This window comes from Microbacterium sp. LjRoot205, assembly GCF_056175745.1.
The window spans coordinates 342,551-397,379 of record NZ_JBGFFH010000002.1; the positions used below are offsets into that span (position 1 = coordinate 342,551).

62 protein-coding genes and 1 tRNA gene (2 of these 63 cut by a window edge) are annotated in these 54,829 nt (G+C 68.0%); 38 read left to right on the top strand and 25 right to left on the bottom strand.

The window, feature by feature from the left end; all coding sequences use genetic code 11:
* The 4 genes in view from AC04ME_RS07445 to AC04ME_RS07460 are tightly spaced (at most 30 nt apart) and all read left to right on the top strand, a layout consistent with a single transcriptional unit that may run on beyond the window.
* A protein-coding gene (locus tag AC04ME_RS07445; protein ID WP_042537558.1) for an ABC-F family ATP-binding cassette domain-containing protein crosses the window boundary here: on the top strand, positions 1-258 show its end. Its footprint begins 1,341 nt before the window's first position; only the last 258 of its 1,599 coding nucleotides appear in the window; the start codon falls outside the window, past its left edge; its stop codon occupies positions 256-258.
* 30 nt (positions 259-288) lie between these two features.
* Positions 289-906: a pyridoxine/pyridoxamine 5'-phosphate oxidase gene (locus AC04ME_RS07450; RefSeq protein ID WP_475434345.1), complete on the top strand. Its 618-nt coding sequence runs from the start codon at positions 289-291 to the stop codon at positions 904-906.
* Positions 903-1,337 (top strand): cupin domain-containing protein, encoded by a 435-nt coding sequence (locus AC04ME_RS07455; protein ID WP_309689098.1) that lies wholly within the window; start codon positions 903-905, stop codon positions 1,335-1,337. Before AC04ME_RS07450 ends, AC04ME_RS07455 begins: the two co-directional genes overlap by 4 nt.
* A gap of 3 nt (positions 1,338-1,340) precedes the next feature.
* Positions 1,341-2,108, top strand: coding sequence for a LamG domain-containing protein (locus AC04ME_RS07460; RefSeq protein ID WP_475434347.1), 768 nt, complete (start codon positions 1,341-1,343; stop codon positions 2,106-2,108).
* A 6-nt stretch (positions 2,109-2,114) separates the two neighbouring features.
* On the opposite strand, the gene AC04ME_RS07465 is transcribed toward AC04ME_RS07460, so the two are convergent.
* Genes AC04ME_RS07465 through AC04ME_RS07480 form a run of 4 tightly spaced genes read right to left on the bottom strand, consistent with a single transcriptional unit; the run spans position 2,115 to position 4,172 of the window.
* The gene (locus AC04ME_RS07465; RefSeq protein ID WP_475434349.1) at positions 2,115-2,915 is read right to left on the bottom strand and encodes an SURF1 family cytochrome oxidase biogenesis protein; all 801 of its coding nucleotides are present in this window, start codon (positions 2,913-2,915) and stop codon (positions 2,115-2,117) included.
* Positions 2,916-2,923: 8 nt separating this feature from the next.
* A complete protein-coding gene (locus AC04ME_RS07470) occupies positions 2,924-3,118 on the bottom strand; it encodes a hypothetical protein (RefSeq protein ID WP_475434351.1) in 195 nt (64 codons plus the stop codon).
* A complete protein-coding gene (locus tag AC04ME_RS07475) occupies positions 3,115-3,471 on the bottom strand; it encodes a DUF3099 domain-containing protein (RefSeq protein WP_079112931.1) in 357 nt (118 codons plus the stop codon). Before AC04ME_RS07475 ends, AC04ME_RS07470 begins: the two co-directional genes overlap by 4 nt.
* Before the next feature lie 50 nt (positions 3,472-3,521).
* Positions 3,522-4,172, bottom strand: coding sequence for a DUF4190 domain-containing protein (locus AC04ME_RS07480; RefSeq protein ID WP_475434353.1), 651 nt, complete (start codon positions 4,170-4,172; stop codon positions 3,522-3,524).
* Between the two features lie 103 nt (positions 4,173-4,275).
* Between AC04ME_RS07480 and AC04ME_RS07485 the strand changes: the two genes are divergently transcribed.
* Positions 4,276-4,983, top strand: a complete 708-nt coding sequence (locus AC04ME_RS07485; protein WP_042537549.1) for a beta-ketoacyl-ACP reductase — start codon at positions 4,276-4,278, stop codon at positions 4,981-4,983.
* A 21-nt stretch (positions 4,984-5,004) separates the two neighbouring features.
* Here the strand turns inward: AC04ME_RS07485 and AC04ME_RS07490 are convergent, their stop codons facing one another.
* The 3 genes from AC04ME_RS07490 to glgC form a co-directional block, all read right to left on the bottom strand.
* Positions 5,005-5,703, bottom strand: coding sequence for an alpha/beta fold hydrolase (locus AC04ME_RS07490; RefSeq protein ID WP_042537547.1), 699 nt, complete (start codon positions 5,701-5,703; stop codon positions 5,005-5,007).
* Positions 5,704-5,736: 33 nt separating this feature from the next.
* Positions 5,737-6,372 (bottom strand): phosphoserine phosphatase SerB, encoded by a 636-nt coding sequence (gene serB, locus AC04ME_RS07495; RefSeq protein WP_042537545.1) that lies wholly within the window; start codon positions 6,370-6,372, stop codon positions 5,737-5,739.
* 61 nt (positions 6,373-6,433) lie between these two features.
* On the bottom strand, positions 6,434-7,675 hold the full coding sequence (gene glgC / locus AC04ME_RS07500; RefSeq protein ID WP_042537543.1) for a glucose-1-phosphate adenylyltransferase: 1,242 nt from the start codon (positions 7,673-7,675) through the stop codon (positions 6,434-6,436).
* Positions 7,676-7,744: 69 nt separating this feature from the next.
* On the opposite strand from glgC, the gene glgA reads away from it, so the two are divergent.
* The 3 genes from glgA (at position 7,745) to AC04ME_RS07515 (ending at position 10,081) form a co-directional block, all read left to right on the top strand.
* Positions 7,745-8,929: a glycogen synthase gene (gene glgA / locus AC04ME_RS07505; protein WP_042537541.1), complete on the top strand. Its 1,185-nt coding sequence runs from the start codon at positions 7,745-7,747 to the stop codon at positions 8,927-8,929.
* A 17-nt stretch (positions 8,930-8,946) separates the two neighbouring features.
* Positions 8,947-9,732 carry an ABC transporter ATP-binding protein gene (locus AC04ME_RS07510; protein ID WP_042537538.1) on the top strand — a complete coding sequence of 262 codons (786 nt, stop codon included), beginning with the start codon at positions 8,947-8,949 and terminating at the stop codon, positions 9,730-9,732.
* Positions 9,733-9,823: 91 nt separating this feature from the next.
* The gene (locus AC04ME_RS07515; RefSeq protein ID WP_042537536.1) at positions 9,824-10,081 is read left to right on the top strand and encodes a type B 50S ribosomal protein L31; all 258 of its coding nucleotides are present in this window, start codon (positions 9,824-9,826) and stop codon (positions 10,079-10,081) included.
* A 75-nt stretch (positions 10,082-10,156) separates the two neighbouring features.
* Here the strand turns inward: AC04ME_RS07515 and AC04ME_RS07520 are convergent, their stop codons facing one another.
* From AC04ME_RS07520 to AC04ME_RS07530, 3 genes are all read right to left on the bottom strand, one after another.
* Positions 10,157-10,438, bottom strand: coding sequence for a hypothetical protein (locus AC04ME_RS07520; RefSeq protein ID WP_042537534.1), 282 nt, complete (start codon positions 10,436-10,438; stop codon positions 10,157-10,159).
* 65 nt (positions 10,439-10,503) lie between these two features.
* On the bottom strand, positions 10,504-11,751 hold the full coding sequence (locus AC04ME_RS07525) for an alpha/beta fold hydrolase (RefSeq protein WP_042537532.1): 1,248 nt from the start codon (positions 11,749-11,751) through the stop codon (positions 10,504-10,506).
* 1 nt (position 11,752) lies between these two features.
* On the bottom strand, positions 11,753-13,756 hold the full coding sequence (locus tag AC04ME_RS07530) for a GmrSD restriction endonuclease domain-containing protein (protein WP_475434358.1): 2,004 nt from the start codon (positions 13,754-13,756) through the stop codon (positions 11,753-11,755).
* A gap of 176 nt (positions 13,757-13,932) precedes the next feature.
* Here AC04ME_RS07530 and AC04ME_RS07535 point away from each other — a divergent pair, with 176 nt between their 5' ends.
* Both AC04ME_RS07535 and AC04ME_RS07540 read left to right on the top strand, forming a co-directional pair.
* On the top strand, positions 13,933-14,706 hold the full coding sequence (locus tag AC04ME_RS07535) for a hypothetical protein (protein ID WP_042537528.1): 774 nt from the start codon (positions 13,933-13,935) through the stop codon (positions 14,704-14,706).
* Positions 14,707-14,896: 190 nt separating this feature from the next.
* Complete coding sequence (locus AC04ME_RS07540; RefSeq protein WP_042537526.1) at positions 14,897-15,400, top strand: DUF3145 domain-containing protein; 504 nt, start codon at positions 14,897-14,899, stop codon at positions 15,398-15,400.
* 136 nt (positions 15,401-15,536) lie between these two features.
* On the opposite strand, the gene yczR is transcribed toward AC04ME_RS07540, so the two are convergent.
* Positions 15,537-16,940 (bottom strand): MocR-like transcription factor YczR, encoded by a 1,404-nt coding sequence (gene yczR / locus AC04ME_RS07545; RefSeq protein ID WP_042537524.1) that lies wholly within the window; start codon positions 16,938-16,940, stop codon positions 15,537-15,539.
* A gap of 95 nt (positions 16,941-17,035) precedes the next feature.
* On the opposite strand from yczR, the gene yczE reads away from it, so the two are divergent.
* Complete coding sequence (gene yczE / locus AC04ME_RS07550) at positions 17,036-17,701, top strand: membrane protein YczE (protein WP_042537522.1); 666 nt, start codon at positions 17,036-17,038, stop codon at positions 17,699-17,701.
* 62 nt (positions 17,702-17,763) lie between these two features.
* Here the strand turns inward: yczE and AC04ME_RS07555 are convergent, their stop codons facing one another.
* From AC04ME_RS07555 to aceE, 6 genes are all read right to left on the bottom strand, one after another.
* A complete protein-coding gene (locus AC04ME_RS07555) occupies positions 17,764-19,002 on the bottom strand; it encodes a beta-ketoacyl-[acyl-carrier-protein] synthase family protein (protein ID WP_475434361.1) in 1,239 nt (412 codons plus the stop codon).
* Between the two features lie 90 nt (positions 19,003-19,092).
* The gene (locus tag AC04ME_RS07560; RefSeq protein ID WP_017202249.1) at positions 19,093-19,341 is read right to left on the bottom strand and encodes an acyl carrier protein; all 249 of its coding nucleotides are present in this window, start codon (positions 19,339-19,341) and stop codon (positions 19,093-19,095) included.
* A 69-nt stretch (positions 19,342-19,410) separates the two neighbouring features.
* Positions 19,411-20,412 (bottom strand): beta-ketoacyl-ACP synthase III, encoded by a 1,002-nt coding sequence (locus AC04ME_RS07565; protein WP_042537516.1) that lies wholly within the window; start codon positions 20,410-20,412, stop codon positions 19,411-19,413.
* Complete coding sequence (locus tag AC04ME_RS07570) at positions 20,409-21,329, bottom strand: ACP S-malonyltransferase (RefSeq protein WP_475434364.1); 921 nt, start codon at positions 21,327-21,329, stop codon at positions 20,409-20,411. Before AC04ME_RS07570 ends, AC04ME_RS07565 begins: the two co-directional genes overlap by 4 nt.
* 104 nt (positions 21,330-21,433) lie before the next feature.
* Positions 21,434-22,639 carry a PucR family transcriptional regulator gene (locus tag AC04ME_RS07575; RefSeq protein ID WP_056377454.1) on the bottom strand — a complete coding sequence of 402 codons (1,206 nt, stop codon included), beginning with the start codon at positions 22,637-22,639 and terminating at the stop codon, positions 21,434-21,436.
* 31 nt (positions 22,640-22,670) lie between these two features.
* Positions 22,671-25,397: a pyruvate dehydrogenase (acetyl-transferring), homodimeric type gene (gene aceE / locus AC04ME_RS07580; RefSeq protein ID WP_309689029.1), complete on the bottom strand. Its 2,727-nt coding sequence runs from the start codon at positions 25,395-25,397 to the stop codon at positions 22,671-22,673.
* Positions 25,398-25,550: 153 nt separating this feature from the next.
* On the opposite strand from aceE, the gene AC04ME_RS07585 reads away from it, so the two are divergent.
* Both AC04ME_RS07585 and AC04ME_RS07590 read left to right on the top strand, forming a co-directional pair.
* A tRNA-Val gene (locus AC04ME_RS07585) sits at positions 25,551-25,623 on the top strand.
* A 191-nt stretch (positions 25,624-25,814) separates the two neighbouring features.
* Positions 25,815-26,249 (top strand): hypothetical protein, encoded by a 435-nt coding sequence (locus AC04ME_RS07590; RefSeq protein ID WP_042537510.1) that lies wholly within the window; start codon positions 25,815-25,817, stop codon positions 26,247-26,249.
* Between the two features lie 57 nt (positions 26,250-26,306).
* Here the strand turns inward: AC04ME_RS07590 and AC04ME_RS07595 are convergent, their stop codons facing one another.
* Positions 26,307-27,143, bottom strand: a complete 837-nt coding sequence (locus AC04ME_RS07595; protein ID WP_042537505.1) for an alpha/beta fold hydrolase — start codon at positions 27,141-27,143, stop codon at positions 26,307-26,309.
* Between the two features lie 194 nt (positions 27,144-27,337).
* Between AC04ME_RS07595 and AC04ME_RS07600 the strand changes: the two genes are divergently transcribed.
* Together AC04ME_RS07600 and AC04ME_RS07605 are read left to right on the top strand one after the other, a co-directional pair.
* Positions 27,338-28,591 (top strand): MFS transporter, encoded by a 1,254-nt coding sequence (locus AC04ME_RS07600; RefSeq protein WP_475434367.1) that lies wholly within the window; start codon positions 27,338-27,340, stop codon positions 28,589-28,591.
* 62 nt (positions 28,592-28,653) lie between these two features.
* Complete coding sequence (locus AC04ME_RS07605) at positions 28,654-30,942, top strand: helix-turn-helix domain-containing protein (protein ID WP_311878734.1); 2,289 nt, start codon at positions 28,654-28,656, stop codon at positions 30,940-30,942.
* A 21-nt stretch (positions 30,943-30,963) separates the two neighbouring features.
* Here the strand turns inward: AC04ME_RS07605 and AC04ME_RS07610 are convergent, their stop codons facing one another.
* Positions 30,964-32,016: a PucR family transcriptional regulator gene (locus tag AC04ME_RS07610; RefSeq protein WP_475434369.1), complete on the bottom strand. Its 1,053-nt coding sequence runs from the start codon at positions 32,014-32,016 to the stop codon at positions 30,964-30,966.
* 228 nt (positions 32,017-32,244) lie between these two features.
* Between AC04ME_RS07610 and AC04ME_RS07615 the strand changes: the two genes are divergently transcribed.
* Positions 32,245-32,970, top strand: a complete 726-nt coding sequence (locus AC04ME_RS07615) for an alpha/beta hydrolase (RefSeq protein WP_475434371.1) — start codon at positions 32,245-32,247, stop codon at positions 32,968-32,970.
* A complete protein-coding gene (locus tag AC04ME_RS07620; protein WP_475434372.1) occupies positions 32,963-34,609 on the top strand; it encodes an MFS transporter in 1,647 nt (548 codons plus the stop codon). The genes AC04ME_RS07615 and AC04ME_RS07620 overlap by 8 nt, the downstream gene beginning before the upstream one ends.
* A 233-nt stretch (positions 34,610-34,842) precedes the next feature.
* Here the strand turns inward: AC04ME_RS07620 and AC04ME_RS07625 are convergent, their stop codons facing one another.
* Entirely contained in the window at positions 34,843-35,991 is a 1,149-nt protein-coding gene (locus tag AC04ME_RS07625) for an NAD(P)/FAD-dependent oxidoreductase (protein ID WP_475434374.1), read from the bottom strand.
* Positions 35,988-36,347 (bottom strand): UBP-type zinc finger domain-containing protein, encoded by a 360-nt coding sequence (locus AC04ME_RS07630; protein WP_042537498.1) that lies wholly within the window; start codon positions 36,345-36,347, stop codon positions 35,988-35,990. Before AC04ME_RS07630 ends, AC04ME_RS07625 begins: the two co-directional genes overlap by 4 nt.
* A 142-nt stretch (positions 36,348-36,489) precedes the next feature.
* Between AC04ME_RS07630 and AC04ME_RS07635 the strand changes: the two genes are divergently transcribed.
* Entirely contained in the window at positions 36,490-37,458 is a 969-nt protein-coding gene (locus AC04ME_RS07635; protein WP_228385513.1) for a Dyp-type peroxidase, read from the top strand.
* An 18-nt stretch (positions 37,459-37,476) separates the two neighbouring features.
* Here the strand turns inward: AC04ME_RS07635 and AC04ME_RS07640 are convergent, their stop codons facing one another.
* Complete coding sequence (locus AC04ME_RS07640; RefSeq protein WP_309689003.1) at positions 37,477-37,815, bottom strand: DUF7882 family protein; 339 nt, start codon at positions 37,813-37,815, stop codon at positions 37,477-37,479.
* A 106-nt stretch (positions 37,816-37,921) separates the two neighbouring features.
* Here AC04ME_RS07640 and AC04ME_RS07645 point away from each other — a divergent pair, with 106 nt between their 5' ends.
* From AC04ME_RS07645 to AC04ME_RS07655, 3 genes are read left to right on the top strand one after another with little or no spacing between them, the layout of a single operon-like run.
* Complete coding sequence (locus AC04ME_RS07645) at positions 37,922-38,314, top strand: thiol-disulfide oxidoreductase DCC family protein (protein WP_475434377.1); 393 nt, start codon at positions 37,922-37,924, stop codon at positions 38,312-38,314.
* Between the two features lie 24 nt (positions 38,315-38,338).
* A complete protein-coding gene (locus AC04ME_RS07650) occupies positions 38,339-39,976 on the top strand; it encodes a sodium-dependent transporter (RefSeq protein WP_475434379.1) in 1,638 nt (545 codons plus the stop codon).
* The gene (locus tag AC04ME_RS07655; protein ID WP_475434381.1) at positions 39,973-40,107 is read left to right on the top strand and encodes a methionine/alanine import family NSS transporter small subunit; all 135 of its coding nucleotides are present in this window, start codon (positions 39,973-39,975) and stop codon (positions 40,105-40,107) included. Before AC04ME_RS07650 ends, AC04ME_RS07655 begins: the two co-directional genes overlap by 4 nt.
* A gap of 55 nt (positions 40,108-40,162) precedes the next feature.
* Here AC04ME_RS07655 and AC04ME_RS07660 read toward each other — a convergent pair whose 3' ends face one another.
* The 3 genes from AC04ME_RS07660 to AC04ME_RS07670 are packed head-to-tail and all read right to left on the bottom strand — an operon-like array spanning position 40,163 to position 41,759.
* Positions 40,163-40,447 (bottom strand): DUF6510 family protein, encoded by a 285-nt coding sequence (locus AC04ME_RS07660; RefSeq protein ID WP_042537489.1) that lies wholly within the window; start codon positions 40,445-40,447, stop codon positions 40,163-40,165.
* Positions 40,447-41,172 (bottom strand): ferredoxin reductase, encoded by a 726-nt coding sequence (locus AC04ME_RS07665; protein WP_475434384.1) that lies wholly within the window; start codon positions 41,170-41,172, stop codon positions 40,447-40,449. Before AC04ME_RS07665 ends, AC04ME_RS07660 begins: the two co-directional genes overlap by 1 nt.
* Positions 41,169-41,759 carry a sulfite oxidase-like oxidoreductase gene (locus AC04ME_RS07670; protein ID WP_042537483.1) on the bottom strand — a complete coding sequence of 197 codons (591 nt, stop codon included), beginning with the start codon at positions 41,757-41,759 and terminating at the stop codon, positions 41,169-41,171. Before AC04ME_RS07670 ends, AC04ME_RS07665 begins: the two co-directional genes overlap by 4 nt.
* A gap of 178 nt (positions 41,760-41,937) precedes the next feature.
* Here AC04ME_RS07670 and AC04ME_RS07675 point away from each other — a divergent pair, with 178 nt between their 5' ends.
* The 17 genes from AC04ME_RS07675 to AC04ME_RS07755 all read left to right on the top strand — a co-directional run.
* On the top strand, positions 41,938-42,795 hold the full coding sequence (locus tag AC04ME_RS07675) for a sigma-70 family RNA polymerase sigma factor (protein ID WP_257788254.1): 858 nt from the start codon (positions 41,938-41,940) through the stop codon (positions 42,793-42,795).
* A gap of 117 nt (positions 42,796-42,912) precedes the next feature.
* The gene (locus AC04ME_RS07680; protein WP_475434387.1) at positions 42,913-43,737 is read left to right on the top strand and encodes a flagellin N-terminal helical domain-containing protein; all 825 of its coding nucleotides are present in this window, start codon (positions 42,913-42,915) and stop codon (positions 43,735-43,737) included.
* 102 nt (positions 43,738-43,839) lie between these two features.
* Positions 43,840-45,204 carry a flagellar filament capping protein FliD gene (gene fliD / locus AC04ME_RS07685; protein WP_079112909.1) on the top strand — a complete coding sequence of 455 codons (1,365 nt, stop codon included), beginning with the start codon at positions 43,840-43,842 and terminating at the stop codon, positions 45,202-45,204.
* 40 nt (positions 45,205-45,244) lie between these two features.
* The gene (gene fliS, locus AC04ME_RS07690; protein WP_042537479.1) at positions 45,245-45,658 is read left to right on the top strand and encodes a flagellar export chaperone FliS; all 414 of its coding nucleotides are present in this window, start codon (positions 45,245-45,247) and stop codon (positions 45,656-45,658) included.
* Between the two features lie 6 nt (positions 45,659-45,664).
* A complete protein-coding gene (locus AC04ME_RS07695) occupies positions 45,665-45,943 on the top strand; it encodes a hypothetical protein (RefSeq protein WP_042537478.1) in 279 nt (92 codons plus the stop codon).
* Between the two features lie 108 nt (positions 45,944-46,051).
* On the top strand, positions 46,052-46,399 hold the full coding sequence (locus AC04ME_RS07700; RefSeq protein WP_042537477.1) for a flagellar basal body rod protein FlgB: 348 nt from the start codon (positions 46,052-46,054) through the stop codon (positions 46,397-46,399).
* Positions 46,396-46,788 (top strand): flagellar basal body rod protein FlgC, encoded by a 393-nt coding sequence (flgC, locus tag AC04ME_RS07705; RefSeq protein WP_042537476.1) that lies wholly within the window; start codon positions 46,396-46,398, stop codon positions 46,786-46,788. The genes AC04ME_RS07700 and flgC overlap by 4 nt, the downstream gene beginning before the upstream one ends.
* A complete protein-coding gene (gene fliE, locus AC04ME_RS07710) occupies positions 46,788-47,105 on the top strand; it encodes a flagellar hook-basal body complex protein FliE (protein ID WP_042537474.1) in 318 nt (105 codons plus the stop codon). The genes flgC and fliE overlap by 1 nt, the downstream gene beginning before the upstream one ends.
* A gap of 2 nt (positions 47,106-47,107) precedes the next feature.
* The gene (gene fliF / locus AC04ME_RS07715) at positions 47,108-48,748 is read left to right on the top strand and encodes a flagellar basal-body MS-ring/collar protein FliF (RefSeq protein ID WP_042537472.1); all 1,641 of its coding nucleotides are present in this window, start codon (positions 47,108-47,110) and stop codon (positions 48,746-48,748) included.
* A complete protein-coding gene (gene fliG / locus AC04ME_RS07720) occupies positions 48,745-49,827 on the top strand; it encodes a flagellar motor switch protein FliG (protein WP_475434391.1) in 1,083 nt (360 codons plus the stop codon). The genes fliF and fliG overlap by 4 nt, the downstream gene beginning before the upstream one ends.
* Before the next feature lie 134 nt (positions 49,828-49,961).
* Positions 49,962-50,600, top strand: a complete 639-nt coding sequence (locus tag AC04ME_RS07725) for a FliH/SctL family protein (protein WP_042537470.1) — start codon at positions 49,962-49,964, stop codon at positions 50,598-50,600.
* Positions 50,600-51,925, top strand: coding sequence for a FliI/YscN family ATPase (locus AC04ME_RS07730; RefSeq protein ID WP_376708834.1), 1,326 nt, complete (start codon positions 50,600-50,602; stop codon positions 51,923-51,925). The genes AC04ME_RS07725 and AC04ME_RS07730 overlap by 1 nt, the downstream gene beginning before the upstream one ends.
* Entirely contained in the window at positions 51,922-52,347 is a 426-nt protein-coding gene (locus AC04ME_RS07735; protein ID WP_042537465.1) for a flagellar FliJ family protein, read from the top strand. The genes AC04ME_RS07730 and AC04ME_RS07735 overlap by 4 nt, the downstream gene beginning before the upstream one ends.
* Positions 52,344-52,694, top strand: a complete 351-nt coding sequence (locus tag AC04ME_RS07740; protein ID WP_079112905.1) for a hypothetical protein — start codon at positions 52,344-52,346, stop codon at positions 52,692-52,694. Before AC04ME_RS07735 ends, AC04ME_RS07740 begins: the two co-directional genes overlap by 4 nt.
* Positions 52,691-54,112, top strand: coding sequence for a hypothetical protein (locus AC04ME_RS07745; protein ID WP_079112904.1), 1,422 nt, complete (start codon positions 52,691-52,693; stop codon positions 54,110-54,112). The genes AC04ME_RS07740 and AC04ME_RS07745 overlap by 4 nt, the downstream gene beginning before the upstream one ends.
* A 12-nt stretch (positions 54,113-54,124) precedes the next feature.
* Positions 54,125-54,607: a flagellar hook capping FlgD N-terminal domain-containing protein gene (locus AC04ME_RS07750; protein ID WP_042541089.1), complete on the top strand. Its 483-nt coding sequence runs from the start codon at positions 54,125-54,127 to the stop codon at positions 54,605-54,607.
* A 30-nt stretch (positions 54,608-54,637) separates the two neighbouring features.
* On the top strand, positions 54,638-54,829 hold the beginning of the coding sequence (locus AC04ME_RS07755; RefSeq protein WP_475434394.1) for a flagellar hook protein FlgE. Its footprint extends 975 nt past the window's final position; 192 of the gene's 1,167 nt are visible here — the first part of the coding sequence; the start codon lies at positions 54,638-54,640; the stop codon falls past the right edge of the window.

The window sequence follows — 54,829 nt, forward strand, 5'->3', positions numbered from 1 at the left end:
AAGACGCGTCTCTCGCTGGCGACGCTCGTGGTCTCGTCCGCGAACCTGCTGCTGCTCGACGAGCCCACCAACAACCTCGACCCTGCATCGCGCGAGGAGATCCTCGGCGCGCTCGCGCACTACGAGGGAGCAGTCGTGCTCGTCTCGCACGACCCGGGTGCGGTGCAGTCGCTCAACCCCGAGCGCGTTCTGATCCTCCCCGACGGCGTCGAAGACCTCTGGAGCCAGGAGTACCAGGACCTCATCGAGCTCGCCTGATCCTTCGCCCCTCGTGGCATAGTCGAGAGCGTGACGTACGACGAACATGACTTCGACACCGCCCAGCTCAACGAGTGGCTGAAGGGTCGGCACGCTCTCACCGGGCGAGCCCCTGACTGGGATCTCAGCGCACTTCCTGACGACCCGAGCGCGCTGTTCGCCACGTGGCTGCGCGAAGCGGCTGAGGCCGGGGTGGCTGAGCCGCACACGGTGACCCTCGCGACCGTGGATGCCGACGGACTGCCCGACGCTCGCACCCTCATCCTGAAGCGGATCGATGAGCGAGGCTGGGCGTTCGCCAGCACGAGGTCGTCCCGCAAGGGCGCGCAGCTGGCTGCCTCGCCGGGCGCGGCTCTGAACTTCTGGTGGCAGCCGCAGGTGCGCGCGGTGCGGGTGCGCGGCCGTGTGGAAGAGGCGACTGCCGAGGAGAGCGCCGCTGATCTCGCGGCGCGCTCCCCGGCCGCGCGGGCGGAGGTCGCCGACGGCGACTGGGTGCTGTGGCGGATCGTCCCCACTCGGGTCGAGTTCTGGCAGGGATCGAGAGACCGCCGTCACACGCGGGTGGTCTTCGACGCTGTCGACGACGGATGGAGCCGCTCGATCATGGGCCGCCCGGCAGATCAGAGGTCGGAAGGGCGAAGGGCATGAGCGGATACCAGGTGATCGAGATCGGTGCTCTCGACGAGTGGCGCGCACATCATGGCGGGTTCGACCAGGCGCGCTCGCGCGACGGCCGTCGAGTCGTCGATCATGAGCTGACGATGCAGTACATCGGCCTCACCGCGAACGCCCTCGAACCGGGGGAGGAAGCCGGCTACTGGCATGTCCATTCGCAGGTCGAGGAGCTCTACGTGTTTCTCGACGGGCGCGGGCAGATGGGACTCGACGACGAGGTCGTGGAGGTGGGCCCGGGAACGGTGATCCGCGTGGGACAGGGCGTCGCGCGTACCTGGCGCGCTCGGTCCGACAGTCCGGGAGAACTGCGTTGGCTCTGCATTCGAGCCGGAGGAGAACAACTTCCGCATCTCCCCGACGACAGCTCTCGCCTCCCCGAGAAGCCGATGCCATGGCGGGATTGATCCGTGGCCGAGCTCCTGCCGCCGCGTCCGTCATCACCGCCGGCTTTCACGGATGACTTCACTCGGGGGCTCGATGCGGAGAAGTGGGTTCCGCACTACCTGCCGCACTGGACGGTGCCCGAGCGCTCCGCAGCGCGATTCGCTTTCGTCGAGGGCGGACTGCAACTCCGGATCGAGCACGATCAGCTCGACTGGCGCCCGGACGACGCGCCGCTGCGGGTCTCGAATCTGCAGACGGCGACATACTCCGGTCCGGTCGGATCGACCGCCGGCACGCATCGCCACCGCGACGACGGACTCGTGGTCGAGACGCATACGCCGCCGCGACTGCTCTTCACACCCTGTCGCGGGCGGATCGACCTCACCGTTGCCGCGGGCACCGACGAAGGATGCATGCTCGCGGCGTGGCTCGTCGGTACCGAACACCTCTCCGAGACGGACGCCGGCGAGATCTGCATCTTCGAGATCGACGCCTCAGCTGTCGGGAGCACGACGCGGGTACGAACGGGCATCAAGTCGCACCACGACACGAGGTTGACGACCGACATGGTCGAGGTGACCCTCCCGTTCGATGCCCGGAGGCCGCACACCTGGACCGTGATCTGGGGCGATGGCGAGACGATCATCGGATGTGAGGGGCGGGTGGTGCGCCGCTTCGCTCAGGCACCGGACTATCCCATGGTCCTGATGATCGACCTCTTCGAGATCGGCGGGCCCGCAGGTGCGTACCCCAAGACCGCCGTCATCGGCGAGGTGACGGCCTGGGACTGACGCGAGTCAGCGGGCGTCGAGCAGCTCGTCCTCGACGTCGGCGTCCTTGTCGCGCCGCCGAGTCGTCTTCACCGGTGCGGGCATTCCCTCGACCTCTTCACGGTGCTTCACGATCTCGGTCCGGATGATGTACCCGATGAAGACGAAGCCCATCAGCGCGAACAGGATCCACTGGATCGCGTAGGACAGGTGCGGTCCCGGGTCGTCGGTGGGGGAGTCGAAGCCGCCGAGGGTCCCGTCGCCGGGTGGAGTCTCGCTGACGATCTGGCCGTACGCGCTCGTGATGACGTCTCCGTCGACCAGCTCGGCGATCGAGGGGAGGTTGATCGTCGGCACCTGCCCATCGGGAGCACCTCGCCCCGAGGCCGGGAGCTGCTCACCCGGGCGCAGGCGCACGATGACCTCGACCTCTCCGGTCGGAGGAGCCGGAACGGAATCCGGGGAGTCGCCGTCGCCCGGCGGCACCCACCCGCGATCGACGATGAACACACGGCCGTCGACGTCGCGGAACGGCACCAGGACCTCGAACGCGCTCGTGCCGCCGTGCGGGCGGTTGCGCACCAGCAGCTGATCACCGGCGACGTACTCGCCGTTCAGCACCACGGGATGCCACACGTCACCGGGATCGAGCACTCCGTCTTCGCCGATGAGATCGGCGAGAGGGACGGGATCGGCGTCGTAGTTCCTCTCCACGAGCTCGATCTGCTCAGATCGCGTCTCATTGCGCTCGAACTGCCAGTTCGACAGGAACGCGCAGGCGATCGCGAATCCGATCGCGATCAGCACGTATACGGTCCATCTACCCATCCGGGCACTCACGAGGGCACACCATCTCTCACTGTCACGGGGAAGTCCCTGGCCGCCAGGTAGTCACGGAGGAAGCCGACGTGCTCATCGCACGCGAGCCAGATCTTCTCACGGTCGGCCGCGTGGATACGCGGATTGCGCCACACCACCTGCATGGTCGCCGCGCTCCGGCATCCGGCGCGCGAGCACTCCAATCCACTCACTCGCGATCCTGGCGGCTCTCGTGGATGGTGATGATGCCTGGAGCTGGGGTCTCGTCGACCGGGAGCGTCGGAGTCGCGGCCGGGGCCTCCAACTGCTGCACCGGGGACTCTGCCGTCGTCTCCGTGCTGTCGCTGCCCGCGTTCGCGAAGACGACGGCGATGTACGGGAGCACCGCGGCGGCCAGCGCGAACACCCAGGTGTACCAGCCGTAGGGCTGCACGAACATCATCAGGGCGAAGCAGACGATGCGGATGGTCATCGTGAGCGCGTATCGGCGCACGCGGTGGTCAGCCTCGTCTTTCGGCGACTGCGGAAGCGAGGTGACAGCAGGGACCAGGGGCTTGCTCTTCACGATGAGTCCAGCCTACGCCGCCGCGGGCTCCGCGGCTCGCCCGTCTGCCGCTAGGCGGAGAAGAGGAACGGCAGCGTGAAGGCGCCGAAGAAGAGGAAGCCGATCACCGTCATGACGATGCCGACGACCAGGACCGCGACCATGATGTACCCCATGATGAGGCCCGCGAAGGCCATGCCGCGGCCGCCGATCGCCGGGTTCTCCTTCGTCTGTCGAAGCGCCATGTGGCCGGTGATGACGGCCACGATCGACGCGAGCAGCGGCACCACCGCCCAGAAGAGGACGACGCCCGCGATTCCGCAGATCAGCGAGGTGATCGCGAGTCCGCTGGCGGGGCGAGGAGCGGGGTAGGGCACCGCGCCGTAGTTCGGATATCCGGCACCGGGCTGACCCGGTGCGGACGCCGCCCCGTAGTACGGCGGCTGGGCGGCGGCGTACGGCTGAGCCACCGCAGAGCCGTAGGGCTGCTGTGGGGCATACTGCGGCGGCTGCGGCGACGGGGTCGCGTAGCCCTGCGAAGGAGCGACCGACGGCGCCGCACCGGGATACGCCTGGTACTGCTGCGCCGAGGGCGCCGCGGGAGCCGGCGGAGCCGGTGCGAGAGGCGCCGCCGGGGGAGTCGGCTGCTGTCCGTCCGCCGAGGTCGGGATGCTGTTGTCGCTCACGGTGATGCCTTTCGTCGGGTTCAGCGTTCCAGCCACGCGGCTGTTCTGTCAAACGTCGACCCGAACGAGTCACAGCATCATCGGTAGGATCGATGACGACCCGGCCGCCGTACCCGCACCGGCCAGATCAGGAGTGGAAATGAGTTCTCGCGTCGTCCTCGTCACCGGTGGAAACCGCGGCATCGGCCGCGCGATCGCCGAACGATTCGTCAGGGACGGCTACCGCGTCGCCGTCACGGCTCGCAGCGGCGAAGGCCCCGAAGGCACTCTCACGGTGCGTGCAGACGTCACGGATGCCGCTGCGCTCGACGCGGCCTTCACCGAGGTCGAGCAGCAGCTCGGACCCGTCGAAGTCGTCGTGGCGAATGCCGGCATCACGAAGGACACCCTGCTGCTGCGGATGAGTGAGGACGACTTCGACAGCGTGGTCGCGACGAACCTCGGAGGCACCTTCCGCGTCGTGAAGCGGGCATCGAAAGGCATGCTGCGGGCTCGATTCGGCCGAGTCATCCTCATCTCCAGCGTCGTGGGCCTCTATGGCTCGGCCGGGCAGGTGAACTATTCGGCCTCGAAGAGCGCGCTCGTCGGCTTCGCACGTTCTCTCACGCGGGAGCTCGGCGGACGCGGTATCACCGCGAACGTCGTCGCCCCCGGATTCATCGAGACCGACATGACCGCTGAGCTTCCCGAAGAGACTCAGAAGCAGTACAAGGCGAACATCCCGGCCGGGCGATTCGCGACGCCCGATGAGGTGGCAGGCGTCGTCACGTGGCTTGCAGGCGATGACGCCGGGTACATCTCGGGTGCTGTCATCCCCGTCGACGGCGGCCTCGGCATGGGGCACTGACACTCCACCGACGACGTACCGTCATCGGCGGGTGATCGCCGCATCGAGCAGCGCGGCGAGTCTGTTCGGTACCGAGAACTGAGGCCAGTGACCTGAGCCGATGCGCACGACCTCGGCATCGTCGATCGCACGGAACTCTTCGGCATACGGCCCCCACTGCTCGAGCTCGGACTCGAGAGTCTCCTGGTCGAGACCTCCCATGAGCAGCGTCACCGGCACCCGGTGCCGCGCACCGGGGCCGAGCTCGATCTCATCGGTGGGCACGCGCGCTGGCACGCTGTGCGTGAGCGGCGCGGTGCGCGCACGGGTCGCCTCGTCGAGGTCGTCGACGTCTTCCGCAGGGAAGAACTCCCATCCGGGGAACGGGACGACGCCGTCCACGATCTCGAACTCGCTGATGCCGAATCCGGACGGCGGCGGTACGGTGTCGACGAATATCACCCGCGAGACGCGGTCGGGCCGCGCATCGGCCACGCCCCAGGCGACGTTGCCACCGCCGCTGTGACCGACGACGACCACGGGCGCGGCGACGGCGTCCACGGCGGCGACAGCGGCGTCGACCCAGTCGGCGATGCCGATGTCAGCGGACTCGGCGGCCGGGAGGCCCACGCCCGGCATGGTCAGCGGATGCACGGTGTGCCCTGCGCGTTCGAGATCGGTGGTCACTTCGCTCCAGCTGGACGCGTCGAGCCAGAGACCGGGGATGAGGATGATGTCCATGCGCCCGAGGGTAGACGGGGCATAGGACATCCGCTAGGGCAGCAGCGCGATGACCTCGGAGAGATCCTGCGGTCCGATGACGAGGCTCGCAGCCTCGCGCACGGCGGGCTTCGCGTTGAACGCCAGTCCGAGTCCCGCGACCGCCATCATCTGCAGGTCATTGGCTCCGTCGCCGATGGCGATCGTGGCGTGGCGGGGCACTCCGAGCTCGTCCGCCCACTCCAGCAGCGAGGCGGCCTTCACAGCGGCATCGACGATCTCGCCGTCGACCCGACCCGCCAGAGCACCGTCGACCACCTCGAGTCGATTGGCGCGCCAACGGTCGACACCGAGCTCCGGTGCGACATCGTCGAGGATCTCGTGGAATCCGCCCGACACGACCCCGACGACACCCCCGCGCTGATGCACGGCGGCAGTGAGCTCACGCACGCCCGGAGTCGGCTCGATCCGGGCGAGCACTCGAGCGAAACCCGAGACAGGAACGCCTTCGAGAGCTGCGACGCGTGAGCGCAGGCTCGTGGCGAAGTCGATCTCGCCGCGCATCGCGGCTTCGGTGGCTGCCTGCACCTCGGCGCCGCGCCCCACCTCGTCGGCGATCAGTTCGATCACCTCATTGCGGATGAGGGTGGAATCGGCATCGAGGACGACGAGGAATCGAGCGGCAGTCACGCCTCTGAGCCTATCGACCGCAAGGCGCGGGTCGGTGCACGGCGGTCTTCGGCCGACATCCTCAGCGATCGATGAAGAGCCCCTTGCCCACCACAGTGATGCCGGATTCGGTCACGGTGAAGCCTCGCGCGAGATCGCGTTCGCGGTCGACGCCGACGGTCGCGCCGTCGGCGAGCACGACGTTCTTGTCGAGGATGGCTCGATGCACCCGGGAACCGGCGCCTACTCTCACTCCGTCGAAGACGACCGAATCGGTGATGGTCGAACCGCCGCCGGCGAGAGTCCACGGGCCGACGACGCTGCGCTCGAGATGCGTGCCCGAGAGCACGGATCCGAGGGACACGATCGAGTCGATCGCGTTGCCGATACGCCCGACGGAGTCTCGCACGAACTTCGCGGGCGGCGAGTTCACGGCCTGCGAGTGGATGGGCCACTCCATGTTGTAGAGGTTGAAGATCGGCAGCGTGGAGATCAGGTCCATGTGCGCGTCGAAGAAGGAGTCGATGGTGCCCACGTCACGCCAGTAGGAGCGGTCGCGCGGGGAGGACCCCGGGACGTCGTTGCGCTTCATGTCGTAGTAGCCGGCCTCGCCTCGATCGACGAAGTACGGCACGATGTCGCCGCCCATGTCATGACCGGAGGTGGGGGACTCGCCGTCTGCCTCGACCGCGGCGATCAGCGCGTCGGCGTCGAAGATGTAGTTGCCCATCGAGGCGAGCACCTCGTGAGGGGAGTCCTCGAGCCCTGCGATGTCGGTCGGCTTCTCGAGGAACTGCTTGATGCGGCCCGACTCGGTGTCGGCGTCGATCACACCGAACTGAGACGCCATCGCGAGCGGCTGGCGGATGCCGGCGACGGTGGCCTTCGCGCCCGACTCGATGTGCGCGTCGAGCATCTGCCGGAAGTCCATGCGATAGACGTGGTCGGCACCGATCACCACGACGATGTCGGGCTTCTCGTCGTTGATGAGGTTGAGGCTCTGCAGGATCGCGTCGGCCGAGCCGGAGAACCAGCGCTTTCCGAGACGCTGCTGCGCGGGCACGGAGGTGACGTACGAGTCGAGCAGCGCCGACATGCGCCAGGTCTGCGAGATGTGACGGTCGAGGCTGTGCGACTTGTACTGCGTGAGGACGACGATCTGTCGCAGACCCGAGTTGATGAGGTTCGATATCGCGAAATCGATCAAGCGATACTGTCCGCCGAAAGGCACTGCAGGTTTTGCTCGGTCGCCCGTGAGGGGCATGAGACGCTTTCCCTCGCCGCCGGCGAGGATGATGCCGAAGATCTTCTTTGGTGCGGACATGCACCCACAATAGATGTGATTCGGCTCGGCTAACTAGCATCTGGACAAGTGAGTCACTACCGTCTAGACATGCGCGTCGAGATGATCACGAAGGAATACCCGCCGGAGATTTACGGAGGTGCCGGTGTGCACGTCGCAGAGCTCGTCACGGCCCTGCGGCAGAATATCGATGTACAGGTTCGTGCCTTCGGTTCCCCCCGAGATGAGGCGGGTACTTTCTCCTATCAGGCCCCGTCGGAGTTGGCCTCGGCCAATGCCGCTCTGCAGACGCTCGGGACCGATCTCGAGATCGTGGCGGCCATCTCCGACGCCGACCTCGTGCACAGCCACACCTGGTACGCGAACTTCGCCGGACACCTCGCCTCGCAGCTGCACGGCATCCCTCACGTGCTCACCGCCCACAGTCTCGAGCCGCTGCGCCCCTGGAAGGCGGAGCAGCTCGGCGGGGGATACGCGGTGTCGAGCGGCATCGAGAAGCTCGCCTACGAGAACGCTGCGGCGGTGATCGCGGTCAGCGCCGGCATGCGCGAAGACATCCTGCGCAGCTATCCCTCCGTCGACCCCGCCCGGGTGCGTGTGATCCACAACGGCATCGACGTCGAGCGGTGGCGTCCGGTGCAGAACCCCGCGTTCCTCGAGTCGGTGGGCATGGACCCGACTCGACCGTCTGTCGTCTTCGTCGGTCGGATCACCCGTCAGAAGGGTCTGCCGTACCTCCTGCAGGCCGCTCGTCTGCTGCCGCCGGAGGTTCAGCTGATCCTCTGCGCCGGCGCACCCGACACCCCCGAGATCATGGCGGAGGTGCAGGAGGGCGTGCGGCTTCTCCAGCAGACCCGCGAGGGCGTCATCTGGATCGATCGGATGCTGCCGCGCGACGAGCTCTCGGCGATCCTCACAGCGGCCACGACCTTCGTATGCCCGTCGGTGTATGAACCGCTGGGGATCGTGAACCTCGAGGCCATGGCGTGCGGTGCCGCTGTCGTCGGCACGGCCACCGGGGGCATCCCCGAGGTCGTCGACGACGGCGTGACAGGGCGTCTCGTGCCGATCGAGCAGCTGCAGGACGGCACAGGGACGCCGGTCGACCCCGAGCGCTATGTCGCCGACCTCGCGAGCGTGCTCACCGAGGTGACGTCCGATCCGGAGCAGGCTCGCGCCTACGGCGCGGCCGGTCGGGAGCGCGCGCGCGACGAGTTCAGCTGGGATGCGATCGCCGACACCACGCGCGCGCTCTACGCGGAGCTGACCGCCTGAGCCGATAGGCTGGAGGCATGTCGATCGCCTTGGAATTCACCGACGTCGTCGTGCGCCGCGAGGGGCGCGACATCATCGATCACGTGACCTGGCAGGTCGACGATGATCAGCGGTGGGTGATCCTCGGACCCAACGGCGCCGGCAAGACCACACTGCTCCAGCTGGCGGACACGCTGATGCACCCGACCTCCGGAGCCGTCACCGTGCTGGGGGAGACCCTCGGTCGAACCGACGTGTTCGAACTGCGCCCCCGCATCGGCTTCGCCTCGTCGGCGATGGCGAAGCGCGTGCCGCGCGACGAGACCGTCCTGAACACGGTGCTCACGGCGGCGTACTCCGTTCTGGGGCGCTGGAACGAGAACTACGAGGACATCGACGAGCGCCGCGCGCTGCGGGTGCTCGGCGACTGGCGTCTCGACCACCTGGCTGATCGCACGTTCGGAACCCTGAGCGACGGCGAGCAGAAGCGCGTCCAGATCGCCCGGGCCGTGATGACCGACCCCGAGCTGCTGCTGCTCGACGAGCCGACGGCCTCGCTCGACCTCGGTTCGCGCGAGGAGCTGCTCGCGCTCCTGAGCGGCTATGCCTCGTCGCCGACGACACCCGCGATGCTGATGGTCACGCATCACGTCGAGGAGATCCCGGTCGGTTTCACGCACGTGCTGCTCATGCGCGAGGGGCGCATCGTGGCAGCCGGACCCATCGCCGAGACCCTGACCGCCGATACGCTGACCGAGACGTTCGGAATGCCGATCGTTCTGAGCAGCGACGAGGGCCGCTACGCGGCCCGCGCGGCATCCTGACGCGGATCTGATAGAATCGATCCTTGGTGCTCTCTGCACCGCAGACTTCCCTCGTCCCTGGCACAATCCAGGGCAGCAACTAAGGAATCCCATGAAGACTGACATTCACCCCGTGTACAAGGCAGTCGTGTTCCGCGACCTCGGCTCGGGCGAGACGTTCCTCACCCGTTCGACTGTCTCCAGCGACAAGACGATCGAGCTCGACGGCGTCGAGTACCCCGTCATCGACGTCGAGATCTCGTCGGCATCGCACCCGTTCTACACGGGCAAGCAGCGCATCATGGACTCGGCCGGCCGCGTCGAGAAGTTCAACCAGCGCTTCAAGGGCTTCGGCGGATCGAGCAAGTAACGATCACCGCGTTCGAAGGCCCCGTGTTCCTCGGAACACGGGGCCTTCGTCGTCTCATCCCGGTGGATCGCGGGGTCAGATGTCGATGATGATGCGTTCCCCGTCGATCCTGCCGGGCGGGTCGCCGGGAGCGGGCGCCGGTGCGGTGCGCTTCGTCTGGCGATCGCGCTCCATCCCGGCCTCGTGTGCCGATGGCATCCAGATCGCGTCGAACGAACCGCCCAGTCCGCCGCCTGCGCTCTCGTACTTCTTCTCGAGCGGCGCCTTCGCGTAGACCGCGACGATCACCACGACGATCGCGATCACCACGACGAGGAGGATCGCGATCGTGAGCAGCATCCCGAGTGCGTCGGCCATGAGACCAGGCTATTCGGCCGCCGCCGCCTCGGCATCCGTCTGCAGGAGGATTCCGGCGGAGATGCTCAGCGGATGCGTCGTCCGTGCGCGAGGTCGATGAGGTGCGTCAGCACAGGGCCGGAGCGCACGCCGTTGTGCTCGTGCTCACTGGTCACCCAGAGCTCGACGCCGGGCAGCAGGCGTGCGGTCTCGAGTGAGAACTCCATCGGGACATAGACGTCGTTCACATAGACGGCGGCAGCGCCCGTCGCACCGGAGGCGGCGATGGCGACCTCGTTGTAGATCCGGGGCCACTCGAAGTCCGCCAGCGCGAGCGTGACGTCTCGCCACGGCTGGAAGGCGGGCACGGTCTCGGTCCACTCGCGGCGGATGTGCTCGCCCGTGAACAGTGTGACGTCGTCGCGGAAGTCCTGCGGCTCTGTGCGTTCCGCCGACCAGCGTGTGGCGTGCCCGCTCGCGTAGCTCGATTCGTGGAACGCGAAGTAGAGCGGGTTGCGGCCGCCGTACGGCATGGCGTGCATCAGATCATGGCGGAACGCGTTCGACGCGGGATCGCGCTCGAGCAGCGACCATACGGTCTGCCACCCGTCATTCGTGCCGAGCGCCGAGCCCACGGAGCGCAGCCGTGACGGCGAGACCACTTCGCCGTCGGGAAGCACGATCTCGCCTGCCGCGGCCTGATCGACCAAGCGGCGCATGACGTCTCGGTGCTCGGGGAACCGGCGGTAATACCGCTCGGAGGCGGCGCGCATCTTGTCGTAGCAGAGCGCGTAGACCTCGTCGGGGTGCCGGTCGACGGTGCTGAGTCCGCCGGTGATGAAGACATCGGCGAGCGAGTCCGAATCGGTGGACAGGTAGGCCAGGGTCGTGAATCCCCCGAAGGACTGGCCGAGCACGCTCCACGTCTCCGCGCTGAGGTGCTCGCGCATCGCCTCGCAGTCGCGGACGATCGCATCGGCGCGCAGATGCGTGAGGTACTCGGCGACCGCAGCGGAGCCGCGCTCGAGATCGGCATCGCCGACCGGCGTCGAGAGCCCGGTGCCTCGCTGGTCGAGCATCACGACCCGATAGTGCGCGAGGGCCTCGTCGAGCCAGGCGGGGGACGTCGACGAGTGGAACGGTCGAGGGGCCTCGTGGCCCGGCCCGCCCTGCAGGAAGACCAGATAGGGGAGGCGTTCGCCTCCTTCTCGTGTGACGACCCGCGCGAAGATGTCGATCGTGCGGGTGTCTGTCGGATCTCCCCACACGAGCGGGACGGTCAGTGTGTGCTCTTCGACTGTCAGGTCGAGGAGGCGGCGGATGGTTGTCGTCATGTCACATCACATTCCCGATGTAGGAGTACTTGACGAAGACCTCCGAGGCGATGTCCGCCTCGTCGAGCGCGCCCTGCACTGCGTTCATCATGTAGTTCGAATCCCAGCCCATGTAGAGGTGGTGGGTATCGTCCAGCTGATCCCACTGCCCCTTCCAGGCCATCGAGTCGTAGATCGGGCCGCCGTGGGCGGCGCAGTACGACACGGCGGCATCGCGGGTGTCCGTCCACGCGCGACGGAAGACGCGGTTGAAGAGGTGTTTGACGTCGAAGACCTCCCAGCGCTCTCCGCGGTACTCGACATACTCGAACTCGCGCTCCCACCCGGCCGGCCACCCGCGCCGACGCACCGCATCGAGGATGGGAGTGAGCCCGTCGTCGTCGATCTCGGGCAGTGCGGGGCGGGCCCAGATCCTCAGCAGATCGGAGGTGAGCCGGATCGTGCGCTGAGAGATGGCCGCCGTTCCCCACGTCTCCGTGGCAGCGAGTGCACTGGTCTCGGGGACGGAGCTGCGAGCATACGCCGCGCCCCGTTTCACGGAGTACGACTCTCCGAAGACCCGCTCAGCGAGGGACTGCTCGAGCAGAGTGAGATTGCCGAGTGTCGGGGCCAGCGCGCGATGCGCGTTGCGCTCGTCGTCCGAGTAGTCGATCCACGGACGCTGGCCGTCGCCCGACCAGCTGTCGCTGGGGACTGTGGGCACGATGTGCTCCACATCGAACTCGTCAGGGTCGTCGACTCCCTCGAGCCGCCCGAGGACATAGGCCGGATGCGGCAGCTCGCTGTACTTCAGCACGGCGCTGACGCGCTCGTCCGACGGCGTGATCCGGGCGAACGCTCGAGCCAGTGCCTCTCTTCCGTTCGCGCGCGCTCGGCAGAGGCGGGCCACGAGTCGCTCGTTGGGCAGGTTCACGAGCGTGCGCCGCAGATACATCGCCTGGATCCACTCGAGCGTCTCGACGAGCTCGTCGCGGCCGATGAGCCCGCGGCTGTGATCGCTGTAGACGCTGAGGACCAGCGGATAGGCTGCGCGGCCGAAGGTGTTCACGTATCGCAGCTGCCGAGCGATCTCGGGGTCGCGCTCGAGAGACGGGTCGAGCAGGATGCCGTAGATCTCGGCGTAGTGGCGCCAGACCTCGGCATCCGCCTGCAGGTGATCGAGGTCGACGCGGGGGAAGGACTGTCGGAACGCGCTGTAGACACCGTGCTCGCCGTTGGCCGCCACCTCGCGCCCCGTCGTCATCACGAGGTAGTGCCGCCAGAACGCGCCGATGGTCTCACCGGTGTGCTGCTCGATCGGGAGCCAGAACCGCGCCTCGACGTCGAGCTGCTCGGCGTGGGTCAACCCCATCAGCATGTAGTTGTGGATGAGCTCGTGATCGCGCAGCGGCTCGCCGGTGGAGTTCAGGCTCTCGAAGATCTGCTGCGCGTTCGCGTCGGCGCCGAGGGTGATCGAGACGTGCTCGAGCTTCTTCAGCCCCGCCCAGATCTGCGGCGCCTCGTCGGCGTGCACCTGGCTGCGGAAGAACGCGTAGTTGTCATCGAACCGCGATTCGCGCTCTGCCTGGACATCGCGCTCCAGCACCACGGATTCGTACAGCTCGGCCCACGCGTCGTGAGGGCGCAGCTTGGTGCGATCGGGGTCGTCCGGGCGCACGAGCACCCGGTCGAGGTCGGCGGCGAGCAGGGGATCGGAGTCCTGAACCGCATGTCGGAGCGCTGCGACCAGCAGCATCAGCGTCGTGATGCGCTGCTGGCCGTCGATCAGCACGAGGTCGGTGTCGGCGTCGCTGTCGTCGGCGGCCGAGAGGATCGACCCGATGAAGTGACGGTGCGACGAGTCTTCGCGGGCGACGGCCCGGACGTCGGAGAGCAGCTGCTCGCAGCCGCCGATGTCCCACCTGTACTGACGCTGGTACACCGGCACGACGATGGTCGTGGAGTCCTCTGCGAGCCACTCGATCGTGTTGACAGCTGTCGCCTCGACGTTGGTCGCAGTGCTCATGCTGGTGTCTCGTCCTCCCGTAACGCCGTGCGCCGAGGAGTCGCCAGGCGCCCGATTCAGTCTATTCGCTTATTCACGGCGGCCCTCGGCGGCGCTCCAGAAGTGCCCTGTTAGGCTTGCCTTATCAGGGCCTGTTAAAACGTGCTGGCCCCCGATGAAAGGATCTGGTTCAGATCATGGGATACATCAAGTCCGCTGCGCTCGAAGACAAGGGCTTCGTCGTTCTCGACAGCTACAACCAGGAGCTCGACCCCAAGGAGTGGCTCGACATCGAGTACAACGACTGGAAGTCGTCGGGTGACACCCGCTTCGCCCCTCTCGCCAGCGCCAAGGGCGAAATCGAGTGCAACGGCTTCTGGAACCACAAGCCGCCGCGCACCGACAAGGATGGCGTCTGGATCGACTCGCAGACCGCCAAGGCCCCCAACCTCACGCGTCGCGCGCAGGAGCCCGGTGCCAACGTCGGTCGCTGCCGCGTCATCGAGCTGCAGCCGACTCCGTACGGCGAGTGCCTCTACAACCTCCACCAGGACGACAACAACCGTCTGAACCCCGACGGCACCGGCTGGGTCGTCCGCGGGTTCTTCAACCTCAGCGACGACAAGGACAGCTTCTTCGTCCTGCGCGAGAACCGCACCGACCCGAGCATCGAGTACCGCATCGCTCTGCCGGCGGGCGCTCAGCTCATCGTCGACACGCAGCGTCTGTGGCACGCCGCGACCCACGTGGGCACGGAGCCGCGCTACTGCCTCATCACGTCGTGGACGTCCGGCCCCGAGCTCGACGCCTACATCGAGAAGTACCACGGCACGCAGGACGTGCCTAACGTCGAGGTCCCGCAGGAGGTTCTCGAGGCCGGATACGCCGAGCAGGCCCGCCGCGACGCCGCACGCGCCGCGTACTACGCCGCAAAGGGACAGCAGGTCAAGCAGGCCATGAGCGAGGCGTGATCCTCGTCTGATCAACGGCCGTTCGCGGTCTGAAGGCCCCGGTCCCGCGCGACCGGGGCCTTCGTCGTGTGAATCACATGCTTGTGATTTCGCCTGGTCTGGGCGAGAATAGGCCCACAACCGCATATTCACGCCAGTTCTCGTTGTTTCAGGTCGTTGGGGAAGACGCACCTGATGAAACGGAGAGATCATGGCGACGGCTTACGCACGCGGAGTGGTGTTCATCCACTCTGCACCTCGCGCGCTCTGCCCGCACCTGGAATGGGCGGTCGGTCGCGCTATCGGTCGCGCAGTGAACTTCGACTGGAGCGACCAGCCGGTGCTCGACGGCGCTCGACGCGCCGAGTTCTACTGGGACGGCCCGGTCGGCACGGGTGCCGCTCTTGCAACCGCGATCCGCGGGTGGGAGCATCTCCGTTTCGAGGTCACCGAGGATCCCACACCCCGCAGCGACGGCGGACGCTGGCTGCACACGCCCGACCTCGGCATCCACTATGCGCAGACGGATGCCGCGGGAAACATCGTCGTGGGCGAGGACCGCATCCGCTATGCGATGGAGATCGCCGCAGGCAGCGCGACCGAGCTGCAGCGTGAGCTCGACATCGCGCTCGGCTCCGCCTGGGACGAGGAGCTGGAGCCGTTCCGTCACGCGAGCGACGACGCCCGCGTGGTGTGGCTGCACAAGGTCGGCTAGGCGGACCCACAGACCTGGAACGGGAAGGCGCGAGTATCGGATGCCGGTGAGCGATCCCGGACGCTGAGAAGGCGAATCCCCGTTCCACAGATGACGAAGACCCCGTCCCGAACATCCGGGACGGGGTCTTCGTCTGTCAGATCACGGCCGAGCGTGGCATCTCGGCCCCGGCCGCGCGGCCCCCCGTCATGACGTCCTCCCACGCGAGTCTCAGTCGCCCCATCGCCTCGGCGGTGCGCTCAGGCGGCAGGGTGATCGGAATGCGCAGGCGCCTCTCGAGCACGCCGCCCGTCGAGAACCGCGGCCCCGGCGGAAGGATCAGTCCGTGAGCACGCGCGGCCAGCGACAGGGCGGTCGACACGGGGGCGCCGAGGTCGAGCCAGGCGGAGAGTCCGCCTCTCGTGGGTGGCATGGAGATGGTCTCGAAGGAGCCGAGTCCTGCCGCCACGGCTTCGCGGCCGGCATACAGGCGTGTCGCGACATGCGCGGTGAGCGCCGGCATCTCCTGCAGCAGCTCGACGGCGATGCACTGTTCGAGCAGCGCGGTGCCGAGCTCGAACGAGGGACGGGTGGCGAGCAGACGGGTCATGACCGAGCGGTCCGCCCGGATCCAGCCTATGCGCATGCCTCCCCAGGCGATCTTCGACATCGAGCCGACGGTGATCACAAGCGGGCTGAAGGCGGAGAAGGGAAGCGGGGTCCAGTCGCGATCGATGTCGAGCTCGGCGGTCGTCTCATCGACGATCAGGTGTGTGCCGACGCTCCGTGCCGTGGCCGCGATGCGTGTCCGCTCGGCGTCGGAGAGCGTGGCCCCCGTGGGATTGTGGAAGTCGGGGATCAGGTACGCGAGGTGGGGGCGTCCGCGCAGCAGGGTGTCGGTGAGATGGCCCTCGTCCCATCCTGTGACATCGACCGGCGTCGGCAGCAGCCGGTACCCGTGGCGGTGGAGCGCCTCGAGCGCATGCGGGAAGGTGGGCTGCTCGACGAGCGCGCGCTCGCCCCGCCGGCCGATCGAGGCGAGCACCAGATTGAACGCGTTGAGCGCGCCGGACGTGATCATGATCTCGTCCGCATCGGTCGGCACTCCGCGCTCGATGAAGCGCTGCGCGACAGCCTCCCGCAGCTCGGGGAGCCCTTGCAGTGAATAGCCGCTGGTGCCGCGCATGGCAGCGAGCCGAGGGAGTGACCGCACTGTCGCGTCGTACAGCCCAGGCGTCGAATCCATCGACGCGATCGACAGGTCGATGGCCGACTCGTCTGCTGCGCCGCCGGCCGGGGCCGCGGTGTGCGGCAGAGTGACGCGAGTGCCGCCCCCGTGCAGACGAGAGACGTAGCCGTCGCGCTCGAGGAGGTCGTAGACACGGGTCGTGGTGGAACGCGACCGCCGCAGCTCGATCGCGAGCGATCGCTCGCTCGGCAGCCGCTCGCCCACGGTGAGTCGACCGTCGAGGATCAATGCGCGGATGTGCTCCGCGAGGGCCTTGGCTGTGGCGCCGGCGACGTTGTGGGCACCGAGCTGCTGGACGAGCCGTGAGGTCATGAGTCCATGATGCCGCAAAGTGGACTGAAGAAAGCAGGCCACTTCTCGCCGAGTGGTCTCGTGAACCAGACGGATGGGTGGGCCAGCATGGAGAGATGCAGCTTCGTTCCGTTCTCCTCCCGATCAGCGCCACCAGTCGACGCGACGTCGTCGAGCGCATCGTGCAGCTGCTCGTGGGGTTGTTCCTCTACGGCGTCGCCCTCGGTCTGATGGTGCGCGGAGGCATCGGCGTCGCTCCGTGGGACGTCCTCGCTCTCGGCGTCTCGGGGCAGACGGGGATCGGATACGGCGTCGTCACCGTGCTGGTCTCGGTGCTCGTGCTGCTCCTGTGGATCCCCCTGCGGCAGCGCGTCGGGCTGGGCACCCTGCTCAATGCCCTGCTCGTCGGGCCGAGCGCGGATCTGGCTCTCGCCGTCATTCCCGCACCGACATCGATCTGGGTCGGGGCACCGATGTTCGTGGCGGGACTGTTGCTGCTCGCCTTCGCCACCGGGCTCTACATCGCGGCGGACTTCGGTCCCGGCCCGCGGGACGGCCTGATGACGGGGCTCGTGGGTCGCACCGGGTGGCCGGTGTGGCTCGTGCGCACCCTGATCGAGGGCGGCGTGCTGCTGATCGGCTTCCTGCTCGGTGGTCCGGTCGGCGTGGGCACGGTGCTCTTCGCCTTCGGCGTGGGACCGCTCATCGGCTGGTTCCTTCCGTGGACCACTCGCATCCGTGCGGCGAGATCCCGTCAGCTCGCGCGGGCGACCGCCCACTAGACCTGCAGACACGAGAGCGGCCCCCGGGATACCCGGGGGCCGCTCTTCGTCAGCGCTGCAGGTCAGTCGGCGCTCGCGAAGACGGCGACGGCGTTGTGGCCACCGAAGCCGAACGAGTTGCTGATCGCGAAGAGCTGGCCGTCGCCGAGAGGCTGCGCCTCGCCCGAGAGCTTGAACGGCACAGCCGGATCGGGTTCGGTCATGTTGATGGTCGGCGGGGCGACGCGGTCGCGGAGCGCGAGCAGCGCGAAGATCGCCTCGAGGGCTCCCGTGCCGCCGAGCAGGTGCCCGGTCGACGCCTTGGTGGCCGAGACGGGGATCTCATCGATCCGCTCGCCGAAGACCTTCTTGAGCGCGACGTACTCGTTGGGGTCGCCCACGGGGGTGGACGTCGCGTGCGCGTTGATGTGCGCGACCTGGTCGGCGGTGATGCCGGCCTCGTCGAGCGCCTGCGTGACGGCCCGTGCGGCGCCGGTGCCCTCGGGGTCGTTGCCCGTGATGTGGTACGCATCAGCGGTGACGCCACCCCCTAGAACGTAGCCGTAGATCTTGGCGGCGCGTGCCTTGGCGTGCTCCTCGGTCTCGAGGATGAGCGCGGCTGCGCCCTCGCCCATCACGAAGCCGTCGCGGTCGATCGCGCCGGGACGCGAGGCCGTGGCCGGGTCGTCATTGCGGCGGGACAGAGCCTGCGCGGACGCGAACGACGCCATCGTGATCGGGTGGATGGCCGATTCGGTGCCACCGGCGATCACGACGTCGGCGAGACCGTCCTGCAGGTGGTGGAAGGCGTGGATGATCGACTCGGTGCTCGAGGCGCAGGCGCTGACGACTGTCTGCGCGTAGGCACGAGCCTGGAACTGCAGCGACAGGTTGCCGGCCGCCGCGTTCGGCATGAGCATCGGAACGGTCAGCGGCATCACGCGGCGGGGGCCCTTCTCGCGCAGGGTGTCCCACGCGTCGAGCAGGGTCCACAGGCCGCCGATGCCGGTGGCGAAGTCGACTCCGAGACGCTCGGGAGCGACCTCGGGAGAACCGGCATCCGCCCAGGCCTCGCGTGCCGCGATGAGCGCGAACTGCGAGGAGGGGTCGAGCCGCTTCGCCTCGTGGCGGGGCAGGACCTCTTCGGGGCGGACGATCGCCTCGGCGGCGAAGGTGACCGGAAGTTCGTACTGCTGCACCCAGTCGTGCTCGAGGGTGCGGGTGCCGGACTGGCCTGCGAGCAGGTTCGTCCAGTTCTCGGGTGCTGTCCCGCCGATGGCGGACGTGGCGCCGATGCCGGTGACGACGATGCGCTTGGTCATGTGTGGTTCCTTGTCAGGCGGGTCGAGCAGAGAGCGGGCAAGGCGGAGGATGCCACGCCCCGGCAGCGCGGGGGTGGCATCCTTCGAGGATTACTCCTGGCCTGCGACGATGAAGTTGACAGCGTCGCCGACGGTCTTGAGGTTCTTGACCTCGTCGTCGGGGATGGTGACGCCGAACTTCTCCTCGGCGTTGACGACGATCGTCATCATCGAGATCGAGTCGATGTCGAGGTCGTCGGTGAACGACTTCTCGAGGGCGACCTCGGATGCGTTGATGCCGGTCTCGTCGGTGATGAGCTCTGCGAGGCCTGCGAGGACCTCATCGTTGGTGAAAGCCATGTGGTCTTCCTCTTTCTTACGGGTTTGTATTCGGAACCGTGGAACAGTCTAGGGAAAGTCGGCGCGTTCTCAGGGGAGGACGACGACCTGGGCGGCGAACACGAGTCCGGCGCCGAAGCCGATCTGCAGCGCGAGCCCACCCGAGAGCTCGGGATGCTCGGCCATCAGCCGGTGGCTGGCGAGGGGGATCGAGGCTGCCGACGTGTTGCCGGTGGTCTCGATGTCGCGCGCGATCACGGTCGACTCCGGCAGCTTCAGCTGCTTGGCGAACTCGTCGATGATGCGCATGTTGGCCTGATGCGGGATGAACGCGGCGATGTCGGTCGGTTCGACGCCGGCCTTGTCGAGCGCCTCGCGGGCGACCTTCGCCATCTCCCACACGGCCCAGCGGAAGACCGTCTGGCCCTCCTGGCGCAGGGTCGGCCACGGCACCTCGCCGTCACGGAACTCGGTCAGGGTCGCGTTCATGCCGACCGCATCGGCCTTGGAGCCGTCCGAACCCCACACTGCGGGGGCGATGCCCGGCGTGTCGCTCGGACCGATGAGTGCAGCGCCCGCGCCGTCGCCGAGCAGGAACGAGATGCTCCGGTCGGCAGGGTCGACGACGTCGGAGAGCTTCTCCGTGCCGATCACGAGCGCGTAGCGTGCGGCGCCCGACTTGATGAGCGCGTCGGCCTGAGTGATCGCGTAGGCGTAGCCGGCGCAGGCCGCGTTGACGTCGTAGGCGGCAGCCGGGTTCGCACCCACACGGTCGGCCACGATCGCCGAGACCGACGGCGACTGCTTCGGGTTGCTGATGGTGGCGACGATCACGAGGTCGATCTGGTCGGCGGGAACGCCGGACTTCTCGATGGCCTCCGCGCCGGCGATCGCGGCGAGGTCGATCGCATCCGTGCCCTTGTCGGCGCGCACGCGGGTCACGATGCCGGTGCGCTGGCGGATCCACTCGTCGCTCGAGTCGATGGGGCCGATCAGGTCGTCGTTCGGCACGGCGTTCTCGCCACGGGCAGCACCGAAGGAGTAGATCCGCGTGAAGGCGGGACCGGTGACCTGGTTCAGGATGGGGCTCATGCGGCTTCTCCGTTCAGCAGCGCGACGGCCGCATCGAGATCATCGGGGGTCTTCACGGCCACGGAGGGGACTCCGCGCAGACCGCGCTTGGCGAGACCGGTCAGCGCGCCGGCGGGCGCGAGCTCGATCAGGCCGGTGATGCCGTGATCGGCGAACGACGCCATGCAGAGGTCCCAACGCACCGGTGACGACACCTGGTCGACGAGGTGGCTCAGGGCCTGTGCGCCATCGGCGACGACGGATCCATCGCGGTTCGACCAGAGGGTGATCTGCGGGTCGGACGGGGTGACCGTCGCGACCGCATCGCGCAGAGCGGCGACGGCTGAGGCCATGTATGACGTGTGGAATGCGCCGGCCACCTGCAGCGGGATGACGCGGGTCCCCTTGACGGGCTCGGAGGCAAGGGCGTCGAGTCCTGCGAGCTCGCCGGCGACCACGAGCTGTCCGCCGCCGTTGTAATTGGCGGGTGAGAGCCCGAGCTCGGTGAGACGCGTGAGGATCGCCTCTTCATCGCCGCCCAGCACGGCGCTCATGCCGGTGGGGGTCTGTGCCGCCGCGTCAGCCATGGCGCGGCCGCGGATGCCCACCAGGCGCATGCCGGTCTGGGCGTCGATGACACCGCTGCCCACGAGCGCGGCGATCTCGCCGACCGAGTGCCCGGCGACACCGTCGGCGGGGCGACCGCCACGCGCCGTGAGCGCGTTCGCCGCGATCAGGGATGCGGCGACGATCAGAGGCTGGGCGATGCGCGTGTCGCGGATCGTGTCGGCATCCGACACCGTGCCGTGCTGCTGGAGATCGACCTCCGCCGCCTCGGAGTACGCGGCGAGGCTGTCTGCCACACCGTCGAGCTCGAGCCAGGGGGAGAGGAAACCGGGGGTCTGCGAGCCCTGTCCAGGGCATACGACGACAATCACAACCCCAGTCTGCCAACGATCCGCCATCAGTGGTGGATGATCCATCACAAGATTCGAGAAAACCCTTGTGTGTGGCGTACAGCTGATGGGGCTCAGATCGCCGATCAGCGCGACGGACGACGCAGGGGAGCCCTGCGTCGGACCTGCTCTGCGGCGCCGATCGAACCGAGGATGAGCGCGGTCTGCAGGATCAGAGCCTCGCGCGGACCCGTGGCGTCCCAGCCGATGACCTCGCTGACGCGCTTCAGGCGGTAGCGCACGGTGTTCGGGTGCACGAACAGCTCTCGGGCGGTCGCCTCGAGCGAGCGGCCGTTGTCGAGGTAACTCCAGAGCGTCGTCACGAGATCGGTGGAGTGCGCCTGCAGAGGGCGATAGATGCGTTCGATCAGCGTCTGCTTGGCGAGTGGATCGCCCGCGAGCGCCCGTTCGGGAAGGAGGTCGTCTGCGTCGACCGGACGGGGAGCGCTGCGCCATGCGCGCGCCACGGCGAACCCGGCGAGGGCCGCCCGTGCACTCTGGCTCGCGTCGACGAGCGCGGCGACCGCAGGCCCGAGCACGACGTAACCGGGGCCGAACGAGGGCTCGAGTCGCGTCGCGATCTCTTCGAAGCCGAGTTCTTCCTCTTCGCCTTCGGCAGGCTCCTGGCCGGCGATGCGAGCGCGGCCGATCACGAGCACGAGTCGGGATCCCTGCACTCCGATGAGCACGTCGACAGCGAGCTTTCGCGCTGTGCGACGCACGAGGTCGACGTCGAACTGCGGCGGAGTCGTGCCGACCAGCACCGCGACCTCTCCGTGACCGTGCCAGCCCAAGGCAGCGATCCGACTCGGCAGCTCTTCGTCCGCTTCACCGGTGAGGATGGAGTCGACGACGAGGGCCTCGAGTCTGGCATCCCACAGACCGCGGGCCTCGGCGGCTCTGGCGTAGACGTCGGCCGCGGCGAAGGCCACGTCGCGGGAGTAGAGCAGGATCGCCTCTCGGAGATCTGCGCCTCTTCCGGCGACGCGCTCTTCGGTCACCTCGACGGTGACTCGGATGAGCTGCAGAGTCTGCTGCAGGCTGACGCTGCGCAGCAGCTCTCTGGGTGCGGCCGCGAAGATGTCAGCGGCGATCCATGGCGTCGACGTCGGATCCTCATACCACTGGATGAACGACGTGATGCCCGCCTGAGCCACCAGCCCGACCGCAGAGCGGCGGGCTGGTGGCATGTCGGCGTACCACGGGAGGGTGTCCTCGAGGCGCTTGATCGTCACCGAGGCGATGTCGCCGGAGATCCGGCGCAGCCAGGTGAGCGTGGCCGACTTGTCCATGCCGCGCGAAGAGGAACCCGTCACCGACGACTCAGCTTTCGCCGCCCGCGTTGCCGCTGGTGCCGGCGTTCACGTCGTGCAGGCTGTACTTCTGGATCGCCTGCGCGGCGAGAGAACGGTCGACGACCCCGTCTTCGGCGAGAGACTGCAGCGTGCGGACGACGATCGACGGACCGTCGATCTTGAAGAAGCGACGAGCGGCTGCACGCGTGTCGGAGAAGCCGAAGCCGTCGGCGCCCAGCGTCGCGAAACGCTGCGGGACCCACGGACGGATCTGGTCCTGCACGGCGTGCATGAAGTCGCTCACGGCGACGACGGGACCCTCGGCACCCTGCAGCTTCTGCGTGAGGTACGCCGTGCGGGGCTCTTCTTCGGGGTGCAGGAAGTTGTGCTCGTCCGCGGCCAGGCCGTCGCGGCGCAGTTCGGTCCACGAGGTGACCGACCAGACATCCGCGATCACGCCCCAGTCGTTCTTGAGCAGCGCCTGCGCCTCGAGGGCCCAGGGGAGTCCGACGCCCGATGCGAAGAGCTGAGCGCGGGGGCCTTCGCCCTCGCCGACCGACACGCGGTGGATGCCGCGCACGATGCCGTCGACGTCCACGTTCTCCGGCTCGGCGGGCATGACCATCGGCTCGTTGTAGAGCGTGATGTAGTACATGACGTTCGGGTCTTCGTGCTCTCCGCCGTACATGCGCTCGAGACCGGAGCGCATGATGTGCGCGATCTCGTATCCGTAGGCGGGGTCGTACGAGACCGTCGCCGGGTTGGTGGCGGCGAGCAGGTGCGAGTGGCCGTCGGCGTGCTGCAGGCCCTCACCCGTGAGGGTGGTGCGGCCGGCCGTGGCGCCCATGATGAACCCGCGGGCCATCTGGTCGCCGGCGGCCCACTGCGCGTCACCCGTGCGCTGGAATCCGAACATCGAGTAGAAGAGGTAGATCGGGATCAGCGGCTCGCCGTGCGTGGCGTACGAGGTGCCGGCCGCGGTGAACGCCGCGAGTGCGCCGGCCTCGTTGATGCCGACGTGCACGATCTGACCCTGCGGGCTCTCCTTGTAGGCGAGGAGGAGCTCACGGTCGACCGAGGTGTAGTGCTGGCCGTTCGGGTTGTAGATCTTCGCGGACGGGAAGTAGGCGTCCATTCCGAAGGTGCGGGCCTCATCGGGGATGATCGGCACGATGCGGTGGCCGAAGTCCTTCGAGCGCAGCAGGTCTTTCAGCAGTCGGACGAACGCCATGGTCGTGGCGATCTCCTGCGTGCCGGAGCCCTTCTTCGGCAGGGCGTACGCCGTGTCGTCGGGGAGCGCCAGGCCGACGTGCGTCGAGCGACGCTCGGGCAGGAAGCCGCCGAGCGCGTTGCGACGCTCGAGCATGTACTGGATCGTCTCGTCCTGGGGGCCCGGGTTGTAGTACGGGGGCAGGTACGGGTTCTCCTCGAGCTGCGCGTCCGTGATCGGGATGTGCATCGCGTCGCGGAACGTCTTGAGGTTGTCCAGCGTCATCTTCTTCATCTGATGGGTCGCGTTGCGGCCCTCGAAGTGCGGACCCAGGCCGTAGCCCTTGACGGTCTTGGCGAGGATGACGGTGGGCTTGCCCTTGTGCTCGGTCGCGGCCTTGAAGGCGGCGTAGACCTTGCGGTAGTCGTGGCCACCGCGCTTGAGGTTCCAGATCTGGTCGTCGGAGTAGTCCTTGACCAGAGCAGCGGCACGCTCGTCACGGCCGAAGAAGTGCTCGCGGACGTACGCGCCGGACTCGGCCTTGTAGGTCTGGTAGTCACCGTCGGGGGTGACGTTCATCAGGTTGAGCAGCGCGCCCTCGGTGTCGCGGGCGAGCAGGTCGTCCCACTCGCGGCCCCAGACGACCTTGATGACGTTCCAGCCGGCTCCGCGGAAGAACGACTCGAGCTCCTGCACGATCTTTCCGTTGCCGCGCACAGGGCCGTCGAGACGCTGCAGGTTGCAGTTGACGACGAAGGTGAGGTTGTCGAGGCCCTCGTTGGCTGCGACCTGCAGCTGACCGCGGCTCTCGACCTCGTCCATCTCTCCGTCGCCAAGGAAGGCCCAGACGTGAGACTCGGAGGTGTCCTTGATGCCGCGGTTCTCGAGGTACTTGTTCGACATCGCCTGGTAGATGGCGTTGATCGGACCGAGACCCATCGAGACGGTCGGGAACTGCCAGTACTCCGGCATCAGCCGCGGGTGCGGGTACGAGGGGATGCCGTACGGCGCGTGCGACTTCTCCTGGCGGAAACCGTCGAGCTGGTCTTCGCTCAGGCGGCCTTCGAGGAACGAGCGGGCGTACGTGCCGGGGGAGGCGTGACCCTGGACGAAGATCTGGTCTCCGCCGCCGGGGTTGTCGAGACCCTTGAAGAAGTGGTTGAAACCCACCTCGTAGAGGGCCGCCGACGACGCGTAGGTCGAGATGTGACCGCCGACGCCGATGCCGGGGCGCTGTGCGCGGTGCACCGTGATGGCCGCGTTCCAGCGGATCCACGCGCGGTAGCGACGCTCGACCTCTTCGTCGCCCGGGAACTCGGGCTCGTTCTCAGGAGCGATCGTGTTGATGTAGTCCGTGGTCGGGACCATCGGCACGCCCAGGTGCAGCTCCTTCGAGCGCTTGAGCAGGCTGAGCATGATCTCGCGGCCACGGCCATGGCCCTTCGCGTCGACGAGCTCGTCGAGCGACTGCTGCCACTCGCCCGTCTCCTCCGGATCGCTGTCGAGGGGGCCCTGGGAATACGGATCCTGGTCGTGCACAGTCACGGGGGAGCCTTTCGTCAAGCTGGCAGGTCATGCCATTGAAACGGGAAGCGACGCGGGCAACCTTGTCGGTTGTACACAACGCGTGCCGCCCTCAGCCTATCCCCCTTCCACGACATCGGTGCGCATCGGGTCATCTGTAGACTGGACGCACCAGGGCCTTTAGCTCAGCTGGTAGAGCGCCACGTTTACACCGTGGATGTCGTCGGTTCGATCCCGGCAGGGCCCACCTCATCGATCGCCTGCTGACGGTGGACGATCCTCCACCTCAGGTCTCCGACGGGCGCGGAACTGTACTCTGCAGTGTCGAGAATGGCCAGGCCCGGGGGGATCTCTTCGTGCATCGTCGCGCCGCTCGTAGAGTTCTTCGTGGACTCTGAGCGGCTTGCGGACGTCGAGGCGATCCGGGAAGGAGGCCACGTGAAGAGCTGTCGAGAGTGTTCGTTCGTCCTGGCCGATCCGGTGGGCAGGCTCACCGTGTCGCGTGTCGGACTGTTCTCCGACGCCCGGTTCCCCGGCCGGAGCATCCTGAGCCTCCGCGATCACTACGACGACATCGCCGACGCGCCGGCGGAGATCGCCGAGCTCTTCCTGATCGACATCCAGTTCGCCTCCCGCATCATCCGCCGAGCGACCGGAGCCGATCGCATCGACGTCGCACTCTCCGCGGCCGCAGGGCTGCATGTGCATGCGCACCTCGTCCCCCGGCGCCGAGACCGCGATCCTCGTCCCGACCACGGTCCCGACGAGGACCCGAGGGCGCACCGGCCGCTCGAGCCGCTGCCCGAAGCGATGGCCATCGGACTGCTCGCTGCGGCCTTCGACGTCGTCGGGGCCGGGATCTCCGGCTCCTAGCGACGGGCGCGCCCGGGAACTGAGCCCGGATGCGCCCGCCGCATCGCGCTGAGACTGCTACTGCTGGATGAAGGCGAGGATGTCGGGGTTGATCACGTCGGCGTGCGTGGTCAGCATGCCGTGCGGGAAGCCCTCGTAGATCTTCAGAGTCGAGTCGCTCAGAAGCTCGGCCTGCTTCACCGATGCATCCTTGTACGGCACGACCTGGTCGTCATCGCCCTGGATGACCAGCACCGGCACCGTGATGGCCTTGAGGTCGTCGGTCTGGTCGGTCTCGGAGAAGGCCTTGATCCCCTCGTAGTGAGCCAGGGCGCTGCCCGTCATCCCCTGGCGCCACCAGTTCGCCACCACGGGCTCGGAGAGTTCCACGCCCTCGCGGTTGAATCCGTAGAAGGGGCCGGAGGCGACCGCCTGGAAGAACTCCGCACGGTTCGCCGCCAGCGCCTCGCGGAAGCCGTCGAAGACCGAGATCGGCGTGCCCTCGGGGTTGGCGTCGGTCTGCACCATCAGCGGGGGCACGGATGACACGAGCACAGCCTTGGCGACTCGGCCCTGGGGCTGACCGTACTGTGCGACGTAGCGTGCGACCTGGCCGCCACCCGTCGAGTGGCCGATGTGAATCGCGTTGCGGAGGTCGAGGTGCTCGACGACTGCCGAGGCATCGCTCGCGTAGTGATCCATGTCGTGCCCGGTGCCGATCTGCGACGACCGTCCGTGCCCGCGGCGGTCGCTGGCGATGACACGGTAGCCCTTGCCGAGGAAGTACAGCATCTGGGCGTCCCAGTCATCCGACGAGAGCGGCCAGCCGTGGTGGAACATGATGGGCTGAGCCTCGGGGCTGCCCCAGTCCTTGTAGTAGATCTCTGCGCCATCATCCGTGGTCACGAACGCCATGATCAGCCTCCAGGTTTCCGTCGTCCCGAACGATGCCGGACGACTGTCGGTCGCCCCACGTCTGCTTCGTGGGAGCGCGACCACGCTAACCCGCGCGCCGTCATCGACCGCTCGACATCTGTCCAGGATCCGCCCCGTGCGCTTTCGACATCCGTCCGGTGCCGACCGGGCAGGGCGTCGATAGTGTCTCCACCATGACGAACTCCCGCCTCTCACACGGTGCGGGATTCTGGGTGGTCGCGTCAGCCTTCCTGCTCGTGATGGCGTACGCGACGGTGCCGACACCGCTGTACCCGCTCTACCAGGAGGCCGACGGGTTCCCCGTCTCCGTCATCACGCTGATCTTCGCGGCCTTCGCCGTCGGCGTCGTGCTCAGCCTGTTCCTGCTCGGGCACGTCAGCGACTGGATGGGTCGGCGCCGGATGCTGGTCATAGCGATCCTCATCGCGGTGCTCAGCGCCGTGCTGTTCCTGCTGTGGCACGAGGTGCCCGGCCTCCTCGCCGCGCGACTGGTGAACGGTGCGAGCGTGGGCATCCTCACTGCCACGGCCACCGCGCATCTCGGCGAGCTGCGCGCGCACGCCCGACCGAGCGAGAACGTCATCGTCGCCGCATCGGTGGCCGGTGCCGCGAACCTCGGCGGGTTGGCGCTGGGACCGCTGATCGGCGGTCTGTTCGCCGAGTTCCTGCCCGCACCGCTCGTGCTGCCGCACGCGGTGTTCCTCGTCGTGCTCATCGTCGCCGCGATCGCCGTCGCCTGCGTTCCCGAGACCGTGACGCCGCCGCACGAGCCGCGGCGGTATCGACCGCAGCGGATCGCCGCGCCCCCGCGATCGAGGACGGCGTTCGTCGCCGCGGGTTTCGGCGCGTTCGCGGGGTTCGCTCTCTTCGGGCTGTTCACCTCTCTTGCACCGACCATCCTCATCAGCACGTTCGGCGAGCACGACCATCTTCTTGCCGGCGTGACGGCGTGCTCGGTGTTCGCCGCTGCGGCATCCGGGCAGGTGGCGCTCGCCCGCGTGCCGATGCGCATCCAGCTCGCGGTCGCGGCCGTCTGCTGCGCAGTGGGCCTCGTCGCGGTCGCAGCAGGAACTCTGCTGCCGTCGCTCCCGGTATTCCTCGGAGGAGGCATCGTGGCGGGCGTCGGAGTGGGGCTGCTGTTCAGATCGGCGGTCGCCACGGCATCCGCTCTCGCGGAGTCCGGTCGACGCGGTGAGACGCTGGCGCTGATCTTCCTGATCGCGTACTGCGGTCTCGCCCTGCCGGTCCTCGCGATCGGTGTGATCCTCACCTTCGCATCGCAGACCGCTGTGCTGCTCGTGTTCATCTCGATCGTCCTGATCGCGACGGTCTCGGCAGCGGTGGTCATGCGTCGCGCGTTCGTCGGGCCCGCGTCGCGCGCGCAGCGTGGAGTATTCGTCCCGATCGATGACGAAACCGCCCCGTAACCGTCCCGCCATCGTTCCGCGGAGAAGACCTGCCAAGCTGATCTCAGCGAAAGGCGGACGTCGTGACCGAACCCTCACCCTTCGGGCTGCTGCTGCGGTCGCTGCGAGTGGGCCAGAACCTGACCCTCGAAGCGCTCGCCTCGCGATCGGGTGTCAGCGTTCGCACGATCGGCGACCTCGAGAGAGGCGCAAGCGTCTCTCCCCAACGCCGCACCGTCGACGCGCTGGCCGACGGACTGGGCCTCGATGCGGCCGATCAGCATGCGTTCCTCCGCGCTGCGCGCGCCCGACCGCGTGCCGCCCTCGCGAGCGACGGCCCTGGGGCGATCTCCCCGCACCGGGTGTTCGACTTCTCGGGCCGCGACGCCGAGATCGATGAGGCGCTCGCGATCCTCTACGGTCCGCCGGCTCCGGATCCGCAGCGCCCCGCACTGATCATCAGCGGGGCCCCGGGAATCGGCAAGACGACCGTGGCGATCGAGATCCTCGAACGGGGAGGGCAAACGAGCGGCCACCACAACGTCTTCCTCGGGCTGGACGGCTTCAGCTCGTCGCCCCTGACTCCGCTGCAGGTGATGACCGCCATGCTGCGCCAGCTCCCCGGAGCGGAGCAGAAACCGCCCGCGGATCTCGGCGAGGCGAGAGCGCGATGGCGGGCAGCCGTCGACATCGCCCCGGTCACGGTGCTGCTCGACAACGTCGCGAACGAGGCGCAGATCCGTCCCATCCTGTCGATCTGCGCCGGCGATGTCGTCGTCGTGACCTCTCGCCGCAGCCTCGCAGGTCTCGAAGGCGTGCGGCGACTGCGTCTCGGACCACTTCGACGACAGGAGAGCATCTCCTTCCTCCGTCGGCTGATCCCGCAGGCCGTGACCGACGACGATGCTCTGGGTGAGGTGGCGGGCCTCTGCGACGACATCCCTCTGGCGCTGCGCGTGGTCGGCAATCGCATCGCCAGCCGGCCCGCATGGACGGTCGATGACCTGCTCGGCCGGATGCGCACGTCGGAGGACCGGCTGCGTCTTCTCGTCGCCGGTGATCTGGCCGTGGAAACCGCCATCTCGCTCTCCTACGACGAGCTCGACCCCCGCACCGCCGCCCTGTTCCGCTGGATCTCCCTCATCGACGGGAGGACGTTCGGCGCTCACCTCGCCGCCGCGGCGGCGCGTTCAGCCGATCTCGCCGAGGTCGAGTCTCGCCTGGACGATCTCACCGATCTGGGGATGCTCGAAGCACGCGGCGGCGATCGCTACCGCCTTCATGATCTGATGCGACTCTTCGGCCGGAGCAAGCTGCGCATGACGGTCGGACCGGACGAGATAGCGCGGCGCCGTGACCACGTTCGATCCTGGCTGCTCGGAAGCCTGGAGCGCGCGGGCGCCTGGTACGAGCCGATGCGGGAGCCCACGGACCTCGGCCGCACCGGGAGAGGGTTCGTCAGTGCGGAGGCCGCCGCGGCCTGGATCCGCGCAGAGGTCGAGCACTGGTGGCCGGCGTATACGGAAGCCGCAGAGCTCGGCGACGATGCGGTGGTCTGCGATGTCGCCGATGCGCTGCACTGGTATTCCGACATCTGGATGACGTGGGGCAACTGGCACCGGTTCTACTCGCTCGCGGCGAGCGCGGCGCAGCGCTTGGGGGATCCGGCGAAGGAAGCGGCGCAGCTCGGATATGTCGCGTGGGCTGAGATCGTCGAGGTCGGCGATCGCGAGAAGGCGGTGATCACCGGACGGTCGGCGCTGGCTGCTGCACGGCGCGCCGGGGATTCGGCCCAGGAGGGCTGGGCGCAGTACTACATCGGATGGGCGAGCTGGACCCTGGATCGTCTCGTCGACGCTGATGGGGCTGCCCTCGCTGCCATCGACGCATTCACCGCTGCGCACGAGACCACGGGGCTGGAGAACGCCCAGGTGCTGTCATCCATGATCAAGGGCAAGCGCGGTCAGTTCCTCGAGTCCATCGCGGCGACGGAGGCCACCCTCGCGAGGGTGCGATCCACCGAGACCTCGGACAGCCTCACCAGCATCGTCACCCAGTACGCGGCGTGCCTCGACCTGATCGACGCCTACGTCGCCGTCGGACGATTTGAGGATGCGATGCGGATCGGCGAGTCGGGCATCGCCATCGCTCGCTCGTTGAACGACGACACCCGAGTGCTGCTCATGATGCGCAGACACATCCGTGCGCTGATCCACGCCGGCGAAGGCGAGGCCGCGATCGCCGAGGCTGATGAAGCTCTGACTCTTCTGGGGCCGGGCAGCAGCGAGGCGTTCATCTTCGAGAGGGTGCGTCGTGACGTGTCGGCCATCGGGACGCCGCGATCGCCGGAAACAGCCGTGGAGTCCGCATGACGGTCGGTTCGCGACACGCGATCACAGCCGGCCCGTCGATTCCCAGAGCCGGATGAGCTTCAGCGCCAGGTGCAGCGTGCTGCGCTTGACACCGTCGTCGAGCGCATCCTTCACGATCGGGGGCATGCGTTCGAGCCGGTAGTAGAGCGTCGTGCGATGCACGAAGAGAATCCGGCACGCGGCGACCACGTTGGCGCCGACGTCGAGGTACGTCTCGACTGTCAGTCGCTGGGTGTCGTCCGTCTGGGAGTAGAGCACGTCGGCCGCCGGAGAGATGATCCGAAGGGCGTCGGGGTTCGCGGATGCCGAGGCGAGCAGCCGCCAGACGCCGAGATCGCTCGCGTCGACGGACGGATGGAACTGGGGGAGGGCCGCAGCGAGAGAGGCGGCGATCGCCGCCTCGTCGGCTGCGCTCCGGAGGTCTGTCGCGCCTCGCTGCGGCGAGGCGGAGCCGATGCCGAGGATCCTCATCCCGCGTCGTGCGGCCTCTTGCAGGAGGATGTCGGCGAGGTCGATGTCCGACGGCTGACCGACCAACATGACCACTCCGCCCTCGAGCGTGATGAAGTGCGCGGGGACCGGACGCAGATGGGCGAGGTGGCGGCCGAAGGCGATGCGGTCGACGTCGGTGACGGTGGAGTCGATCAGGACGGCGCGCACGACCGTGCCCGCCTCGCGTTGCACCCACCTCTGTCTGAGTGCGCGCGAATAGGCGTCTCGACGCACCGAGTCATCCACGTCCAGCAGATCGCGCAGGACCGACTCGCGATCGGCTCGCGATGAACCGGGGTCACGACGAAGGGTGATCCGGACGAGCGCGGCCGCCGCATCGACGGCCTCGAATTCGCTCGCTGTGAGGGGCGACCCCGCGCCGAGGTCGATCACGATGAGCGCGACGGCATCACCGTCGTCCTGCACCGGCACGGACAGCAGCGTCGGGGACTGCGGGCCGACGATCCCCGGTGGGCCGAACCGGCGAATGACCACCGGGCGACTCAGGGACGCTTCGAGCTGGTCCGCGATCTCGTGCAGCGCCATCGAGGTGGCGTCGGTCGTCGTATCGCTGATCGTCATGGGTTCGCTCCTAGCGGGGGATGGGCTCACCGTGTCGCTCTGCGTCGATGGGAGGGGACTCCACCTCACCGAACTCGAGTACGTCTCATGGAACCCTCTCTCTCGCGCACACACCAGGAGGAAAGCAGGCAGAAGTGGAGATGCTCGTCTTCGACTCCTGTCGCATGGTCGCCGGCCTCTCGGTTTCTAGATTCGTCTCACACGCACGTACGACCACGAGGTGGCGAGATGATGAGAACCAGCACGGTGGTGCTCGTGCACGGCGCTTTTCTGGACGCATCGGGATGGTGGCCGATCGTGCTCCGTCTGCTCGACGGCGGACATCGGGTGCTCGTCCMGCCCGTGATCGGCCGCAGCTTCCTCGGCGACTGCGACTACATCCGTACGTTCGTCGAGCGCGTCGACGGAGAGGTGCTCCTCGTCGGGCATGGATACGGAGCAGCGGTCGTCACCGTGGCCGGTGAGGCGACCAACGTCACCGGACTGCTCTTCATAGCGGGATACGCGCTGGATCAGGGGGAGAGCATCGCCGAGATGAGGGATCGCTTCGCCCCGGATGAGGCATCCGGCCACCTCGTGCCCGCCCTGTTCCCAGGCGACGCCGGAGCACGTCGGACAGAGCTCACTGTCGCGCCCGATCAGTTCGCTCGTCTGCTCGCGCAGGGATTGCCCTCGGACGAGTCGGGTGTTCTGGCGGTCTCGCAGCGCCCGATCGCCGCCTCGGTGTTCACCGAGCGGGCGTCCGGCGCAGGGTGGAGGGCGAAGCCGAGTTGGGGCGTGGTGGCGACCGAAGACCGGTTGGTCAGCCCGCAGCTTCAGCGCTTCGGGTATCGGCGGGCGGGCTGTCGGGCCGTTACGGAACTCGACGCGCCGCATCTGGTCACTCAGAGCCACGCTGCGGAGATCGTGCAGCTCATCGGAGGCATCCTCGAGGAGATCGCGGCCCATGGCTGAGGCGCAGGTGAGTGCTGCGCCGGCGCGCATCGGATGGAAGGCAGGATTCGCTCCGCTCGCCGTCCCCATCTTCCGTCTGGTGTGGCTGGCGTCCATCGTCAGCAACATCGGAAGCTGGATGCAGACGGTCGGCGCCCAGTGGCTGCTGGTCCAGGGCGACGGATCCCCGCTGCTCGTGGCGCTCGTCCAGACGGCATCGGCAGCTCCCGTGCTCCTGTTCGCGATTCCTGCCGGTGTCATCGGCGAGTTCCTCAACCGTCGGCTCGTCCTTCTCTGGTCGCAGATCGTGCAACTCGCGGTCGTGCTCGGGCTGACCTACCTGACGGCGACCGGTCAGACGACCACGACGGTCCTGCTCGCGTCGACGTTCGTGCTGGGGACGGTCTCGGCCATCCAGCTCCCTGCGTTCCAGGCACTGGTGCCCGACATCGTGCCGCCGAAGCTCCTCCTCGACGCGGCGAGTCTCTCCTCCATCGGCGTGAACATCGCGCGGGCGGTGGGACCGGCGATCGCTGGTCTCGTCGTCGCGCAGTTCGGAGTCGCGGCGGTCTTCCTGCTCAACGCGCTCTCGTTCCTCGTGTTCCTCGGGGTGCTCTTCTTCTGGAAGACGTACAGCCCGCCCGCGATCCGCCCGGAGCCCTTCGTCGACGCGACCAGGGCCGGCATCCGCTACGTCCGCCATTCGCGGGTCGTCCGGCTCATTCTGCTCCGGCTCGCCGTCTTCCTCATCCCCGCCAACGCCCTGTGGGCGCTGCTCCCGACGATCGCGAAGAACTCCCTCGGGTTCTCCGCGAGCGGATACGGTCTTCTCCTGGCGGCTCTCGGCGCCGGTTCCATCGTCGGCGCCTTCGTGCTTCCCTGGGCGCGTCGGGTCGCAGCCGTCAACGGCGTGGTGCTCGCCTCGTCGGTGGTCTTCGGCGCCGGCCTCGTCGCGCTCGTCGCCTCGCCCACGCTGTGGGTGACATTCCCGGCGCTCGTGGCGACGGGGCTCGCGTGGATCGGTGTGATCGCCACCATCAACGGAACCATCCAGGCTTTCCTGCCTGTCTGGGTGCGCACGCGCGGCCTGTCCTTCTACCAACTCGTGCTGTTCGGATGCACCGCCGCCGGCTCTGCGGGCGCAGGGGTGCTCGCGGCCATCTGGGATCCGGGTCTCGTGGTCGTCGGAGCGGGAATCCTGTGTGGCCTGGGTGGGCTCTCCCTCCTCGTGTGGCCGATGCCCGCGACGAGCGGCATCGGCCGGAGGATCGTCGAGGTGCCGGGGGTCGACGACCGGCCGCGCGCGGGCGGTGACGATGACTCTGCCGTTCTGGTGCTGATCCGATACCGGATCACGGAGGAGCGGAGACAGGAGTTCCTCGCCCTGATGCAGCGGGTCGAGCAGACGCGTCTGCGGACCGGCGCCAGGGAATGGCAGGTGTACGTGGACGCGGACGACCCGGACTCCGTCGTGGAGGCGTACGCGGTCGGCTCGTGGCGGGAGCATGTGAGCCAACACGAGGGGCGGACCACCGAATTCGATGCAGAGCTCATCGCTCGTGCCCGCGCCATGAGCGGCACCCCACCGGAGGTCGCGCACCTGCTGGAGATCGCGCGACCTCACCGCCACCGCATACCGACCACCCCCTCCCACGAGTAGAGAAGAGCCTTCACATGGACACGTCCGAGAGCCCGAGGTGGGTCACGACGTCCCCTCACCCCGCCGGGTGCAGCGCGGCGGCTGGGCGCGGGAGCCCACCACGCAGGAGGGCATCACCCCGTTGCGCTGATCAGAGCGGAGTGACCTCGGCCAGGTATCGATGGATGAGGGTGACCGCCATGGCGCCTTCGCCCACCGCCGATGCGACGCGCTTGACGGAGTTCGCGCGGACGTCACCGGCGGCGAAGACCCCGGGAACGGAGGTCTCCAGATAGTAGGGCGCGTTTCAGGGGCCATCGATCCAGGTCGTCGGGCGAGAGGTCTACGCCGGTGAGCAGGAAACCGCGGCTGTCGAGGCGGACATCGGTGGTCTCCGCCCATTCGGTGTTGGGCGCGCCGCCGATGCAGACGAAGAGGTGCGTGGCCGGCAACCGCGTCGCCGTTCCCGCCTGGTCGAGGGTGATCTCCTGCAGGTGCTCGTCGCCGTCGACGGCGACGACTCGGGTGTTCACGAGGATGGTGACGTTGGGCTGCACGGCGAGTCGGTTGAGCAGATACGCCGACATGGTCGATGAGAGCGACGGTCCGCGCACGAGCACCGTGACATGTGCGGCGTGCGCGGCCAGGTTCATCGCGGCCTGTCCTGCGGAGTTCGCGCCGCCGACGACGTACACATGCTGTCCGATGCAGGCGGAGGCCTCGCTGGTGCCGGCGCCGTAGTAGATGCCCGCACCCTGGAGGTCGCGGGCTCGCGGAAGGTCGAGTCGACGCCACTGCACTCCTGTCGCGCACAGGGCAGCGCGGGCGTGTATCTCGGAGCCGTCGGCGAGCAGCGCCCGCACGTCGTGATCCGTGAACGTGCGATCGACCCCGTGACGCATGAGGACGAGATCCGCTCCGAACGAGACCGCCTGCCGGCGCGCACGCTCCGCGAGCTCTGCCCCGGAGACTCCACCGGGAAAACCGAGGTAGTTCTCGATGAGGCTGCTGAAGCCGGCCTGACCGCCGACGGCGTCGCGTTCGACGACGGCGACACTGAGACCCTCCGATGCCGCGTAGACCGCAGCCGAGAGTCCCGCAGGACCCGCGCCGTGGATGATCAGGTCGTACGTCGATCGGGCAGGGGGATGGACCCAGCCGAGAGCCGACGCGACCTGCTCCGGGGTCGGATCTTCGAGGACGCCGCCACGCGGCAGAACCACAAGGGGGAGACGCCTGCCGGCGAGATCGACGCCCCCCGCAGACGAGGAGCCTGCCGGTACCGCGATCGAGAGGAAGGGGACTCCGCTGCGGGTCAGATAGTCGCGAATCGCGTACTCGTCCCGACCGTCGGCATCCGCGATGAGGCGGAGAGGCGGCTGATCGCCCGAGACGTCGGTCATGCGTTCCCGGCGAGCTGCTCTTGCCAATCCGCCGGGACCCGCTCAGCAGGACCCGGGGTGGTCTGCGACAGCGGGTGGCTGTGCGGGGGCGCGAGGACGGGTCCGTCGAAGGCGGTCTCGGTGTCGAAATCCCAGAACCAGTCCTCGCCGGGCTCGAAACTCTGGATCACCCGATGACCGCTCGAGTGCGCATGCTTCGTCGCGTGCTTGTGCAAGGAGTCGTCGCAGCATCCGATGTGCCCGCAGAACGCGCATCGACGCAGGTGCAGCCACCACGACCCGAGGCTCTCGCAGTCCACGCACCCGGGGCCGGATGGCGGGACGTCGGAACGGATGAAGTCGCTGACATCGCTCATGGGCGGGTCTCCTGTGGTCGGTGTGCTGTCCGGGTCATGATGTCGGGATTCTGGGCCGTACTCAAGGGTGCCCGCCGGAATGCCCCTGCTCGTTCGACACCCGTCGAAGCCTTGTTCGTCGACATCCTCTAGGTTCGACAGCGTGAGCAGCTCTCCCTCCCGCCGCGTCCCGATCGAATCACAGAAGGTCGATGCGCCCCTGACTTCCAGCGCGACGTTCCTCGTGCTGCGGATCGCAGAGGGTGCGGATGCCGCGGCGTCCGTGCGTGACGCGATCAGCGGCATGGACGACATCGTGAAGAACGTGGGATTCCGTGACCTCGATGCGATGTTGTCGTGCACGGTCGGCATCGGCTCTTCAGCATGGCCGCGACTCACCGCGCGCCGCGCTCCCGCGGAGCTGCACCCCTTCGCGGCGGTCGTGGGTCCCGTGCACACCGCCCCCAGCACCCCCGGCGATCTGCTCTTCCACATCCGTGCGAACCGTCAGGATCTCGTCTTCGAGTTCGAGAGGCAGCTGCTCGACGCTCTCGGCGACGCCGTGACCGTGGTCGACGAGACCGCCGGCTTCCGCTACTTCGACGTCCGCGACCTGCTGGGCTTCGTCGACGGCACGGCGAATCCTGTCGGGAACAGCGTGGCCGATTCGACTCTCGTTGGTGCGGAAGACGGAGACCACGTCGGCGGCAGCTACGTCGTCGTCCAGAAGTACCTGCATGAGCTCGATCGGTGGCAGTCGCTGACGACCGAGCAGCAGGAGGCGATCATCGGTCGGAAGAAGGCAGACAACGTCGAGTTGGACGACGCCGTCGCGGGGCAGAAGTCCCACAAGACGCTCGCCACCATCGTCGTCGACGGGGTCGAGCACGACATCCTCCGCGACAACATGCCCTTCGGGAGCCCTGGTTCCTCGTCGTTCGGCACCTACTTCATCGGGTACTCGCGATATCTGTGGGTCATCGAGAAGATGCTCGAGAACATGTTCATCGGCGATCCGCCCGGCGCATACGACAGGCTGCTCGACTTCTCGAACGCGACGACCGGCTGCGTCTTCTTCGCTCCGTCCGCAGACTTCCTCGGCAGACTCGCGGACGAGCAGCTCCCTGCGTAGCCACGGGGCAAGCGTTTCTCACCCGGTGCGCGTGGATCGCCCGGGGTCAGCGCTCGGCTCGACAGCGGGCTCGCGCACGACGTACAACCCCGACGGGGCGTTCGCGGTCGACGCGAGCGCCTCGACCCACTGACGGTTGAGATCGGGCACCCGGCCGCCGGAGTAGCTGAAGACGAGGTTGCAACCGGGGTGCAACCACACCGTGCTGCGACCGCCGCCGATGCTGGTGTCATCCTTCCAGGTGAAGAGGAAGGGCTCACCTCGTCGCAGCTTCGTCGTCACGACCACCTGCAGATGGTGGAGCGTGCGATCGTCGATCTCGGCCTTCTGGCTTCCCTCGTACACGAACCTGCCCATGTGCCCAGACCTACAGTGGTGCGTGGCGTGTCGCAAGGCCCTTGCGAACCGCCGGCGCGAGAGCGCACGAACAACAGGGGAGTGGACGAGGCGTAGGGTCGATGCCATGCGTCCGCAACCGCTGCTCGTCTACGACGGTGACTGTGCCTTCTGCACCACGTGGGTCCGCCGACTCGAGCGGTGGCTCGTCAGGTTCCCCGAGGCTCAGCCGTGGCAGTGGCTCGACCTCGACGAGATCGGCCTGAGCTCCGCCGATGTCACCCGCTACGTGTGGCTTCTGGTCGGCGAGCGCCGGTTCCGCGGTCATGCCGCCTTCGCCGCGCTGCTGAGGATGCAGCGGTCGAGGTCTCTGCGCGTCGTGGGCCAGCTGCTCGTGACGTCGCCGTTCTCCTGGGCTGCGGCACTCGGCTACACGCTGATCGCCCGCTTCAGACACAGGCTGCCCGGGGGGACCGCCGCCTGCGCGCCGCCGCGCCCCGAGAGTCGCGCAGTCAACTGATCGCGACTCCGGTACTCTCGGCGCATGGCCACCGCAACGACGCAGACCCCTAAACGTGAGGCGTTCGGCTCGCGGAACGTCTTCATCCTCTCTGCGATCGGCTCCGCCGTCGGGCTGGGGAACATCTGGCGATTCCCCTACGTGGCATACGAGGGCGGAGGCGGCGCGTTCCTCATCCCGTATCTCTGCGCGCTGCTGACCGCCGGCATCCCTCTGCTGTTCTTCGACTACGCCATCGGTCACCGGTTCCGCGGTTCTGCGCCGCTGGCCTTCCGCCGGATGCACCGCAGGGCAGAGCCGCTCGGCTGGTGGCAGGTGCTCATCTGCGTGGTCATCGCGGTCTACTACGCGGTCATCATCGCGTGGGCCGCCATGTACACCTGGTTCTCCGCTCAGCTGACCTGGGGGCCGGGCAACGAGAACGACTTCTTCTTCGTCGACTTCCTCCGCTCGGCCGACGTCGCCGAGGTCGGCATCTCGACCGAGTTCGTGCCTCAGGTCGGGCTGCCGCTCGTCGCGGTCTGGCTGATCGTCATCGTGATCATGGCGCTGGGGGTCAAGCGAGGAATCGGCCGGGCCAACATGATCCTGATGCCGCTGTTGACAGTGATGTTCGCGATCCTCGTGGTGCAGTCGCTGTTCCTTCCCGGCGCGATGGACGGCCTGAACGCCTTCTTCACGCCGAACTGGGAAGCACTCGGAAACCCCGCCGTGTGGGCCTCTGCCTACGGGCACATCTTCTTCTCGCTCTCGGTCGCCTTCGGCATCATGGTGACGTACTCGTCATACCTGAAGCGCAAGACCGACCTCACCGGCTCCGGCCTGGTGGTCGCCTTCGCGAACTCGGGCTTCGAGATCCTCGCGGGAATCGGCGTGTTCGCCGCGCTCGGCTTCATGGCGCAGGCGCAGGGCACCGAGGTCGCCGGAGTCGCGTCGTCGGGGATCGGACTCGCGTTCATCGCCTTCCCGACGATCGTGTCGCAGGCGACGGGCGGCTCGATCATCGGCGTCCTGTTCTTCGGGGCGCTGGTCTTCGCAGGCGTGACCTCACTGATCTCCATCCTCGAGGTGATCGTCGCAGCCCTGCAGGACAAGCTCGGCTGGGCGCGCATCCGCACGACCCTGACGGTGTCGATTCCGCTCGCGATCGTCTCGATGGCGCTCTTCTCGACGACCACCGCTCTGTCGGTCCTCGATACGGCTGACGCGTTCGTCAATGCCTTCGGCATCATGGCGGTCGCGCTCGTCGCCGTGATCGTCGTGGCCTGGCTGCTGCACAAGCTGCCGGCGCTCGTCGAGCACCTCGATCGCCGTTCGAGTTTCCGGGTCGGTCGGGTCTGGATGCTGCTCGTCGGTGCGCTCGCGCCCCTGGTGCTCGGCTACCTGCTGGTCACCGAGCTGATCTCGAAGATCTCCGAGCCGTACGGCGGCTACCCCGGATGGTTCCTGGCCGTCTTCGGATGGGGCATGGTCATCGCACTCGTCGCGCTCGCGCTGCTGCTGTCCGCGTTGCCGTGGAGCGGTCGCTCGCACGCCAAGGACGACCCGGAGTACGACGAGTTCCTCGCCGAAGAACACTACGAGCCGGATGCCGAGACCTCGTCGATCCCGATGGTGCCGACGACGGAACCCCGCTCGACGGAGAAGGGAGCCAGCGCATGACCGTCACAGCCGTCGTCATGATGATCATCGCGATGGTCACGATCTGGGGTGGACTCGTCGCCGCCATCGTGAACCTCGCGCGTCACCCCGAGGTCGCGGATTCGGAGCCCGCTCCGCCGGTCGAGCTCTGACCGACGCCGGGGGACGCGGCGTCGCCCCAGGACCTGCATCCCACAGGTCGGGGCGCTATCCGTCGGCCGGCCAGCGCAGGAGACTCAGAGCACCGATCACGAGGGTCGCGCTGCCGCCGTCGCGGAGACAGGTCAGCAGTGTGCGACCGCACCCGCGGCAGAGGAGGATGACGCCGGCCGGATCGAGCTCGGCGATCGCGTCGGCGAGCTCGGCCTCGCGGTCGCAGTGCGCGCATGCTGCTCGCGCGCTCGTCATGTCTCTGCCGAAGACCTCGAGCAGGATCCCGCCTGCGGCGTTGCCGTCGACTCGCGTGCGATGACCGGGGTGGGCAGCGTCCATCAGGCACCTCCGAAGCGCTCAGTGCGGATCCGTTCCGGCGGATGCCCCGCCGCCACGAGCAGGTCTGCGACCGCCTCGACGAAGCCCGTCGGCCCGCAGACGTAGACCGACGGGTGTTCGGTGGCGGGAATGGTGGAGGCCGCGATCGTCGCCGCGTCCACCCGGCCGGCCGGGCGTTCGGAGCCCGGAGGCGCCGAACGGCTGTACGCCCAGTCGACGAGGAAGGCGTCGTCGGCGAGCTGGGCGAGGTCGTCCGTGTAGAACGCATCGGCGGCTGAACGCACCGCGTACAGCAGGCGCATAGGCGCCGGGCTGCCCGTGCGCGCATGCTGCCTCGCCATCGCGATGAGCGGGACGATCCCCGACCCGCCTGCGATGAGCTGCACGGGCTCGGTCTGGGTGGGGGTCCACACGAAGTAGGCGCCGATCGGACCGCGAACCTCCAGTTCGTCTCCGGGGCGCACGTCCTCGACGAGATAGGGAGAGACCTCGCCCTCGGGCACTTCGTCGACCGCGAGTTCGATGATGTCCGAGTCACCGGACGATGCGAGGGAATACGACCTGACCGCTTGATACCCGTCTTCTGCGGTCAGACGCACGTCGACGTGCTGACCGGCCAGATTCCCCGGCCACCCGTCGACCCGCAGCTCGAGCACGCGACCGTGGGGGGTGGGGTTTCGTGTCTCGACGACTCTGGCGACCAGCCACAGCGGTGCCGTGGTCACCAGTAACGCTCCTCTTTCCAGGGATCTCCGTACATGTTGTAGCCGTTCTGCTCCCAGAATCCGGGTTCGTCGTTCTCGAGCAGATCCAGACCGTGGACCCACTTGGCAGACTTCCAGAAGTAGAGGTGCGGCACCAGAAGGCGAGCAGGGCCGCCGTGCTCCGCAGCGAGCGGCTGGCCGTCGAATTCGAACGCCACCCACGCTTTGCCGCCTGTGAGGTCGGCGCGCGGAACGTTGGTGGTGTACCCGCCGTAGGAGAAGACCCGCGTGAAATCGCCCTCGCCGGCATCCTGCAGCAGATGATCGAGCGAGACCCCACGCCAGCGGGTGCCGAGCTTCGACCACCGGGTCACGCAGTGGATGTCTGTGGTGATGGTGTCGATCGGGAGTGCCTGCAGGTCGTCCCATGACCAGGTGCGACGGATGCCGTCGAGACCGACGACCGCGAACTCCCACGTGTCGAGGGAGACTCGCGGCGTCGGCCCTGCGGAGAGCACGGGGAAGTCCTCGGTGAGGTACTGGCCCGGAGGGAGGCGGTCGTCCGACTCGCGTCGCCGTGCGCCGAAGCCGCGGGAGATCACACCCATGATCGTCTTCTTTCGTTCGGTCGGAGCGGAGCCGCGAGTCGCTCGCGGGGGATTCCTGCCGTGTGGGACTGATTCTAGGGCGACTGAGTATCGGCGCGCCCTGATCATTTTTTACTCATAAACGTGCGCTTCATGCTAACTTCACTCGTAAAACAGTCGTTCAAGCCACGGAGTCACATTGCTGAGTAGTTTCGCTGTTTCTGCTGATTCCACTCAGCCTGAAGTCGTCTCTGCCTCGCCCGAGAAGCTGGCGCGCGACAACATGCCGCTCGCGACCTTCCTGGCTGTGGAGAAGGCGAGATCGGCGACGCATGTCGACCTCGACGATCTGCTCTCGGCCGCACGCCTGGGCCTCGCCCGTGCCGCGATGTCGTATGACCCGGCGCGCGGCATTCCCTTCGGCGCCTTCGCGAGCAGCCAGATCAACTGGGCGATGCTGTCGGAGATGCGCAGAGCGGATCCTGCCGGCGAACGCAGTCGCGACAAGATCGAACGCCTGCGGGTCGCCGCCGAGACTCTGCTCGCTCGCACCGGCCGGGTGGCGACCACGGCGGAGCTCGCGCGGGAGTCCGGCTTCACTGTCGACGTCGTGGCCGAGATGATGAAGCTCGACGAGATGGTGCGCACCGCGACCAGCTTCGAGGAGCACTTCGACGTCGAGACCGGGCGTCAGGCCGCCGATCTCACCGACGGCGTCATCCTGCCCGAGCACGCGGTCGAGCAGTCGGAGACGCGTGCGATGGTGAACCGCGTCATTGAGGCGCTGCCGGCGGCGATGCGACAGGTCGTCCGCGGGATCTACCTCGAAGACCGGATGGTGAAGGACATCGCCGAAGAGCTCGAGGTCAGCCACGCGTATGTGTCGAAGGTCCGCTCGCGGGGTCTCGCTCTGATGCGCGAGGCCATGGAGGCATGGGAGAACGGCACGACCGGCGATCGATCGACCAAGGCGCGGGCGGAGTTCTTCGAGACCCTGTTCGGCCCGATCCGCCCCGAGGCTCGCGACCGGTCGAGCGAGCTCCTCGCCGCCGTCTGAACCGACCCCCGGAATCTTCCGGCTCCGTGGTTACGACGGCGGCGCATGTCGCGAATATCGGTTGTGCAGGCCCACGGATGGGCCCGCGTCCAGCCCCATAACCACGGAGGAATTCTCATGGGTCTTCAGATCGCAACCAACGTCGGTGCACTCAACGCGTACCGCAACCTCTCTGTCAACCAGAACGACGTCTCGAAGTCGCTCGAGAAGCTCTCGAGCGGTCTGCGCATCAACCGCGCAGCCGATGACGCCGCCGGCCTCGCCATCTCCGAGGGCCTGCGTTCGCAGGTCAACGGCCTGAACGTCGCAGCACGCAACGCTCAGGACGGCATCTCGGTCATCCAGACCGCGGAAGGCGCGCTCACCGAGGTCCACTCGATCCTGCAGCGCGTTCGTGACCTTGCCGTGCAGGCGGGTTCCGACTCGAACAACGCCGATTCGCGCACCGCCATCAAGACCGAGATCGACTCGCTCGGCAAGGAGCTCACCCGCGTCGCCGCCAGCACCAACTTCAACGGCATCAAGCTGATCGACAGCGCGAGCACGCTGACGTTCCAGGTCGGTGCAGGCTCTGACGCCGATGAGGACCAGATCGCAGTCACCCTGACCGACTTCTCCGGTCTCGGCGCTCGTATCGAGGCGCTGACGGTGACGGACGCTGCCGCTGCGCTCACCACGATCGCGGCGCTCGACACCGAGATCAAGGGTGTCTCGACGGCTCGTGCCGGCCTCGGTGCCGTGCAGAACCGCTTCGAGTCGACGATCAACTCGCTGCAGGTCTCGGCCGAGAACCTGGCCGCAGCGAAGAGCCGCATCGCGGACACCGACATGGCGGCCGAGATGGTCAAGTACACCGCCTCGAACATCCTGCAGCAGGCCGGCACCGCCATGCTCGCTCAGGCGAACCAGTCGGGCCAGGGCGTCCTGCAGCTTCTCCGTTGAGTCGCTGCGCCTGAGGCGCAACAGGCGCCCGGGCGGAGTCACCTCCGCTCGGGCGCCTTCCTGTAGGACACCCCAGACCACCTCGCACGGAAGACGACCGGGATGAAACTCGACGGACTCGTATCAGGGCTCAAGACGCAAGAGCTCATCAAAGCGCTCATGGACGTCTCGGCGATTCCGAAGACGCTCATCACCAACAAGATCGCAGACCGCAACTCGATCATCACGAACCTCCAGTCGCTGAACACCACGCTGCAGGAGCTCGTCGCCAAGGCCAAGACCGCGGCCGCACCCTCCTCGCTCGCCTCGTTCACGGCGACATCGTCATCCGAGACCGTCACGGTCACGGCCGGCGCGAAGGCATCGGCGTTCTCGACCGACGTCGTCGTCGACGCCGTCGCCACGGCGCACTCCATCGTCACGGCATCCGGAGGATCCGCGGCATGGGGCGGCGCATTCACTCTCGTCGGCTCGGACGGTGAATCTATCGAGGTGACCCCGCTCGGCACGGGTCCGCAGGACCTGGCCAAGGCCATCAACGCGTCCAAGGCCGGGGTGAGCGCGACGGTCGTCCCCGCCGGTGTGGATGCCGACGGCAAGCCGCTTTCTCGCATTCAGCTGACGTCGATCGAGACCGGCGCAGCCGGCGAGTTCGCCGTGCATCGAGGCACTGCCGCGGACGTCGCGGCCGGCACCTCGACGGATCTCGGCGCCGAGCCGGGCGCCGCCGTCATCACGCAGGGGGCCGACGCCCGAATCCGTCTGTTCGCCGGAACCGCCGCCGAGCAGACGCTGAACAGCGCCAGCAACACGATCAGCGTGGGCGAGGGCATCGAGGTCACGGTCACGAAGCCCAGCGCTGATCCGGTGACGGTGACCGTCGCCAGGGACGACAAGAAGCAGACCACGACCGCCGAGACGTTCGTCAAGGAGATCGCTGCGCTGCTGACGCGCATCGACAAGGGATCGAAGGCGACGATCGGAGATGTCGGCGAGACCACCACTCTCGGCGTGTTCACCGGAGACAGCACCGTTCGCAATCTCCGCGGCGCTCTCGCGAACGCGATGCAGCTTCCGGTCGACGGAGTATCGCCGTCGACGATCGGAATCTCGATCAGCGACAAGGGCGTGCTCTCCTTCGACGCGGAGAAGTTCGGAAAGGCCCTCGCCGAGGATCCGGAGAAGACCCAGGAGATCTTCTCGTCGATCGCCGGACGGGTCGAAGGCGTCACCGACCAGTACTCCGACAAGTACGACGGGCTGCTCACCCAGCGCATCACCGGTCAGGAGACCGAGGTCAAGACGCTCAAGACCCAGGTGGAGCGATGGGACGTCCGGCTGGAGCAGAGGCAGGCGACGCTCGAGCGCACGTATGCGCAGCTCGAGGTCCAGCTCTCGAAGCTCCAGTCGCAGTCGTCGTGGCTCACCTCGCAGCTCGCAGGCCTCAACGGCACGACGACGTCGTGACCTGAGCACCGCAACCACCATCTCATCGGAGACCAGAACCATGCCCATCACCTCTCTCGACCGCGCGAAGCAGCAGTACCTCGAGCAGCAGGTCGCCTCGGCCACGCCGGAACGCCTTCTCGTGCTGCTCTACGACCGCCTGCTGGTCGACATCGAGCGCGCAGACGCCTCGCAGGAGTCCGGAGACTGGGCGGCCGCGGGCAACCACCTCGTGCACGCGCAGCAGATCGTCGCCGAACTGAACGGCTCACTCACCGATGAGTGGGACGGCTCCGCTGAACTGCATGGCGTGTACACGTACCTCACGGGCCGTCTGATCACCGCGAACATCGCTCGTGATCGGGTCGCCACCGCAGAGTGCCGCGATCTCGTCGTTCCGCTGCGTGAGGCCTGGCATGCGGCGGCCGCGGCGATCACGTCCGGCACGCAGACGCCCATCACGGCTCTGGCCTGAGCTCTCGTGCCTGACAACCTCTCGGCCTGGCTGACGGTGCTCGACCAGTTCGAGCGGGCTCTCGACGCTGCCGACGAGCAGCTCGATGACCAGCCCTTCGATGCGCCACCCGGCCCCGTGCCGGAGGAGCTTCGCGAACGCGCAGAGGCTGTTCTCGCGCGACAGCAGCTCATGATCGGCGGCCTGGTCACCTCCCGCGCCCATGTCGCACGCGAGATCGCCGCACTGCGACGGGTGCCGACCTCGAAGACCGACGTACCCGCATATCTCGACGTCGAGGGTTGAGCATCGAGGTTACGTGAGCAGTCGAGTGTCGCGATAGTCGGCACCGAGCACGGATCGCTCGACGATTGGCCAGGGATCGGCCTCTCCACCAACGTCCGGAGTGCCCCCGTGCTCGAATCCGTCACCTCCTCTGCGCTGATCAGCGCCCTCGATGGGCTGGCCCTGCGCCAACGCTCGATCGCCGAGAACATCGCCAACGTCAACACGCCCGGCTACCAGGCCAAGCGCGTCCAGTTCGAGGACGAGCTGCGCTCCGCCGTCGAAGGCGGTTCGGGAACAGTCGGCGCCACGGTCGAGCGATCGCTCGAACCGACCAGGGTGAACGGCAACAACGTCAACCTCGACACCGAGACCCTGTCGAACATCGACACCGTGCTGCGGTTCCAGTTCGCCAGCCAGGCGATCGGCGGCCAGGCGGCGTCCATCACCAAGGCGATCGGGCAGGCCTCCGCATGACCTTCGACGCGATCGGCATCGCCGGCACCGGCCTGACCGCGCACCGCAAGTGGCTCGACGCGCTCAGCGACAACATCGCCAACGTGAACACGGCCACTCCCGCGGGCCAGGAGGCGTTCCGAGAGAAGTTCGTCACAGTGCAGGCCGGCACGGAGAGTCCGGGCGTCTACGTCGCAGGCGTGGTCGAATCCGATGCCGAGGCCAAGCTCGTGTACGACCCCGAGCACCCCTACGCGAACGAGGACGGCTATGTGCAGTACCCGAACGTCGAGCTCGGCGACCAGATGAGCATGCTGATCCTGGCGCAGCGCGGATATGAGGCGAACGCCGCCGTCGTCGACCGTGCGAAGACGACGTACGAGGCCGCACTGCAGATCGGGCGCAACTGATGTCCGGCGTCGAGGCCATCTCCGCGGCAGGCGTCACGCCGCTCTCTGCGCTCAGCTTCGAGACGGGTCCGGAGGCATCCGGTGCATCGGCATCGGGGAGCGCCTTCGCGACATCGCTCTCGGGTGCCGTGGAGAACCTCCAGCAGCTGCAGTCGTCGTCGAACGAGCTGGCGGTGAAGGCCGTCACAGGTGACCTGCAGGACATCCACCAGGCGATGATCGCCTCGACACGCGCCTCAGTGACGCTCGATCTGGTGGTCGCCGTGCGTGACCGCAGCGTCTCGGCGTTCAACGAGATCATGAGGATGCAGGCCTGACGATGCCCAAGATGCTCACGAGCTACTACGACCGTGCGAAGCTGGTCGTCTCAGGATTCTCTCTCGCACAGCGCACGATCGCCATCATCGGCGTCGCGCTGCTCGTGATGGGGGCCATCGCGCTCGGCGCATGGCTCACCAAGCCGCAGATGAGTCCGCTGTTCACCGGCCTGAGCGCTGGCGATGCCTCGGCTGTCGTCGAGCAGCTGAAGTCGGCGGGCGTGGGCTACGAGCTCACCGAGGGCGGCGCGACCATCCTCGTGCCCGACGACCAGGTCTACGCGCAGCGCCTGGCAGCGGCATCGGCCGGTCTTCCCGGAGACACCAGCGAGGGGTACACGCTGCTCGACGACATGGGTGTGACCGCGAGCGAGTTCCAGCAGTCGGTCACCTACAAGCGCGCGATCGAGGGCGAGCTGGCCGGCACGATCGGTGCCATGGAGGGCATCTCCACCGCATCGGTGCAGCTCGCGATCCCCGAAGAGAGCGTGTTCGTCTCGGAGCGGCAGAGCCCGACCGCATCCGTGTTCGTGAAGACCCGCAACGGATCGACCCTCAGCGACGAGAAGATCGAGGCCATCGTGCACCTCACGAGCGCCGCTGTGCCGGGGATGACCCCCGAAGACGTCGCGGTGACGGATCAGGACGGCCGAGTGCTCTCGGCTGTCGGAACCGGCCTCACCGGCAGCTCGTCGAAGCAGGCGACGGAGCACGAGGCGAAGGTCGCCGCATCCGTCAGCAAGATGCTCGAGACGATCGTCGGGCCCGGAAACGCCACCGTGACGGTGTCGGCCGACGTCGCGAACTCCACGTCCGAGCGCATGGACGAGACGTACTCCGCCCCCGAGGGGGAGCTGAGCGCGTCGGAGGAGACCAAGACGGAGACCTACAACGGCGGTCAAGCGGGCGGCACCGGCGTGCTCGGCCCCGACAACATCGCGGTCCCGAACAACGCCGACGGCACCGGCGCCTACGAGTTCGAGGAGACGTCTCGCAACAACGCCGTGAACAAGTCGACGGAGAAGACCATCACCCCGGCAGGAGAGGTGACGAGGCAGACGGTCAGCATCGCGCTGAACCGCGGAACCGTCACAGGCGTGACGGCGAACCAGATCGAATCGCTCGTGGCATCGGCCGCCGGCATCGACGTCGAGCGCGGCGACGAGATCGCCGTCGAGTTCGTCGAGTTCAACGAGGCGGGAGCGACGGCGGCTGCGACGGCGCTCGCGGCGGCGGAGGCCGAGCGTGAGGCGCAGATGCAGCAGGAGCTGCTGCGGTCGGCGATCATCGGCGGATCGATCCTGCTGGCGGTGATCATCCTGATCGTCTTCCTCGTCGTGCGCCGCAAGATGAAGCGCCGCGTGCTCTACACCGAAGACGGTCCGATCGAGTACTTCGCCACCGTCACCGAGAGCGAGGAGCAGAAGCTCCGTTCACTCAGGGGCCTCAAGGAAGCCGAGGCGATCGTCGCCCCGGCACCCACGACGCTGCTGCCGTCGGCATCGATCGACCTCGATGACGAACCGGAGCCCGACAAGGTGCTCGTCGAGCGCAGACGCCGTGAGATCGACGATCTGGCGAAGCGCGAACCCGACACCATCGCCAGCGCACTGGCCGACCTGATGGACGAGGCGACCGTATGAGCGCATTGACCGAGTTGCTGGATGCACAGGCCGACACGGTCGAGGTCTCGACCGCCGTGGCGCCCGCGGCGATTGCGGTGCCGGAGATGAGCGGCCTTCGCAAGGCCGCGATCGTGCTGATGAACATGGACCGCGCGGCCAGCGCCGAAGTGCTGCGTCACCTCGGTGAGGAGCGCTCCGAGATGCTCGCCGCCGAGCTCACGCAGCTCGGGGGAGTGGACGTCGCCTCCACCGCCCGCGCCCTCGCGGAGTTCCGGCGCATCGCCACCGGCGGCTCTGTGCCGTCGCGCGGCGGCCAGGAACTCGCCACCGGACTGCTCGAGACGACGTTCGGGCGCGAGAAGGCCGTCGGGATGGTCGGCAGGGTGATGTCGCAGGGCTCGGTGTCCTTCGACTTCCTCAACGCGGCAGACCCGGCCCAGCTCGCCACGATCATCGAGGGCGAGCTGCCGACCACGGTCGCCGTGGTGCTGGCGAACCTGCGAGCCGATCGTGCGGCGGCGGTGCTCGCCGCCCTGCAGGACCCGCTGCGCACCGATGTCGCTCAGGCGATCGCGACGATGGGCACCGCGACCCAGGAGGCGATCTCGATCGTCGCCGACTCGCTGCGCTCTCGCACCGGCGTCTTCGCGATGCGCGACAATCATGAGGCGATCGGCGGCGTGCAGCCTCTCGTCGAGATCATCAACAGGTCCGACACCGCCCTCGAGAAGTCGCTGCTCGCGAGCCTCGAGGGGCGCGACCTGGCGCTGGCCGAGGATATCCGCAGCCGCATGGTCACGTTCGCCGACATCGCTCGTCTCGAAGACCGCGACGCCCAGCGTGTGCTGCGCGGGATCGACCTCCGCATGCTCGCGCTCGCGCTGAAGGGCGCAGACGAGCAGATCACCGACAAGGTCAAGAGCAACATGACCGAGCGCAACCAGGAGAACCTCGCTGAGGAGACCCGGGTGCTGGGTCCCGTGCGCATGCGTCAGGTCGACGAGGCCCGCGCCGAGATCGTGCGCATCATCCGTGATCTGGAGGCCGCAGAGGAGATCACGATCTCGCGCGAAGACGAGGACGAGCTCATCGAGTGATCCCTCCGACGGCAGGTGATTCGGCGGCGGCGGTTACGGCCGCAGATATGTGTCGCGATAGTGGGCAGGGAGCACGGATCGCTCGACCTACGGGCCACGGACAGGCCTCGCCCTTCGACTCCGAGGTGTCCGCTGTGCTCGATTCCGCCTTCACGCCGTTGGTCGTGCCGCGCGTCGGCGAGACTCCCATCGACCTCCGAGGCGAGGCCGACCGCGCTCGCACCCGGGGCTACGCCGACGGCTTCGCCGAAGGTCGCAGAGTCGCACTGGACGAGGGTGAGGCCCAGCGTGCCGCGCAGCAGCAGCGGATGCAGGAACTCCAGGAGCTGTACCTGCACGAGCGGGGCTCTGGTCTGCGCGCGCTGGAGACCGCGCAGGCGGCGCTCGACCAGCGCATCGACGAGCTGAGCACGCTCGCTGCCGACCGAGTCGAAGAACTCGCGGTCATGCTGGCCACGACGATCCTCGGAGCGGAATTGTCGGATCCTGCGCGATCCGCCGCTCACGCGCTTCGGCGCGCCCTGGCCGAGATGCCGGCGGACCGGTGGACTCGCGTCGCATTCAGCGTGCAGGACGCCCGTGTCCTGCAGGAGGAGGAGTCGACGATCGACGCGCTCCGCGGCATCCAGGTATCGGTCTCTCCCGCCGTAGACAACGGCGGCGCCATCGTGGAGATCGAGAACGGGGCGGTCGACACGCGCATCACCGCAGCACTCGCGCGCGCGGCCGCAGCACTCGACGGCGACGACCAGGTTGCCGAGGTGATCGGGTGATCACCGGGACGCGGTCGTGGCAGCGCGCGCTCACGGCCGCGCGCCCCGAGCGCTCCGGCACGGTGAAGGCGGTGCGAGGACTCGGGGTGGAGGTGCTCGGCATCGACGGAGCGGTCGGCGACCGCATCCGCATCGACACGGCGGACGGCCGCCCGGTCGATGCCGAGATCGTCGCCGTCGACGGTGCCTCAGCCCGCTGCATGCCCCTGGGCAGGCTCGACGGGATCACCGCCCGTGCCCGGGTGCGGCATGGGGGAGCGCCGCTGCAGGTGCCGACGGGACGAGCGCTGCTCGGACGCGTGCTCGACGGACTCGGTCGGCCGATCGACGGCAAGGGGCCGCTCGACAGGAGCGTCGCCCACGTGTCGCTCGACCACGATGCCCCGAGCGTGATGGACCGCCAGCGCATCGACCGGCAGCTCGGACTCGGTGTGCGCGTGCTCGACACCATGACACCCGTGGGCTCGGGACAGCGTCTCGGTCTGTTCGCCGGGTCGGGTGTGGGCAAGTCGTCACTGATGTCGATGATCGCCCGTGGATCCACCGCCGATGTGAACGTCATCGCCCTCGTCGGCGAGCGCGGTCGCGAGGTGCGCGAGTTCCTCGAAGACGACCTCGGGCCTGAGGGTCTGTCGCGTTCGGTGGTGATCGTCGCGACCTCGGACCAGCCGGCGATGGCACGGCTGCGCTCGGCGTTCGTCGCCACGCGGATCGCCGAGGGCTTCCGCGATGACGGACTCGACGTGGTGCTGATGATGGACTCGTTGACGCGCGTCGCCATGGCGCAGCGCGAGATCGGGTTGAGCGCCGGCGAACCGCCCGCGACCCGGGGCTATCCGCCCTCGACGTTCTCGGTGCTGGCCCGGCTGCTCGAGCGGGCGGGAACAGGGCCCGTGGGGTCGATCACCGGTCTCTACACGGTGCTCGTCGACGGCGACGACCACAACGAGCCGATCGCCGATGCCGCCAGAGGAATCCTCGATGGGCATGTGGTGCTCGATCGGGCCCTCGCGATCCGCGGTCACTTTCCTGCCGTCGACGTGCTCGGGTCGGTGTCGCGCGTCGTGTCGAAGGTCACCACGCCGGAGCAGCGGCAGAACGCCGTGACGCTGCGCAGCGTCCTGGCCGCTCGGCGCAGTGCGAACGACCTGATCGAGATCGGCGCCTATCGGCAGGGGGCCAACCCGATGGTCGACGCCGCGATCGCTCACGAGGGTGCGATCTCCCGATTCCTCACCCAGAGCATCGACGACCTCGCCGCGACAGACGAATCCTGGCTGCAGCTCGCCACCCTCACCACCGACTTCGGAGGACTCACCCCATGACCTTCCCACTGGCTGGTCTGCTGCGTGTGCGCGGCGCCCAGGAACGTGTCGCCGCCGAGCATCTCTCGCGTGCGAGCGCAGAACGGGCGCAGGCCGAGACCGCGGCGCAGACTGCGATCACGAGCCTCGCCGACATCAGCGCTCAGATCGATGATCCTCGGGCGCTGATGGCCATGGCCGCGGCCCGCGCCGCGGGGCGCAGCACTCTCAGCGACCTCCAGGCGCTCGTCGACATGAGACGCAGCGCGGAGTCGGAGGCCAGGTCTGCGCATGTCGAAGCGCGACGCGATCTGAAGGGGCTCGAGCGACTCGAGAGCACCCACCGGGTCGAGACCGCCAAGGCCGAGCTCGCCGCCGAGCAGACCGCGCTCGATGAGATCGCCGTGGTGCGCACCTCGCGACGTGAGGGGAGCGCGGCATGACCGGGCTCGCAGCGGTGATCGCCCGCGTCGACGCGATCGAGACCCAGATCGTGTCGCTGGATCCAGCGGGGCGTGCGGCCGCCGCAGCTGCGACCGAGGCGACCACCGAGACATCGGCGGCCAGCTCGACGACGTTCGCCGGAGTGCTGGAGGCGGCCAAGGCGGCCTCGGCCACCGAGACCACCGCCCCTGCCCCGGCCGAGGGGTCAGCGGCCGCCAGCACTGCGGCATCCGGCGGAGAGAACGCAGACGTCATCGCAGCACTGCAGACCTTGTTCTCGGCGAGCGCCTCGGGGACAGGCGGATCGACTCCGTCGATGCAGAAGATCATCGAGATGCTCGGATGACCGGGGTGGCACTGCTCGCGATGATCTCCGGCGCCGGCCCGGGTGAGGCGGACACCGGGGGACGAGCGTCGGGTGACTCCGGTTCGCTGTTCGGCAACGCGCTCACCGCGGCAGGTCAGGCGCTCGACGGCGCGTCGGACTCGGGCACGGCGATGCTCGCCGCAGATCGGCCGAGCGGATCGACGGCGGAAGCATCATCGGCAGCAGATCGCACGATCGACCCGCAGGCGGCGATCGCGGCCATGACCCATCTGGTCGCGTGGTCGGCTCCGGAGACCGCAGGGCCCTCCGTGGCAGCCCCGCAGGTGACGACCCCGCAGGTGACGACGCCGCAGGTGACGACGCCGCAGGTGACGACGTCCCAGGTGACGACGTCCCAGAGCACCGTTCCGGGTGAGACGGCTCCGGACGCGGTGGTGGAGACCGTACCCGGGACGGCCGGGACGGAGGCGACACCTGTCGATCCCGTGAGCGGCGCCGCCACGACGGATGGAATGCACGTGGTTCCGGTTGCCGCGGCGTCGCCGACGACGTCGGCTTCGGCGTCGATCTCGGCACCCGCTTCGGTGAGCGCGGCAGTCGTCGCCGGTGGACGCGGCGACCCCCGATCGATGCAGGGCGGGACGCTGGGCGACGTCCGAGAAGTCGACGTCGACGCTCCGGCGACTCCGCTGGAGCCTGCCGGTGGCGGCGCCGATCCGTCGCTGTCCGAGCCGGTCGCCGTCGTGCCCCGGCCGGAGTCACTCCCGAGGCAATCGACGCCCGCGATCCCGTCCATGGTCGGTGCCCCTCTGGCCGCGACCGTGGCCGCTCCGAATCAGCAGGTGACGAGCGATGCGGGGGATCAGGCGCAGGGGTCGCAGCCCGCTCCCGCGACGGCCTCGACCGTGCCGGTCGCCGCCCCCCTGCCGACGGCGACACCCGTGTCGTCGCCCGATGCGGCCACAACCGCGAATCGTGCGGTGGCCGCCCAGGTCGCGCCGGTGGTCGTGAGCATCGCCCAGCGTCCGATGGGGACGCACCAGCTCACGATGACGGTGAACCCCGACAGCCTCGGCCCCGTCACGGTGCGCGCGCACATCTCCGCATCCGGAGACGTGCAGGTCGAACTCAGCGGTGCGACCGACGCCGGGCGCGACGCGCTACGCACCATGCTCGTCGAGCTGCGCCGTGACCTCGCCGCAGTGATGCCGCACGCCTCGCTGAGCGTCACCCACGGCTCTTCCGCTGATGCCTCCAGCGACCGCGGCCAGCAGGCCGCGGGCGATGCGCCGACAGGGCAGGGGGCAGGCGATCGCGAGGCGAACCGCGGGCGCCCCGACCACCCCCGCGGGATCGAGCAGGCGCGGGATCTTCCCCGCACCATCCAGACAACGCCCTCTGCCACCTCCGGCGCGGGGCTCGACATCTTCGCCTGAGAGGACGACCGAATGACTGTCGACGCAGTGAGCGCCCCGAGTTCGATCCATACGGGAAGCACCACCGACCCCGCAGCCCGGAAGCAGGTGCTCGACGGAGAAGTGTTCCTCAAGCTCCTGGTCACCCAGCTGACGCACCAGGATCCCTCGAGTCCGATGGACACCAACGAGATGATCTCGCAGACCACCCAGCTCGCCATGATGGAGCAGCTGACGGCTCTCGCCGACAGCGGCGCCGAGGCCTTCGCCCTGAACATGCGTCAGGCCGCGAGCGCCCTCATCGGCCAGGAGGCGACCTACAAGGATGCCGACGGCAAGACCGTCTCCGGCCTCGTGACCAAGGTCTCGTTCGACGGACCGATCCCGCAGGTGACGATCGGCGACAAGACCGTCGCGCTCGACGTCATCACGGGCGTCACCACCGCACCGACCGCCCCCGCACCGACCACCCCCGCACCGACCACCCCCGCTGCGCCCACCCCCGCCGCAGTCTGACCTCCGTCTCACCCAGGAAGAGAGAACCCCATGCTCCGCTCGCTCTACTCCGGAATCTCCGGCCTCCGCTCGCACCAGACCATGCTCGATGTCACGGGCAACAACATCGCGAACGTCAACACGGCCGGGTTCAAGGGCTCGTCCGTGCTGTTCCAGGACTCCCTGTCGCAGCTGGTCGGCAACCCGGGAATCCCCGACGACGAGGTCGGCGGTCGCAACCCC

Excerpts from the sequence above, each read along its gene's own strand:
- AC04ME_RS07520 (WP_042537534.1), bottom strand. The coding sequence starts at position 10,438 with ATGGCCGACGCACTCGGGATGCTGCTCACGATCGCGATCCTCCTCGTC.
- AC04ME_RS07670 (WP_042537483.1), bottom strand. The coding sequence starts at position 41,759 with ATGGGTGTGATCTCCCGCGGCTTCGGCGCACGGCGACGCGAGTCGGAC.
- AC04ME_RS07490 (WP_042537547.1), bottom strand. The coding sequence starts at position 5,703 with ATGGACATCATCCTCATCCCCGGTCTCTGGCTCGACGCGTCCAGCTGG.
- AC04ME_RS07620 (WP_475434372.1), top strand. The coding sequence starts at position 32,963 with ATGGCTGAGGCGCAGGTGAGTGCTGCGCCGGCGCGCATCGGATGGAAG.
- AC04ME_RS07660 (WP_042537489.1), bottom strand. The coding sequence starts at position 40,447 with ATGGACGCTGCCCACCCCGGTCATCGCACGCGAGTCGACGGCAACGCC.
- AC04ME_RS07595 (WP_042537505.1), bottom strand. The coding sequence starts at position 27,143 with ATGGCGTTCGTGACCACGGATGATGGCGCAGAGATCTACTACAAGGAC.
- AC04ME_RS07745 (WP_079112904.1), top strand. The coding sequence starts at position 52,691 with ATGACCGGGGTGGCACTGCTCGCGATGATCTCCGGCGCCGGCCCGGGT.
- glgA (WP_042537541.1), top strand. The coding sequence starts at position 7,745 with ATGCGCGTCGAGATGATCACGAAGGAATACCCGCCGGAGATTTACGGA.
- AC04ME_RS07735 (WP_042537465.1), top strand. The coding sequence starts at position 51,922 with ATGACCTTCCCACTGGCTGGTCTGCTGCGTGTGCGCGGCGCCCAGGAA.
- fliE (WP_042537474.1), top strand. The coding sequence starts at position 46,788 with ATGTCCGGCGTCGAGGCCATCTCCGCGGCAGGCGTCACGCCGCTCTCT.
- glgC (WP_042537543.1), bottom strand. The coding sequence starts at position 7,675 with ATGTCCGCACCAAAGAAGATCTTCGGCATCATCCTCGCCGGCGGCGAG.
- AC04ME_RS07555 (WP_475434361.1), bottom strand. The coding sequence starts at position 19,002 with ATGACCAAGCGCATCGTCGTCACCGGCATCGGCGCCACGTCCGCCATC.
- AC04ME_RS07610 (WP_475434369.1), bottom strand. The coding sequence starts at position 32,016 with ATGACGATCAGCGATACGACGACCGACGCCACCTCGATGGCGCTGCAC.
- AC04ME_RS07455 (WP_309689098.1), top strand. The coding sequence starts at position 903 with ATGAGCGGATACCAGGTGATCGAGATCGGTGCTCTCGACGAGTGGCGC.
- AC04ME_RS07645 (WP_475434377.1), top strand. The coding sequence starts at position 37,922 with ATGCGTCCGCAACCGCTGCTCGTCTACGACGGTGACTGTGCCTTCTGC.
- AC04ME_RS07575 (WP_056377454.1), bottom strand. The coding sequence starts at position 22,639 with ATGGACAAGTCGGCCACGCTCACCTGGCTGCGCCGGATCTCCGGCGAC.
- AC04ME_RS07630 (WP_042537498.1), bottom strand. The coding sequence starts at position 36,347 with ATGAGCGATGTCAGCGACTTCATCCGTTCCGACGTCCCGCCATCCGGC.
- AC04ME_RS07535 (WP_042537528.1), top strand. The coding sequence starts at position 13,933 with ATGGGATACATCAAGTCCGCTGCGCTCGAAGACAAGGGCTTCGTCGTT.
- AC04ME_RS07750 (WP_042541089.1), top strand. The coding sequence starts at position 54,125 with ATGACTGTCGACGCAGTGAGCGCCCCGAGTTCGATCCATACGGGAAGC.
- yczE (WP_042537522.1), top strand. The coding sequence starts at position 17,036 with ATGCAGCTTCGTTCCGTTCTCCTCCCGATCAGCGCCACCAGTCGACGC.
- flgC (WP_042537476.1), top strand. The coding sequence starts at position 46,396 with ATGACCTTCGACGCGATCGGCATCGCCGGCACCGGCCTGACCGCGCAC.
- AC04ME_RS07530 (WP_475434358.1), bottom strand. The coding sequence starts at position 13,756 with ATGAGCACTGCGACCAACGTCGAGGCGACAGCTGTCAACACGATCGAG.
- AC04ME_RS07680 (WP_475434387.1), top strand. The coding sequence starts at position 42,913 with ATGGGTCTTCAGATCGCAACCAACGTCGGTGCACTCAACGCGTACCGC.
- AC04ME_RS07565 (WP_042537516.1), bottom strand. The coding sequence starts at position 20,412 with ATGAGCCCCATCCTGAACCAGGTCACCGGTCCCGCCTTCACGCGGATC.
- AC04ME_RS07465 (WP_475434349.1), bottom strand. The coding sequence starts at position 2,915 with ATGGGTAGATGGACCGTATACGTGCTGATCGCGATCGGATTCGCGATC.
- AC04ME_RS07515 (WP_042537536.1), top strand. The coding sequence starts at position 9,824 with ATGAAGACTGACATTCACCCCGTGTACAAGGCAGTCGTGTTCCGCGAC.
- fliF (WP_042537472.1), top strand. The coding sequence starts at position 47,108 with ATGCCCAAGATGCTCACGAGCTACTACGACCGTGCGAAGCTGGTCGTC.
- AC04ME_RS07650 (WP_475434379.1), top strand. The coding sequence starts at position 38,339 with ATGGCCACCGCAACGACGCAGACCCCTAAACGTGAGGCGTTCGGCTCG.
- fliS (WP_042537479.1), top strand. The coding sequence starts at position 45,245 with ATGCCCATCACCTCTCTCGACCGCGCGAAGCAGCAGTACCTCGAGCAG.
- AC04ME_RS07485 (WP_042537549.1), top strand. The coding sequence starts at position 4,276 with ATGAGTTCTCGCGTCGTCCTCGTCACCGGTGGAAACCGCGGCATCGGC.
- AC04ME_RS07540 (WP_042537526.1), top strand. The coding sequence starts at position 14,897 with ATGGCGACGGCTTACGCACGCGGAGTGGTGTTCATCCACTCTGCACCT.
- fliD (WP_079112909.1), top strand. The coding sequence starts at position 43,840 with ATGAAACTCGACGGACTCGTATCAGGGCTCAAGACGCAAGAGCTCATC.
- AC04ME_RS07625 (WP_475434374.1), bottom strand. The coding sequence starts at position 35,991 with ATGACCGACGTCTCGGGCGATCAGCCGCCTCTCCGCCTCATCGCGGAT.
- AC04ME_RS07600 (WP_475434367.1), top strand. The coding sequence starts at position 27,338 with ATGACGAACTCCCGCCTCTCACACGGTGCGGGATTCTGGGTGGTCGCG.
- AC04ME_RS07510 (WP_042537538.1), top strand. The coding sequence starts at position 8,947 with ATGTCGATCGCCTTGGAATTCACCGACGTCGTCGTGCGCCGCGAGGGG.
- AC04ME_RS07655 (WP_475434381.1), top strand. The coding sequence starts at position 39,973 with ATGACCGTCACAGCCGTCGTCATGATGATCATCGCGATGGTCACGATC.
- yczR (WP_042537524.1), bottom strand. The coding sequence starts at position 16,940 with ATGACCTCACGGCTCGTCCAGCAGCTCGGTGCCCACAACGTCGCCGGC.
- AC04ME_RS07640 (WP_309689003.1), bottom strand. The coding sequence starts at position 37,815 with ATGGGCAGGTTCGTGTACGAGGGAAGCCAGAAGGCCGAGATCGACGAT.
- AC04ME_RS07560 (WP_017202249.1), bottom strand. The coding sequence starts at position 19,341 with ATGGCTTTCACCAACGATGAGGTCCTCGCAGGCCTCGCAGAGCTCATC.
- fliG (WP_475434391.1), top strand. The coding sequence starts at position 48,745 with ATGAGCGCATTGACCGAGTTGCTGGATGCACAGGCCGACACGGTCGAG.
- AC04ME_RS07740 (WP_079112905.1), top strand. The coding sequence starts at position 52,344 with ATGACCGGGCTCGCAGCGGTGATCGCCCGCGTCGACGCGATCGAGACC.
- AC04ME_RS07525 (WP_042537532.1), bottom strand. The coding sequence starts at position 11,751 with ATGACGACAACCATCCGCCGCCTCCTCGACCTGACAGTCGAAGAGCAC.